This is a genomic window from Steroidobacter cummioxidans, from assembly GCF_003104955.1.
In genome coordinates this window covers 1-56,457 of sequence record NZ_LSRW01000058.1, presented here as the reverse complement: position 1 = coordinate 56,457, position 56,457 = coordinate 1, and the positions used below count along the sequence as shown (strand labels likewise).

At 62.2% G+C, this 56,457-nt stretch carries 59 protein-coding genes and 2 pseudogenes; 7 read left to right on the top strand and 54 right to left on the bottom strand.

From position 1 onward, the window contains the following. Positions 1-8 precede the first annotated feature (8 nt). The 10 genes from D0550_RS24615 to flhA form a co-directional block, all read right to left on the bottom strand. Positions 9-833: a PIG-L deacetylase family protein gene (locus D0550_RS24615; RefSeq protein WP_116811851.1), complete on the bottom strand. Its 825-nt coding sequence runs from the start codon at positions 831-833 to the stop codon at positions 9-11. Next, positions 830-2,122, bottom strand: coding sequence for a lipopolysaccharide biosynthesis protein (locus D0550_RS24610; RefSeq protein ID WP_116811850.1), 1,293 nt, complete (start codon positions 2,120-2,122; stop codon positions 830-832). The genes D0550_RS24615 and D0550_RS24610 overlap by 4 nt, the downstream gene beginning before the upstream one ends. Positions 2,123-2,241: 119 nt before the next feature. Further along, positions 2,242-3,246, bottom strand: a complete 1,005-nt coding sequence (motD, locus tag D0550_RS24605; protein WP_116811849.1) for a flagellar motor protein MotD — start codon at positions 3,244-3,246, stop codon at positions 2,242-2,244. Between the two features lie 18 nt (positions 3,247-3,264). Continuing rightward, on the bottom strand, positions 3,265-4,005 hold the full coding sequence (locus tag D0550_RS24600) for a flagellar motor protein (RefSeq protein WP_116811848.1): 741 nt from the start codon (positions 4,003-4,005) through the stop codon (positions 3,265-3,267). Between the two features lie 77 nt (positions 4,006-4,082). After that, positions 4,083-4,832, bottom strand: a complete 750-nt coding sequence (locus D0550_RS24595) for a protein phosphatase CheZ (protein ID WP_116811847.1) — start codon at positions 4,830-4,832, stop codon at positions 4,083-4,085. A gap of 41 nt (positions 4,833-4,873) precedes the next feature. After that, positions 4,874-5,248 (bottom strand): chemotaxis response regulator CheY, encoded by a 375-nt coding sequence (locus tag D0550_RS24590; protein WP_116811846.1) that lies wholly within the window; start codon positions 5,246-5,248, stop codon positions 4,874-4,876. A 29-nt stretch (positions 5,249-5,277) separates the two neighbouring features. Then, a complete protein-coding gene (locus D0550_RS24585; RefSeq protein WP_116811845.1) occupies positions 5,278-6,024 on the bottom strand; it encodes an RNA polymerase sigma factor FliA in 747 nt (248 codons plus the stop codon). Then, complete coding sequence (locus tag D0550_RS24580; RefSeq protein ID WP_116811844.1) at positions 6,021-6,893, bottom strand: MinD/ParA family ATP-binding protein; 873 nt, start codon at positions 6,891-6,893, stop codon at positions 6,021-6,023. Before D0550_RS24580 ends, D0550_RS24585 begins: the two co-directional genes overlap by 4 nt. A 43-nt stretch (positions 6,894-6,936) precedes the next feature. Continuing rightward, complete coding sequence (flhF, locus tag D0550_RS24575) at positions 6,937-8,526, bottom strand: flagellar biosynthesis GTPase FlhF (RefSeq protein ID WP_116811843.1); 1,590 nt, start codon at positions 8,524-8,526, stop codon at positions 6,937-6,939. Between the two features lie 16 nt (positions 8,527-8,542). Then, a complete protein-coding gene (gene flhA, locus D0550_RS24570) occupies positions 8,543-10,651 on the bottom strand; it encodes a flagellar biosynthesis protein FlhA (protein ID WP_116811842.1) in 2,109 nt (702 codons plus the stop codon). 357 nt (positions 10,652-11,008) lie between these two features. Between flhA and D0550_RS24565 the strand changes: the two genes are divergently transcribed. Then, positions 11,009-11,947: an aldo/keto reductase gene (locus D0550_RS24565; RefSeq protein ID WP_116811841.1), complete on the top strand. Its 939-nt coding sequence runs from the start codon at positions 11,009-11,011 to the stop codon at positions 11,945-11,947. A 98-nt stretch (positions 11,948-12,045) separates the two neighbouring features. After that, positions 12,046-12,540, top strand: a complete 495-nt coding sequence (locus D0550_RS24560; protein ID WP_349770742.1) for an ORF6N domain-containing protein — start codon at positions 12,046-12,048, stop codon at positions 12,538-12,540. A 490-nt stretch (positions 12,541-13,030) separates the two neighbouring features. Here D0550_RS24560 and flhB read toward each other — a convergent pair whose 3' ends face one another. From flhB to crcB, 10 genes and pseudogenes are all read right to left on the bottom strand, one after another. After that, positions 13,031-14,146 carry a flagellar biosynthesis protein FlhB gene (gene flhB / locus D0550_RS24555; protein WP_116811839.1) on the bottom strand — a complete coding sequence of 372 codons (1,116 nt, stop codon included), beginning with the start codon at positions 14,144-14,146 and terminating at the stop codon, positions 13,031-13,033. A 9-nt stretch (positions 14,147-14,155) separates the two neighbouring features. Further along, positions 14,156-14,935: a flagellar biosynthetic protein FliR gene (fliR, locus tag D0550_RS24550; RefSeq protein ID WP_116811838.1), complete on the bottom strand. Its 780-nt coding sequence runs from the start codon at positions 14,933-14,935 to the stop codon at positions 14,156-14,158. Positions 14,936-14,945: 10 nt separating this feature from the next. After that, on the bottom strand, positions 14,946-15,215 hold the full coding sequence (gene fliQ, locus D0550_RS24545; protein WP_116811837.1) for a flagellar biosynthesis protein FliQ: 270 nt from the start codon (positions 15,213-15,215) through the stop codon (positions 14,946-14,948). Next, positions 15,212-15,982 carry a flagellar type III secretion system pore protein FliP gene (gene fliP, locus D0550_RS24540; RefSeq protein ID WP_275129282.1) on the bottom strand — a complete coding sequence of 257 codons (771 nt, stop codon included), beginning with the start codon at positions 15,980-15,982 and terminating at the stop codon, positions 15,212-15,214. Before fliP ends, fliQ begins: the two co-directional genes overlap by 4 nt. Then, positions 15,979-16,506: a flagellar biosynthetic protein FliO gene (gene fliO / locus D0550_RS24535; protein WP_206606514.1), complete on the bottom strand. Its 528-nt coding sequence runs from the start codon at positions 16,504-16,506 to the stop codon at positions 15,979-15,981. Before fliO ends, fliP begins: the two co-directional genes overlap by 4 nt. Positions 16,507-16,518: 12 nt before the next feature. Beyond that, positions 16,519-16,881 (bottom strand): annotated as a pseudogene (gene fliN, locus D0550_RS24530) (flagellar motor switch protein FliN); the annotation flags it as partial. Positions 16,882-16,912: 31 nt separating this feature from the next. Beyond that, positions 16,913-17,917, bottom strand: coding sequence for a flagellar motor switch protein FliM (fliM, locus tag D0550_RS24525; RefSeq protein ID WP_116811836.1), 1,005 nt, complete (start codon positions 17,915-17,917; stop codon positions 16,913-16,915). Positions 17,918-17,950: 33 nt separating this feature from the next. Next, positions 17,951-18,451: a flagellar basal body-associated FliL family protein gene (locus D0550_RS24520; protein WP_116811835.1), complete on the bottom strand. Its 501-nt coding sequence runs from the start codon at positions 18,449-18,451 to the stop codon at positions 17,951-17,953. 227 nt (positions 18,452-18,678) lie between these two features. Next, positions 18,679-19,200, bottom strand: a complete 522-nt coding sequence (locus D0550_RS24515) for a GNAT family N-acetyltransferase (protein ID WP_116811834.1) — start codon at positions 19,198-19,200, stop codon at positions 18,679-18,681. A gap of 13 nt (positions 19,201-19,213) precedes the next feature. Continuing rightward, positions 19,214-19,588 carry a fluoride efflux transporter CrcB gene (gene crcB / locus D0550_RS24510; protein WP_116811833.1) on the bottom strand — a complete coding sequence of 125 codons (375 nt, stop codon included), beginning with the start codon at positions 19,586-19,588 and terminating at the stop codon, positions 19,214-19,216. 202 nt (positions 19,589-19,790) lie between these two features. On the opposite strand from crcB, the gene D0550_RS24505 reads away from it, so the two are divergent. Then, on the top strand, positions 19,791-20,837 hold the full coding sequence (locus tag D0550_RS24505; RefSeq protein ID WP_153067329.1) for a hypothetical protein: 1,047 nt from the start codon (positions 19,791-19,793) through the stop codon (positions 20,835-20,837). A 3-nt stretch (positions 20,838-20,840) separates the two neighbouring features. Here D0550_RS24505 and D0550_RS24500 read toward each other — a convergent pair whose 3' ends face one another. From D0550_RS24500 to D0550_RS24490, 3 genes are all read right to left on the bottom strand, one after another. Then, complete coding sequence (locus tag D0550_RS24500; protein ID WP_116811831.1) at positions 20,841-22,232, bottom strand: family 43 glycosylhydrolase; 1,392 nt, start codon at positions 22,230-22,232, stop codon at positions 20,841-20,843. 71 nt (positions 22,233-22,303) lie between these two features. Further along, the gene (locus tag D0550_RS24495; RefSeq protein WP_116811830.1) at positions 22,304-22,891 is read right to left on the bottom strand and encodes a 2-hydroxychromene-2-carboxylate isomerase; all 588 of its coding nucleotides are present in this window, start codon (positions 22,889-22,891) and stop codon (positions 22,304-22,306) included. A gap of 50 nt (positions 22,892-22,941) precedes the next feature. Further along, positions 22,942-24,366 (bottom strand): FAD-binding oxidoreductase, encoded by a 1,425-nt coding sequence (locus D0550_RS24490; RefSeq protein ID WP_116811829.1) that lies wholly within the window; start codon positions 24,364-24,366, stop codon positions 22,942-22,944. A gap of 157 nt (positions 24,367-24,523) precedes the next feature. Here D0550_RS24490 and D0550_RS24485 point away from each other — a divergent pair, with 157 nt between their 5' ends. Next, on the top strand, positions 24,524-25,237 hold the full coding sequence (locus D0550_RS24485; RefSeq protein ID WP_161966028.1) for a helix-turn-helix domain-containing protein: 714 nt from the start codon (positions 24,524-24,526) through the stop codon (positions 25,235-25,237). A 1-nt stretch (position 25,238) separates the two neighbouring features. On the opposite strand, the gene D0550_RS24480 is transcribed toward D0550_RS24485, so the two are convergent. From D0550_RS24480 to flgB, 26 genes are all read right to left on the bottom strand, one after another. Further along, positions 25,239-26,105: a flagellar hook-length control protein FliK gene (locus D0550_RS24480; RefSeq protein WP_161966027.1), complete on the bottom strand. Its 867-nt coding sequence runs from the start codon at positions 26,103-26,105 to the stop codon at positions 25,239-25,241. A 40-nt stretch (positions 26,106-26,145) separates the two neighbouring features. Then, complete coding sequence (gene fliJ, locus D0550_RS24475) at positions 26,146-26,583, bottom strand: flagellar export protein FliJ (protein WP_116811826.1); 438 nt, start codon at positions 26,581-26,583, stop codon at positions 26,146-26,148. A 5-nt stretch (positions 26,584-26,588) separates the two neighbouring features. Further along, positions 26,589-27,947 (bottom strand): flagellar protein export ATPase FliI, encoded by a 1,359-nt coding sequence (gene fliI / locus D0550_RS24470; protein WP_116811825.1) that lies wholly within the window; start codon positions 27,945-27,947, stop codon positions 26,589-26,591. Next, positions 27,944-28,642: a flagellar assembly protein FliH gene (locus D0550_RS24465; protein WP_116811824.1), complete on the bottom strand. Its 699-nt coding sequence runs from the start codon at positions 28,640-28,642 to the stop codon at positions 27,944-27,946. Before D0550_RS24465 ends, fliI begins: the two co-directional genes overlap by 4 nt. Further along, entirely contained in the window at positions 28,639-29,655 is a 1,017-nt protein-coding gene (gene fliG / locus D0550_RS24460) for a flagellar motor switch protein FliG (RefSeq protein WP_116811823.1), read from the bottom strand. Before fliG ends, D0550_RS24465 begins: the two co-directional genes overlap by 4 nt. Further along, the gene (fliF, locus tag D0550_RS24455; protein ID WP_116811822.1) at positions 29,648-31,372 is read right to left on the bottom strand and encodes a flagellar basal-body MS-ring/collar protein FliF; all 1,725 of its coding nucleotides are present in this window, start codon (positions 31,370-31,372) and stop codon (positions 29,648-29,650) included. Before fliF ends, fliG begins: the two co-directional genes overlap by 8 nt. Positions 31,373-31,447: 75 nt before the next feature. Continuing rightward, positions 31,448-31,801, bottom strand: coding sequence for a flagellar hook-basal body complex protein FliE (fliE, locus tag D0550_RS24450; protein ID WP_116811821.1), 354 nt, complete (start codon positions 31,799-31,801; stop codon positions 31,448-31,450). 20 nt (positions 31,802-31,821) lie between these two features. Next, positions 31,822-32,955 (bottom strand): sigma-54 interaction domain-containing protein, encoded by a 1,134-nt coding sequence (locus D0550_RS24445; protein ID WP_275129281.1) that lies wholly within the window; start codon positions 32,953-32,955, stop codon positions 31,822-31,824. A gap of 188 nt (positions 32,956-33,143) precedes the next feature. After that, positions 33,144-34,652: a sigma-54-dependent transcriptional regulator gene (locus tag D0550_RS24440; protein WP_241520907.1), complete on the bottom strand. Its 1,509-nt coding sequence runs from the start codon at positions 34,650-34,652 to the stop codon at positions 33,144-33,146. A gap of 327 nt (positions 34,653-34,979) precedes the next feature. Continuing rightward, positions 34,980-35,546 (bottom strand): PilZ domain-containing protein, encoded by a 567-nt coding sequence (locus D0550_RS24435; protein ID WP_161966026.1) that lies wholly within the window; start codon positions 35,544-35,546, stop codon positions 34,980-34,982. Between the two features lie 5 nt (positions 35,547-35,551). Continuing rightward, positions 35,552-35,896: a hypothetical protein gene (locus tag D0550_RS35015; protein ID WP_161966025.1), complete on the bottom strand. Its 345-nt coding sequence runs from the start codon at positions 35,894-35,896 to the stop codon at positions 35,552-35,554. Beyond that, positions 35,893-36,297, bottom strand: a complete 405-nt coding sequence (fliS, locus tag D0550_RS24430; RefSeq protein ID WP_116811818.1) for a flagellar export chaperone FliS — start codon at positions 36,295-36,297, stop codon at positions 35,893-35,895. Before fliS ends, D0550_RS35015 begins: the two co-directional genes overlap by 4 nt. 85 nt (positions 36,298-36,382) lie before the next feature. After that, positions 36,383-37,759: a flagellar filament capping protein FliD gene (gene fliD / locus D0550_RS24425; RefSeq protein ID WP_116811817.1), complete on the bottom strand. Its 1,377-nt coding sequence runs from the start codon at positions 37,757-37,759 to the stop codon at positions 36,383-36,385. Positions 37,760-37,776: 17 nt separating this feature from the next. Further along, complete coding sequence (locus tag D0550_RS24420) at positions 37,777-38,145, bottom strand: flagellar protein FlaG (RefSeq protein ID WP_116811816.1); 369 nt, start codon at positions 38,143-38,145, stop codon at positions 37,777-37,779. A gap of 13 nt (positions 38,146-38,158) precedes the next feature. Then, a complete protein-coding gene (locus D0550_RS36495) occupies positions 38,159-39,601 on the bottom strand; it encodes a flagellin N-terminal helical domain-containing protein (RefSeq protein WP_116811815.1) in 1,443 nt (480 codons plus the stop codon). A gap of 312 nt (positions 39,602-39,913) precedes the next feature. Beyond that, a complete protein-coding gene (flgL, locus tag D0550_RS24410; RefSeq protein ID WP_116811814.1) occupies positions 39,914-41,122 on the bottom strand; it encodes a flagellar hook-associated protein FlgL in 1,209 nt (402 codons plus the stop codon). 115 nt (positions 41,123-41,237) lie between these two features. Then, a complete protein-coding gene (gene flgK, locus D0550_RS24405; protein ID WP_116811813.1) occupies positions 41,238-43,136 on the bottom strand; it encodes a flagellar hook-associated protein FlgK in 1,899 nt (632 codons plus the stop codon). Positions 43,137-43,171: 35 nt separating this feature from the next. Further along, a complete protein-coding gene (locus D0550_RS24400; RefSeq protein ID WP_116811812.1) occupies positions 43,172-44,083 on the bottom strand; it encodes a glucosaminidase domain-containing protein in 912 nt (303 codons plus the stop codon). A gap of 11 nt (positions 44,084-44,094) precedes the next feature. After that, positions 44,095-45,180: a flagellar basal body P-ring protein FlgI gene (locus D0550_RS24395; protein ID WP_174842513.1), complete on the bottom strand. Its 1,086-nt coding sequence runs from the start codon at positions 45,178-45,180 to the stop codon at positions 44,095-44,097. A 72-nt stretch (positions 45,181-45,252) separates the two neighbouring features. Beyond that, entirely contained in the window at positions 45,253-45,933 is a 681-nt protein-coding gene (flgH, locus tag D0550_RS24390) for a flagellar basal body L-ring protein FlgH (protein ID WP_116811810.1), read from the bottom strand. A gap of 12 nt (positions 45,934-45,945) precedes the next feature. Further along, positions 45,946-46,731 (bottom strand): flagellar basal-body rod protein FlgG, encoded by a 786-nt coding sequence (gene flgG, locus D0550_RS24385; RefSeq protein WP_116811809.1) that lies wholly within the window; start codon positions 46,729-46,731, stop codon positions 45,946-45,948. Positions 46,732-46,763: 32 nt separating this feature from the next. Continuing rightward, positions 46,764-47,507 (bottom strand): flagellar basal-body rod protein FlgF, encoded by a 744-nt coding sequence (gene flgF / locus D0550_RS24380; protein WP_116811808.1) that lies wholly within the window; start codon positions 47,505-47,507, stop codon positions 46,764-46,766. Between the two features lie 27 nt (positions 47,508-47,534). Further along, the gene (flgE, locus tag D0550_RS24375; protein WP_116811807.1) at positions 47,535-48,758 is read right to left on the bottom strand and encodes a flagellar hook protein FlgE; all 1,224 of its coding nucleotides are present in this window, start codon (positions 48,756-48,758) and stop codon (positions 47,535-47,537) included. Positions 48,759-48,798: 40 nt separating this feature from the next. Continuing rightward, the gene (locus tag D0550_RS24370; RefSeq protein WP_116811806.1) at positions 48,799-49,473 is read right to left on the bottom strand and encodes a flagellar hook assembly protein FlgD; all 675 of its coding nucleotides are present in this window, start codon (positions 49,471-49,473) and stop codon (positions 48,799-48,801) included. A 24-nt stretch (positions 49,474-49,497) separates the two neighbouring features. Beyond that, entirely contained in the window at positions 49,498-49,911 is a 414-nt protein-coding gene (gene flgC, locus D0550_RS24365; protein WP_116811805.1) for a flagellar basal body rod protein FlgC, read from the bottom strand. A gap of 13 nt (positions 49,912-49,924) precedes the next feature. Further along, positions 49,925-50,332: a flagellar basal body rod protein FlgB gene (gene flgB, locus D0550_RS24360; protein ID WP_116811804.1), complete on the bottom strand. Its 408-nt coding sequence runs from the start codon at positions 50,330-50,332 to the stop codon at positions 49,925-49,927. Positions 50,333-51,281: 949 nt separating this feature from the next. On the opposite strand from flgB, the gene flgA reads away from it, so the two are divergent. From flgA to D0550_RS24345, 3 genes are all read left to right on the top strand, one after another. Then, complete coding sequence (gene flgA, locus D0550_RS24355) at positions 51,282-52,019, top strand: flagellar basal body P-ring formation chaperone FlgA (RefSeq protein ID WP_161966024.1); 738 nt, start codon at positions 51,282-51,284, stop codon at positions 52,017-52,019. Between the two features lie 332 nt (positions 52,020-52,351). Continuing rightward, positions 52,352-52,666: a flagellar biosynthesis anti-sigma factor FlgM gene (gene flgM, locus D0550_RS24350; RefSeq protein WP_161966023.1), complete on the top strand. Its 315-nt coding sequence runs from the start codon at positions 52,352-52,354 to the stop codon at positions 52,664-52,666. Between the two features lie 13 nt (positions 52,667-52,679). Beyond that, positions 52,680-53,165: a flagella synthesis protein FlgN gene (locus tag D0550_RS24345; RefSeq protein WP_116811801.1), complete on the top strand. Its 486-nt coding sequence runs from the start codon at positions 52,680-52,682 to the stop codon at positions 53,163-53,165. 41 nt (positions 53,166-53,206) lie between these two features. Here the strand turns inward: D0550_RS24345 and D0550_RS24340 are convergent, their stop codons facing one another. The 5 genes and pseudogenes from D0550_RS24340 to D0550_RS24325 all read right to left on the bottom strand — a co-directional run. Further along, positions 53,207-53,509: a hypothetical protein gene (locus tag D0550_RS24340; protein ID WP_153067328.1), complete on the bottom strand. Its 303-nt coding sequence runs from the start codon at positions 53,507-53,509 to the stop codon at positions 53,207-53,209. 17 nt (positions 53,510-53,526) lie between these two features. Next, on the bottom strand, positions 53,527-53,721 hold the full coding sequence (locus D0550_RS34705) for a hypothetical protein (RefSeq protein ID WP_153067327.1): 195 nt from the start codon (positions 53,719-53,721) through the stop codon (positions 53,527-53,529). 149 nt (positions 53,722-53,870) lie between these two features. Next, positions 53,871-53,999 carry a hemin uptake protein HemP gene (gene hemP / locus D0550_RS36085; protein ID WP_275129280.1) on the bottom strand — a complete coding sequence of 43 codons (129 nt, stop codon included), beginning with the start codon at positions 53,997-53,999 and terminating at the stop codon, positions 53,871-53,873. Positions 54,000-54,164: 165 nt separating this feature from the next. After that, positions 54,165-55,307: a DUF6607 family protein gene (locus D0550_RS24330; protein WP_153067326.1), complete on the bottom strand. Its 1,143-nt coding sequence runs from the start codon at positions 55,305-55,307 to the stop codon at positions 54,165-54,167. A gap of 96 nt (positions 55,308-55,403) precedes the next feature. Continuing rightward, positions 55,404-56,457, bottom strand: a pseudogene (locus tag D0550_RS24325) (L-serine ammonia-lyase); the annotation flags it as partial.

Genomic DNA, 56,457 nt, shown 5'->3' with positions numbered 1-56,457 from the left:
TCACGTGCTCAATGGCCACGGAAAGTCGTGAATTGCTCGCGATACTGCGGCAACGACGTCGCATAAAACGCTTCAGCGTAGCCTCGCGAGCCCGGTGGATTGATCAGCCCCGCCGAGCGGTGTGCATTCAAGCCAAGACTGGCGTGCAGGTAGTCGCACTGTTTGAGCTGGCTGGCATATTCCTGCAGCGCCTGCTTCTTGGTCTCCACCGTGCTGTCGATCCGCACCAGACAGTTCGGAAACAACGGCGTCCACACCTCGTAGCCCATGCATTGGAACTGCAATGACGTGCCGTCCACCGCATCCAGCAGGACCCGGCTTGCGGCCCGATGATCCGGATGTTCTTCCAGATAGAACGGCAGGTAGACGAGGTCCGGCCGCTGTTTCAGCAACACGTCGCGGAGCTTCTCCGCCGCCCACTCGCATTTATCGAGTGCGCCATCCTCGGCATCCAGACAAATCATTCGATTGACGCCGAGCCGCTGTAGTGCCGCCCGTGCTTCAGTAGTTCGCAATTCGATGAGCTCCTGCTGTTTGCGCTCGCGCTCCTCGCCGTACAAGGTGTTTACCTCGCTGCTGCCGTTGCGCCCATCCGTGAGAAACACCACCGTGATCTGCGCTCCTCGCTGTGCGTGCAGGACTAACGTTCCACCACAGCCAATCGTTTCATCGTCCATGTGAGGCGCCAGGACCACGATTTTTTCCGCGCCGGGCTGCCACACCATCGCCGAATGGTTGTAGACCCCCGAGACTTGCAGCAGCCCCGACGATTGCAGATAAGGGCGCGCCGCGCGGCTGAGTCGTTTCAACAGGACTTTGGTCAGCTGTTTCATGTCGGGCCCAGTTTCAAATCCGGCCGGAGCGTTCTCCGGCGCAGCGTGCCGAACAAGTTGCCGAAATAGAGCAAATCCACCAGCAGATAAGAGCCCACCAGCGCCGCAATCGTGGCGTGGATGCCAAACAAAGGTGTAAAGCCGACCGTCAGCAGGATGCAGACCAGGGTGCCCAAAGTGATCCGGACCGCGCGGGCCACATTCAAGTTCGCCGCCAGCATCAGTCGGCCGAGGACGATTTCTATGCCTTGCGCGAGCACGATGGCAGCCATGACCGCGATGATCGGCTCGGCACCGGCGAAGCGCTCGCCGAGCACCGGCACCAGCAGGGGCGGCACCAGCAGATACATCGCCAGGGCGAGCACGGCTGCCAGCCCGATGCCGATAACGAGCCCCTGCCGTGTCAGTCTTTGAAATTCCAGCGGATCCGCGAACGCCTGGCACAAGCGTGGATACGCGGCTACACCGATGAAAACGAGCGGCAGACAGGCCACCTCGACCAGCTTCAGTCCCGTCGTATAGATGCCGGCGGCAGCCGAGCCCACTTGCAGCGACAGCGCGATCACGCCGATGCGATTCAACAATTGGCCCAGCAGGCCGACGGCAGCGAACGACCACAACCTGCGCGTGCCTTCGAGCACATTGCCGGTGCTCAGATTGGGCAGCAGATGCGCCTTGAACGAGCTGGCCGAGCGCAAGGCCAGTACCAGCATCATCACACCGCCGCACGCAAACGCGATCGAGGCCGCGTGCAATGACCAGTCGAATATCCAGATCAACAGGCCGGTCACGACGAACGCGAAGCCCCGGCCCAGCAGATTGATGAACGCCGGCGGCAACATCTGCTGTTCGGCCATCGCGGGCACGAACAGCGTTGCCGAAAACGCCGCGCCCAGCTGATAGATGGTCATCGAGCCAATGATCAGCAGCATGTGGGGCACGGGACGCGTGACGGCCAGATACGCCAGCAACACCAGCATCACGACGACGGCGATGCTGAGTTGCGCGCCCAGCAGATTCGAAATCAACGTCGGGCGACGCTCGGCAGGCTGGCGCGAGTACTCGCGTATGCCGTATTCATCGATGCCGAGGGTCGCCGAGTAATAGACCAGGCCGGCCAACGCGAAGGCGTAGCCATACTCGCCCATGCCCTCCGGGCCGAAGCGTCGGGACACGACCAGGAACAGCAGAAAATTGAGCAGGTCCGCCCCGATCCGGCAGGCCAGCAGCGCGAACGCATTGCGCCCGGTGTTATGCCCCAGCGACTTGGGGGAAGAAGGTGGTGTCATGGACCCGCTGTGCCTAAGGCGCTGGGGCGCCTTATCCGTTTGTTCCGCGGCTAAGCAACGCGGATTTCGCAGTTAACGCACCGCATTGGCGGTGGTTCCAGCGGCGGGTTACGGAAAGTTCATCTGCCGCCCGACGCGGGCGGCAGCGGCGCCGTTGTGATCGCAGGCGTTGGCTCTGTGGTTTGAGCGGTGGTGACTGCGGGCTGCGGTTGTGCTGGTGGCTGCGGCTGCGAAGTCGGCATGATTTCCGGCTGGCCACGCTCGCCGGCGTAGTCGCCCTCGGGATTGCCATTGCCGCTCAAGATCACCAGCAGCACGCGCCGATTCAGGTTGCGGTTCTGCTCGGTGTCGTTCGGATAGGCGGGCCGATACTCACCCAGGCCCACGATCGCCAGGCGATGCGGATCGATGCCGGTATCGGTGAACAGGTGCACGACGCTGGCGGCGCGCGCCGCCGACAGCTCCCAGTTCGACGTGAACGCGGCCGACTTGATCGGCCGGTTGTCGGTGTGCCCTTCGACGCGAATCGCGTTGGGAAACGGCTGCAACGTCAGCGCCAGCTGCTTGAGAATGTTCTGCGCGTCCGGCGACAGCCTCGCGACGCCGCTCGGGAACAGAATGTCGGTGCGGATCTCGACTTCCACCCACACGCCATGACGCCGCACCACGATCATCTGATCGCGGATCAGCTCGCTCATCGCGGCCTCGACTTCGGCGGCGACGCTCTCCAGCTCCGCGATGGCCGCGGAACTATGTTCAGCCTCGTATGCATTGTCCGAGGCGTGCCGACTGCCCTGACTGACCACATCGGACACTTGCAGCGGGGACGGTTCGAGCATGCTGCGCGGCTGCCCTTCGAGCATGGCCTGCTGCACGATCGTCATGTTGATATCTGCACCGGAGCCGACGCTCTTCTCACCGACTTGAATCGGCTGCAACGTGCGCGGCGAGCCACGGAACGCGGCCACGAGCGAGTCGGAAAGAATTCGATACTTGCCCTCGTTGACCGAGGACATCGCGTACATCACGACGAAGAACGCCAGCAGCAAGGTCACGAGGTCGCCATAGGGAATGGCCCACGCCTCGTGGTTGGTGTGTTCCTCGTGCTGATGTCGGCGGCCCATGGTGTTTCTTGGGCTCGCTTAGTGCAGATAACCCTGCAGCTTGGCTTCGATGCTGCGCGGGTTCTCGCCCTGCGCGATCGAGATCATCCCTTCGATCACCATCTCGCGCGTCTGGCTCATGCTCTGGATCGAGACCTTGAGCTTGCTAGCCACCGGCAGGAAGAACAGATTGGCGAAGCCGATGCCATAGATCGTGGCAACGAACGCCGCGGCGATGCCCTGGCCGAGCTTGGCCGGATCGGCGAGGTTCTGCATCACCGCCATCAGGCCGAGCACTGCACCGATGATGCCGAGCGTCGGCGCGTACACCCCCATGCCTTCGAATACTTTTGCGGCTCGAGTGTCCGCCTGCTCGCGCGTGTGCAAGTCCACTTCGAGAACGTTGCGAATGATCTCCGGCTCGCTGCCGTCGACCACCAGCTGCAAGCCCTTGCGCACGAAGTCATCGCGCTCGCGATCGATCAGCGACTCCAGGCCCAGCAGGCCTTGCTTGCGAGCCGTGTTACTCCAGTCGACCATCTTCTTGATCATGGAGTCGCGCTCGACCACCGGCGGGGCGAATACCCACGGCAGGATCGACAGCGCACGCTTCATCACGTGCAAGGGAGTCTGCACGCAAATCGCAGCGACAGTGCCGACGATCACGATCATGAAGGCCGCGCCCGACAGCAGCGAATGGATCCCGGCGCCCTTCAGGACGGCGCCTACCAGGATCGCACAGGCCGCGAGCACCAGGCCGATGAGCGAAAGAATATCCATGGGGCGAGGTCGTCTTCCTTCTAACTATGCGTCGCTACGGTGCCGACTGATCGCCCTTGAACAGTCAGCGCCACTCGCTACATTCCGAGTCCGGCGAGCAGCGAGTCCACGTCATCCTGGCTGCTGGCCGAGGGACCGTTGTCCACACCCGGCACCGCCGGACCGAAACCGCGAGACATGCCGTCACTCGCAGGCTTATCGATCGGCAAAGCGCCCGGGCCCGTGCGCGACAGGCGCACCAGATCCACCAGCGCCGTCTCGAGCTCGGCCACCAGCTTCATCACGCCGCGGATGATCTGACCCGACAAGTCCTGATAGCCCTGCGCCATCAACACTTCGGTGAGATTGCCCCGCACCTTGTCCATGTCGGTGCGCGACTCCACGAGAAACGCGTCGAGCTTGTGGATCATCACGCGGAATTCGTCGATCTCGATCTTGCGGGCGCGAAATTTGGCCCACATGTCGGTGATGTCGCCGGCGCTGCGAGCGGTGCGCTCGGCGAGCGGGCCGCACTGCTCCACCAGGTCCATGGTGCGATGAGCGGCTTCATCGGTCATCTTCAACACGTGATCGAGGCGCGCACGTGCATCGGGTACTTCCTTCTCCGCCAGGTCGACCAGCCGTGAGTCGACGCTGAAACGATCCAGCGCGGACTGCAGATCGCCGGTCAGCTTGCGCAGCTCGGAGAACAGCGTGCGCTCACGCTTGTGCACGAGCAGGTCCAGTTCGGAAAGAAACAAATGCTCGTCACCGGCGGCGAGCGCACCGGCCAACGTCGCAATGCTCGAACCGTAATCGTTGCGTAGCGCGTCTATGCCTGAAGTCATGATTGGTCAGCTCAATGTTCGCAAGTTGCGTGCACGTAGAATCAGGCTGCACGCTGCTCCAGGATCTTGTCGATCTTTTCCTTGAGCGTCACCGCGGTGAAAGGTTTGATGACATAGCCGCTCACGCCGGCCTGCGCCGCTTCGACGATCTGCTCACGCTTGGCTTCCGCGGTCAGCATCAGCACCGGCAGCTTCGCCAGCTTCGGATCCGAGCGCACCGCCTTGAGCAGATCCAGGCCCGGCATGCCCGGCATGTTCCAGTCGGTGACCAGGAAATCGATGCCGCCGGCCTGCAGGATGGGCAGCGCGGTCTGGCCGTCGTCGGCCTCGGTCACGTTCGCATAACCGAGATCGTTCAACAGGTTCTTGATGATTCGACGCATGGTCGAGAAGTCGTCGACCACCAGGAACTTCATATCTTTGCTCACGTACGCCTCTCCTACTCTCAAATCCGGCTCTCGACGCGGTCACGCCAATCCGACAGTCGAGCCTTCAAACGCACCAGTGCTTGTCCGTGCAGCTGGCAAACCCGCGATTCAGTCACCTTCAACACCGCGCCGATCTCTTTGAGATTCAGCTCGTCGTCGTAGTACATCGACATCACCAGGCGCTCGCGCTCCGGCAGCTCCTTGATCGCACCAGCGAGCGCCACGCGAAACCCTTGCTCGGTCGCATCGAGGAACGGATCGGCGCCCTCGTCTTCCACACGACCCAGCAACGACTCATCCTCACCGCTCGAGTCATCCAGACTCGTGACCCGGCAGCTCGCCGCGTCCTGAGCGATGCGGTGGTACTCCTCGAGCGACACACCCATCTTGTCGGCGATCTCGCTGTCACGCGCTTCGCGACCGAACTCCGCTTCCAAATCCCGCACCGCTGCAGCCGCCGCGCGAGCCTTGCGATGAACCGAGCGCGGCGCCCAGTCGAGCTTGCGAAGCGCATCGAGCATCGCGCCACGAATGCGAATGCCCGCATACGTTTCGAAACTCGCGCCGCGATCCGCCGTATAGTTGGATGCAGCTTCCAGCAGGCCCAGCATGCCGGCCTGGATTAAGTCTGATACTTCGACCGAAGCCGGCAGACGCCCCGCCAGGTGATAGGCGATGCGTTTGACCAGCTCGGCATGACGGACGACCAAAGCGTCGGTGTTGTTCGAGGGCGCGGCACCCTTGTAAGCGCGCAAACCGCTCATTTCACCACCTCCAGGCGGACCTGGGGACGGCGCACCAATCGCTCCACGAAGAACTCGAGGTTGCCTCGCGGACCCTCCGGCACAGGCCACTTATCGGCCTTGAGCGCCAATTTCTTGAATGCACGCGATGCCGGACAGGCTGGGAACGCACTCACGACGGGACGCTGTTCACGAATCGAACGGCGCAAATAGGGGTCTTCAGGGATCTCCCCAACGTATTCCAGGGTGACATCCAGGAAGCGACTGGTGACTTTCTGCAGCTTCTCGAACAAACCCGCCCCTTCGCCCGGCGCACGGGCCATATTCGCAACGACCTGGAACTTGTTCACACCGTGGTTGCGGCTCAGCACCTTGGCCAGCGCATATGCGTCGGTCATCGAGGCCGGTTCGTCACACACCACCAGCAGCACGTGCTGCGCAGCTTGTGTGAACTGGACCACACTATGAGCAATGCCCGCAGATGTATCGACGATCAACGTATCGAGCCGAGTGCTGAGGGCACTGAACGCCTGCACCAGGCTCAGATGCCCCGCGGCTGAGAGATTAGCCAGCTCGGCCACGCCGGAGGCACCAGGCACCACCTGAATGCCATGCGGCGATTCCAGGATAATTTCTTCCAGCGTGCGCTCGCCGTTCAAAACGTGAGCCATTGTGTAGCGCGGCGACAAACCCAGAAACACATCGACGTTCGCCAGACCCAGATCGCCATCGAGCAACATCACACGCCGACCGGTGCTGGCCAGTGCGGTCGCAAGGTTCACCGACACGCTCGTCTTGCCGACGCCACCTTTGCCGCCAGTGACCGCAATCACCTGCACCGGCCCGGGATTCGCGGCACGCTGCAGACCGATTGATTGAATGGATTCCATAGTTATTAGATCAGCAATGAAAAAATGAAAAGTTCGTCTTGGCTCAAGCGATGGCGTGCGCCACGGTGCCGAAACGGCGACGTAACAAGTCCTCATCCGCTGAGGCGCCCGACTTCCGGGATAAATCAACGGCACGCGCAATCAACTGATGCGCACGCGCGGGAGTCAGGTCTTCCGGAACGCGCTGTCCTTCGCTGACGTACGTCACCGGCAGGCGCGCGCGAATCAAAGTGGAAATCGCACCACCAAGGCTGGTCGCTTCATCGAGCTTGGTCAGCATGCACGTGGTGGGCTGCGCCGGCGCGAAACGCTGCACGGCCTCTTCGATCGCACCAGCCTGCGCGGCGGCAGACAGCACGAGCGTGGTTTCGATGCGCTTGCTCGCGGCCGCAAGCAATGTGAGTTCCTGTTCCAACCGCGGATCGCGCGGGCTCAGGCCGGCGGTGTCGATCAGCACCAGACGCTTGTCGCCCAGGTGATCGAGCGCATCCGCAAGCTCGGCGGCACCATCGATCGCATAGGCCGGCACACCGAGCAGTCGACCAAGCGTTTGAATCTGTTCCTGCGCACCGATGCGGACGGAGTCCGTCGAGATCAGAGCGATGTCACGCGGGCCATGACGCAGCACCCAGCGAGCAGCGAGCTTCGCAATCAACGTGGTCTTGCCCACGCCAGTCGCACCAACGAGCGCAACCACACCGCCACCATCCATCCAACGTTCGCCGGTTGTTTGAATCTTGCGCGCAAGCAAGGCAAGCGCGAGACGATTCGCCTCAGCCAGTTCCAGACGCGTCGGCATCTGGGTGACGATTTCGGTCGCCAGATCCTGTGCGAGGCCGAGCTGAGTCAACTGCTTCAGCAACTCAGTCTGAATGGGCGAGCGACGCGACAGATCGTTCCATGCGAGCGTCGCCAGCTGCGTTTCCAACATGCGGCGTAGCGTGCGCAGCTCTTCGTTCACATCGCTGTTCGCGCCGATCAGATCGATCTGTGACAAGTCCACATCGCGCGCAGGCTCGGCTTCGACGGCGTAACGAGTGCGGTCGTTCGAGGGAGCGCGATTGTTTGATGACGTGTTCCGGGACACGCGACCTGCACGACCATCAACCGGATACCGGCTGGCGAGGTGGCCCTCCGCATCGTCGTCCGCCGCCATGTACTGGTTCGCCACCTGGCTGCGCTCATTCACCTGCTTCTGAGCGGCTTGGCTGCGCTCGCCTGCGAACTGCCGGGTCAGTTCGGCGCGCTCGCTCATATATTCATTCATCGGCACGCTACGCTCGATCGCAGCGGCGCTCTGAGCCGGCGCACGGCTCTTCGAAACACTGCCGAACAACGCCGGGTCGTGCTGAGCGCGCACGGACGCTGGGCTGGCAACTTCACGATCGCTCTGAGCCTGCGCTGCGCGGCGGTCCGCGCCATAAGTATCGACCAGCCCGCTCTGCGCCGACGACATGCCTGCAGCGAGCTGCTCTGTCGCTGCGTCCTCGCCGTCATAGTCGATGGCGGCGACCACTTCGACGCCGCCCGGCACGCGACGGCTCGACAAAATCACCGCGTCGGGACCCTGAGCATCACGCACCTGGCGCAACGCCGTCCGCATGTCAGCCGCACGATAGTGTTTGATCTTCATAGTTTGCTAACTACTCTCAGCGACCCACCGCAGTGACCAGGCGCACCTTGCGGTTGTCCGGAATCTCGTTCCACGCGAGCACGTGCATGTTCGGCACAATCGAGCGCATGAAGCGCGCCAGCGTCTGGCGCAACTGCGGCGGCACCAGCAACACCGCCGGCTCGCCCGTCAGTTCCTGACGTTGCGCGGCTTCCGCCAGACGACGCTGCATCCGTTCCGCCAGGCCTGGCTCCAACCCCGGCGTCGCGGCGTTGTTACCCGCCAGCGAATTCGTCAACAGCTGCTCCAGATCCGGCTCGAGCGTGATGACCGGCAGCTCGGTCGACATGCCGGCGATGTCCTGCACGATCTGACGACCGAGCGCGACGCGAACATGTGACTGCAGCTGTACCGGGTCCTGCGTGCGCGCAGCGTGCTCCGCCAAAGTTTCGACGATGGTGCGCATGTTTCTAATCGGCACACGCTCCGACAGCAGACCTTGCAAGGTGCGGACCACAGTGCCGAGCGGCAGCAGCCGCGGCGTAAGATCTTCGACGAGTTTCGGCGCAGTCTTGGCCAGCGTGTTCAACAGGTGCTGCACTTCCTCGTGACCGAGCAGCTCATGCGCATGCGTCTGGATGACGTTGCTGAGATGCGTCGCAATCACAGTGCTCGCATCCACCACCGTGTAACCGAGCGTCTGCGCGTGATCGCGCATCGAAGGCTCGATCCACACCGCTTCCATGCCGAACGCCGGATCGCGTGTCTCGATGCCGGTCAGACGGCCAAACACCTTGCCCGGGTTGATGGCGAGCTCGCGCTCCGGATAGATCACCCCATCACCCACCGGCACGCCGGCGAGATTGATGCGATAAGAGTTCGGCGCGAGATCGAGGTTGTCGCGGATGTGAACTGTTTGTACGAGGAAGCCGAGATCCTGCGTGAGCTTGCGGCGGACGCCACGAATACGCGCCAGCAGATCGCCGCCCTGCGCCTTGTCCACCAGCGGCACCAATCGATAGCCGACTTCCAAGCCAATGATGTCGACTGGCTGCACGTCGTCCCACGTGAGCTCCTTCGACTCCGACGCGGACGGCGGCGGCGCGGCCGCGGCAGCCGCCGCAGCGGCCATTTCCTCTTCGGACGGCTGTTCCTTCGCGCGCTGGGTCAGCAGATAGGCGCCGCCACCGCAGATCGCTGCCATCATCAGGAACGGCAGGTTCGGCATGCCTGGGATGAGACCCATCACACCCAGCAAGCTCGCAGCGATCGCCAACGCACGTGGCTGACCAAACAACTGCTTCGACAACTCGCCGCCCATGTCCTGCGCGCTGGACACGCGAGTCACGATGATCGCAACGGCGGTCGAGAGCAGCAGCGCCGGAATCTGCGCGACCAGGCCGTCACCGATCGCGAGCAATGTATATACACGAGCGGCGTCGCCGAACGACATGTCGTGAGCCATCATGCCAATGGCCAGACCGCCCACCATATTGATGATCAGAATCAGGATGCCGGCCGTCGCGTCACCGCGCACGAACTTGCTGGCACCGTCCATCGAGCCGTAGAAGTCCGCTTCCTGACGCACTTCGGCGCGGCGGGTGCGAGCATCTTCCTGCGTGATCAAACCGGCGTTGAGGTCGGCGTCGATCGCCATCTGCTTGCCGGGCATCGCGTCCAACGTGAAGCGCGCCGTCACTTCGGAGATGCGGCCCGAGCCCTTGGTCACAACGATGAAGTTGATGATGGTGAGAATCGAGAACACGATCACACCGACGGCGTAGTTGCCGCCGATCACGAACTCACCGAACGAGGCAATCACCTTACCGGCTGCATGCCCACCGGTGTGACCGTGCAGGAGCACGACGCGCGTCGAAGCGACGTTGAGTGCCAGACGCAGCAATGTCGCGAGCAGCAGGACCGTCGGGAAAATGGCGAACTCGAGCGGCCGCTGCACGTAGAACACGACCATCACGACGATCATCGACAACGCGATGTTGAACGTGAACAACACATCCAGCGCGATCGGCGGCAACGGCAGGATCACCATTGCCAACGTCGCCAGCACGCCCACCGGCACTCCGATACCGGAGCGCAGCAGCGCCATCAGGTCGAGCTTGGAAGCGGTTGCAGTGGCTGTAGCCATTCGTCGTCGTCAAAAATCCGTTGTCTGGGCCTGGCGTCGGTATTCCGGCGCACGCCCTATAGGGTGCAACTCCCGGACCACGGGCCTGCCCGCCCGGCGGGCGTTGGTCACAGTTTGGAAAGGAGGCGCTAAGGGGACGGCCTAGTGGGCCGATAGCGGGCGCCGCGGCCGAGGGGGATGTGTGAAGCCAATCACACGGCCGGGATTGCCGGCCTGGCGGCTCGCACCAGCGACCTGGTGCATTAAGTCTTGGTCAGGGAATCAAACCGGCGCCGAAAAAGGCCATCTTCGCGCCACACCCCGAGTGTTCGCGATTGCAAACTCACAACTACAACGATCTTTGACAAGGACCACCTCATGATTTCACGACGCGATTACCTCCAACTTTCCGCGCTCGCTGGCGTCTCGCTGGCGGTCAATCCCACCGCGTTGCTGGCCGCCGGTCAGCGCTCGCTGATTACCCGAGCGATTCCGGGCACGTCCGAACAGCTACCGGTGGTCGGCTTGGGCAGTTCCGCCTCGTTTGCCCGCATTGCCGGCGCAGGCGATACCGCAGCAATCAAGGCACTGCTCGATGCCCTGTCGAACACCCCGAATGCCGTGTTCGACACTGCGCCCAGCTACGGTTCGGCCGAAGAGGTCGCTGCCAGCGTCGCGCGACAGAACGGGCACAACAAGAAGTTGTTCTGGGCCACTAAAGTCAATGTCGCCGGGTCGGGCGGCTCTGCCGATCCAGCGGCAGCCCGGGCGCAACTGGACCGCTCAATCGAACGGCTGGGAAAATCGCCGGTGGATCTGATCCAGGTCCACAACATGGCCGACATCCCCACCCAACTTGGCCTGCTCAAGGAGTATCGGGATGCGGGTCGCGTCCGCTACATAGGCGTCACGACGACCAATGCCGGTCAATATGAGCTGCTCGAACGCGTCATGCGCGAGGAGAAGCTCAATTTCATCGGCGTGGACTATGCAATCGACAACCGCACCATGGAGGAACGGATCTTCCCGTTGGCGAAGGAACGCGGCATCGGTGTTCTGGTATACCAGCCCTTCGGTCGAACCCGCCTGTGGCAGAAGGTCGAGGGCCACGAGCTGCCCGGCTGGGCGGCCGAATACGACATCGCCACCTGGGGTCAGTTTTTCCTGAAGTTCGCGGTTTCGCACCCGGCCGTCACCGCTGCCACGCCGGCGACCAGCAGCGTACGCAACCTGGCCGATAACCTGGGTGCGGCCACTGGCCGACTGCCCGACGACGCAGGCCGCCGCCGCATGATCGCGCACATCGAATCGTTGTAGCGCTTTGCGCCCGGGCGTCGAAACAAAGGGAGCCCACCCGTCACGGGGGCTCCCGCCCCGAATCAACCTTCTTTCGGTACCCCGCCCCAGCTGAGCGCATTGCACAGTCGATCATCGTCCTGCGCGGCCAGCGCATACTGCTAGATAGCGATTTGGCGGCGCTATACGAGGTCGAAACCCGCCGGCTCAACGAGCAGGTTCGTCGTAACAAGAGCCGATTCCCGCCGGACTTCATCTTCGAATTGACCGAGGATGAGTTCGCCAACTTGAAGTCGCAATTTGCGACATCAAGTTGGGGCGGCCGCCGCAAGCGGCCATTTGCGTTCACTGAACACGGAGCCATCATGGCCGCGACGGTGCTCAATAGCCCTCGGGCCGTCGCGATGACCATACACATCGTGCGTGCCTTCCTGCAGTTGCGTCATCTGCTCGCATCCAATCGAAGGCTTGCGGAGAAGTTCACGCAATTGGCACGGAAGGTCTCATCCCATGATCAGGCGATAGTGGGCATTCTCAAAGCCATACGTGAGCTCATGCGCCTGCCCGAGCCCAAGAAACGGCCCATTGGATTCACCGCCAATCTCGACGAGTAGACGGGCGCCGACTCCGCCATAGGTGATTGGTGCACCACGGCACGTCATAACTCGAAAATATTTCAAATAACTGACCCGTTGTGCGAGGGAAAACTGTGACCGTTGTCGCTTTATCAATTAGGAACAGCAGTTCTACAGCGGATGTCGATCTGTTGTTCCAAGGAAGCGCGAGTCGTACAGGGACGCACGCGATGGTCATGAGCCGACATGGATTTGGCTCATGACCCATCGCCGCTCAGGAACGGGCGGGCTCGCGAATCTTCCTGAAGTCGATCACTCACCACTCCCCGGCTGTGTGACGACTTCTCACACAAGGACAGTGACAATTAACAAGAACAGGAAGAACACCGGGTGTGCACGTCACGCACGGGCCAGGGAGGCACAGGTGGCATGTAACCGTACTACTCAACTTGAGTCGCGCCGCGGGTCGCAGGGAGCCAGCCCGCGGCGATTGCATGCCCGAGCCGCCCCCCGCGGGGCCTGAACTGACTTACTCTTCGACCGTCACATCCGGCCGCGGCGGCGGCTGAAAGCCGGAGCGCTTGGCCACGCGCAGCTGGAACACATACGTCAAAACCTGAGCGACGGCCTGGTATACAGCCGACGGAATTTCGCCGCCGATATCGACGTTTCGATACAACACACGCGCCAGCGGCGGTGCTTCGAAGATCGGCACATTGTGCTCCGTCGCGATCTCACGGATACGAGCAGCCACGAGGTCGACGCCCTTCGCAACCACGATCGGCGCGCGCATGCGCTTTTCGTCGTAGCGCAAGGCGACGGCGAAGTGCGTCGGGTTGGTGACGATCACGTCGGCCTTCGGCACGTCCTGCATCATGCGCCCGCGAGCGAACTGCTGCTGCAACTGACGAATGCGGCCCTTCACTTCTGGCGAGCCCTCCGCTTCCTTGTGCTCTTCGCGGATTTCCTGGCGGCTCATCTTCAATTGCTTGGCATGCGTATACAGCTGATACGGCACGTCGATGCCCGCGATGATCAGCAAGCCCGAGGTGATGGCGATCAACGCCTTGCCAGCCAAGCTGATCGTGTGAGCGATCGCTTGGTTGAGCGGCTCGTGCCCAAGATTGAGCAGCGTCGTCACGTCGCTCCACAGCACGATCACGGCGATCGTGCCGACGACGCCGAACTTCGCCAGCGCCTTGACCAGCTCGATCACCGCGCGACTGGAAAAGATGCGCTTCACGCCTGACAACGGATTCAACCGATTGAACTGCGGCGCAAGTGCCTGAGTGCTGAACGACCAGCCACCGAGCGCCAGCGGCGCAAGAATCGCCGCAAGGCAGATGATGCCGAGTACCGGCGCGCATATCTTCAAGCCATCGATGGCCGCGCTGGCCAGCGTTGGAACCATCTGCGACGAGTCCAACGCCTGTTCCCGGCTCAGCGTCAGACTGCGCTCCATGAACTCGTACATCTTGCCGGCGATTTGCCCGCCCATCATGTACAACGCCGCTGCGGCCGACATGGTCACCGCCGCCGCGCTCAACTCCCTGGATCTGGGGATTTGGCCTTTGCGCCTCGCTTCCTCGAGGCGCTTGGGAGTTGCACTTTCGGTTTTTTCTTGTGCGTCATCACCCTCTGCCATGAGTCACTCCTATGGCGCGATACGCAGCAGCGTACGGATGACTCCGAACGCCGCTTCGAGGGATTGATTGAAAGCGGTCAGCACCGAAGGCAGACCGATGTACATGATGACCAGGCCCGAGATCAGCGAGATCGGGAAGCCGACCGCGAACAGATTCAAGGTCGGCGCCGCACGGCTCATGACGCCGAACGCGAGATTCACGATCAGCAGCGCGGCCATGCCCGGCAGTGCTACGACCAATGCGCCTGCGAACAGCTGCGTGCCCCATTCGGCCACGCGCCAGATCATGTCGCTGTCCAGACCGGTCATGCCGACCGGCAACGTCGTGAAGCCCTGCACGAGAATGTCGATGAGCACCAGATGACCGTTGATCGCCAGGAACGTCAGCGTCACCAGAATCATATAAAGCTGACCGAGCACTGGCGTGCTCACACCGCGCAACGGATCGACGTTGAAGGCAAAGCCCAGGCCCATGGTGTTCGCCAGCAATTGGCCGCCCATGGCGAGCGCGTCGAAGATCAGTTGCAGGACGAACGCGCTGGCAAAGCCGATCAGCAATTGATGGATGGTCACGATGACCGCGGCGAACGAGAACACTTCCACGTTCGGCGCCGGGATCAGCGGCGCGACGATGAACGTGATCGCGCCGGCGAGAAACAAGCGCACCCGCGGCGGCACGAAGCCGGCGCCGAAGATGGGCGCCATCATGAAACAGGCGCCGATGCGCAGGAATGGCCACAGGTACTGCGCCAGCCAGACTTCGAGCTGCCCTGTGGTCAGATTGATCATCGCCAGCAGTTCAGCCGATCAGACCCGGAATGCTCTCGAACAGCTCGCGCGTATAGCCGACGATGAGCTTCAACATCCACGGGCCGGCGATGACCAGCGTCGCCGCCATGCCGAGCAGCTTCGGAATGAACGACAGCGTCATTTCATTGATCTGGGTCGCGGCCTGGAATACACCGACCAGCAAGCCGATCGTCAATGCGGCGAGCAGCAGCGGCGCCGCCAGCAGCATAGTGATCTCCAGCGCGTGGCGGCCGATGGTCATGATGGTCTCGGGCGTCATGTATAGAAGCTCGCTGCCAGCGTGCCCATGATCAGGCCCCAGCCATCGACCAGCACGAACAGCATCAGTTTGAAGGGCAAGGAAATCAGCACCGGCGACAGCATCATCATGCCCATGGACATGAGCACGCTGGCCACCACCAGATCGATGATGACGAACGGAATGAAGATCAGGAAGCCGATCTGGAACGCCGACTTCAGCTCGCTGGTCGCGAACGCCGGCACCAGAATGCGCAGCGGCACGTCCTCGGGCTTATCGAAGCCCTGGCCGCCGGAGATGCGCACGAACGTGGCGATATCGCTTTCGCGCGTCTGGTCGAGCATGAATTTCTTGAGCGGCTCCACGCCCGTGTTCATGGCCGTGGTCGCGTCCATCTTGCCTTCCATGTAAGGCTGCACGGCCTGAGTATTCACCTGATCGACGACCGGCCCCATGACGAACAAGGTGAGAAACAACGACAGGCCGATCAGCACCTGATTCGGCGGTGCCTGGCCGGCGCCCAACGCCTGACGCAGGATGGCCAGCACGATCACGATGCGCGTGAACGCCGTCATCATCAGCACGATGCCCGGCAACAGCGTGATTGCCGTCATCAGGATCAGGATCTGCAACGTCAACGAATACTGCTGACCGCCGCCCGGCGCCGTCGAAACGGTGACCGCCGGAATGCCCTGAGCGAAAGAAATAAACGGCGCGAGCAGCAACAACGCCACCAGCGCATACCGCGCGAGCCCCCGGCCGCGCAGCTTGTCGAGAGCGCGCGTCACAGGCCGAGGCTCCGCTTCAGGATGGACTTGAAATCGGTGGGATGCTGCGGAGTCGAGCCGTCCGCAGGAGCGACTGGCGTACCGGGAGTCTGCGGAGTCACAGGCTCATCGAGGACATGCAGCGTGCTCACGCGGCCCGGGGCCACGCCGATCAACAGCTGCTGCTTACCCACCTGCACGAGCACGACGCGCTCTTTGGTGCCGACGCCGATCTCGGTGACGACGTGCAAAGCGCCGTTACCAAACTTGCCGAAGCCACGCAGGCGGCGCGTCACCCAGGCGGCCGCGAACACGACACCCAGCACGAGTAACAATGACAGCGTCACCTGAGTCAGGCTGCCCGCGCCGACGGCAGCAGGCGCTTGGGACGCTTCGGGGGCCGCGAATTTCTCGGCGGCGAACACCATCGGAGCGGCTAAACACAGTGCGCAGATCGCGGCCGTAACGGCCAGACCTCGAATGGCCACGCCACGAATGACGGACAGCATCAAGGTGCGCGGCAGGAGAACTTTGGCCTGACTCACTTCGACGTCAACTCACTTCAGCTTGCGGATGCGCTCGGACGGCGAGATCACGTCGGTCAGACGGATACCGAACTTCTCGTTGACGACCACGACTTCGCCGTGCGCGACCAGCGTGCCGTTGACGAACACGTCGAGCGGCTCGCCCGCGGCGCGATCCAGCTCCACCACCGAGCCCTGATTGAGCTGCAGCAGGTTGCGGATCGGAATGCGCGTGCGGCCCACCTCCATGGACAGCGTGACCGGCACGTCGAGAATGACGTCCAGATTCACATCGCCAGGTGCGCCGCTCGGCATGCTGGGCTCGGGCGCAGCGGCGGCGGCGCGCTGACGCTGCTCCTGCTCCAGCAGCTCGGCAAACTGGGCGGCCTGGGCCGCCTCCATCGCTTCTCTACTCATGCTCATGGGTTCAAACCTTCGCGTTCAAAACGTCCAGCAGCCGCGGACGCACCCGGGAAATCCGCTCTTCGATCTGCACGGCCTGCTGGCCATTGGAAACACCGAACTTGCCTCTGAAGATGGGCACGTCCTCGGCCATGATCGTGGCGCGGCCGTTGAAGTCGCACGGCAGAATGTCGCCCGCCTTCATATCCATCAGCTGGCGCATCGTGAGCCGGGCGCGACCGAGCAGCGTGCTCAGCTCCACGTCGGCATCTTCCATCTCTTCCTTCAGCGCGCTGACCCAGCGCTCATCGTGCTCGACACGGTCGCTCGCCACGCCGGCATCCAGCAGCTCTCGCAGCGGCTCGATCATCGCGTACGGCATCGTGATGTGAATATCGCCGCCGCCGCCGTCCAGCTCGACGTGGAAGCTCGTGATCACGACGATTTCCGTCGGGCTGACGATGTTGGCGAAGTGCGGGTTGATCTCGGAGTTGATGTATTCGACATCCAGCCGCTGGACGTGCGACCAGGCTTCCTTCAGGTCGGCGAAAATATGTTTGAGCAGCATATGAATGATCCGCTGCTCGGTCGCGGTGAACTCGCGGCCCTCGATCTTCGCGTAACGGCCGTTGCCGCCGAAGAAGTTGTCGACCGTGGTGAACACCAGCTTCGGATCGAGCACGATCAGGCCGGTGCCTCGCAGCGGCATGATCTTGATCAGATTCAAATTGGTCGGCACGTGCAACGAGTGCACGTACTCGCTGAACTTGAGCATCTTGACCGGCGCGACCGCGACTTCCGGCGTCCGGCGCAGCAGGTTGAACAGGCTGATGCGGAACAGGCGCGCGAACCGCTCGTTGATCATCTCGAGCGTGGGCATGCGCCCGCGCACGATGCGAACCTGATTTGAGAAATCGTAGCTGCGCGCCTCGCCGGGCGCGGCGGGCGCCTCGGTCTTGACGGTGCCGCTGTCTACACCGTGTAGCAGGGCATCGATTTCATCTTGATTTAGAATGTCACTGCCGGACATGTCTCAATCTCTGTAGTTTGATGGCGCCGCGAGTTACTGCATCACGAAGCTGGTGAAGTACAGCTGCTCGACCTTCTCGGCCTTGCCGCCTTCGGCCGCGATCACGTCCGCCACAGTCTTCAGCGCCTCGGTGCGCAGCTGTTCCTTACCCTCGCGCGAGTTCAAGGTCTCGAACGTCTGGCCACCCAGCAACATCAACAAATCGTTGCGCAGCTTCGGATCGTGCTGCTTGAGCATATCGGCGGTCGCCGCATCCCGGGTCATCACTTCGATGCTGACCTGGAGAAAGCGCGTCATGCCCTTGTTCTGGAAGTTGACCACGAACGGCGGATCGAACTTGCTGTAGATCGCCGGCAGCTTCGGGGCCGGGGCCGCGGTTGCCTCATGCTCGTCGCTGCTCTGCTTCTTGGCGGTCATGAAATAAACGCCACCGCCCGCCGCTCCCGCAGCGAGGACGGAGCACAACACAATCACCAGCATCTTGGATTTGCCGGGCGGCGCCGCGGGGGCGTCACCAGCAGGAGCATCAGACATCGCGCATTCCTCGAAGACTTCGTCGCACGCCCAATAAGAGCAAGCGACGTGCCACGCTTCCTAGCGAGCATGCAAGTCATTAATCCAGAAGGGAAATACGCGAAAAACACAGTGTGAACTGCGACACACCGCAATGCCGCGACAGAATCTTGGCGCGGGCAACTGTGACGGGCTCCACAAGTGCGCGCCGGTGCGCGTCGAGCCAGCGTCAAAGGGTGGACGCGGCCTCAGCCTTCTGTGGGACTGAGCGGCGTCTGCAAAGTCAGCTGATAGAACGCCAGATCCAGCCAGGTACCGAACTTGTAACCCGATTCCCGAATCGTGCCCGCGTGCACGAAGCCCAGCTTCTCGTGCAGGGCGATGCTGCCCGCATTGGTGGCATCGATGCCGCCCACCATCACATGCAAATCCTGCGCGCGGGCTGCTTCGATCAAGCGTTCCATTAGCACCAGTCCGAGACCCTTGCCTCGGTGATCCTGATGCACGTACACCGAGTGCTCGACGGTGTACTTGTATGCCGGACGTTCGCGGAACACACCGTACGAGGCGAACCCCATCAGCGTGCCGCTCTCGTCTTCCACACCGATGACCGGGTAATTCCTGGCGTCCTTGGCCTTGAACCAGGCCACCATGCTGTCCGGCGTGCGCTCCACATACTCGTACACCGCGGTCGAAGTGCGGATCTGCTCGTTGAGGATGTCCAGAATCGCCCCACCATGGGCCGCCAGCGTGCACGTCACGAACTTCATCGCCTGCTCCTCTTCAGCTCACGCCACGAGTCGTGATCCCGTAGCCCACCCATGCAACGAGCAAGCCAACGACGATGCTCACGACCACGTTGGCCACCGCCACGCCCGCCTCGCCCCGCTTCAACAGCAACAACGTCTCCAGGCCAAACGCCGAGAACGTCGTGAATCCGCCGAGCAGTCCGGTGAACAGCAACACCCGCGCTTCCGGCGTGAACACATCCTGCTTCACGGCCATGCCTGCCAGCAGCCCGGCAATCAAACAGCCGATGACATTGACGGCGAACGTGCCGGCGGGGAACCGCCAGTTAGGCGTCGCATGCAACACCCACCCCGACAGCTTGAACCGCGCCACCGAACCGATGGCGCCGCCGAGCGCAACGAGCAGCATCTGTTTCAATTTGTCACCTCAGGTCAGCGCGTCATCGCAGCCGTTGCTCATTGAATCCGTCGTGTAACCCTTCGAGCGCTACGCGCGTCGAAACGCAGGAAGAAGTGCAACTCACGCCGAGGACGCGATGGTTCAGCAATTCGGACGGGCCGCGGCTGGCGCAATTCTATTCGCTTGCGGACTGCTGAGCATTAACAGTTGCTTGGCCGGCGAAGCTGGCGGCGTCACTACCGCCGCGGGCGAAGAGGCCATCGGCCAGTCGACCAAAGCCGCACTCCAGGGCAATGCCAGGCTCGCAGCTGCGCATCTGCAAGCCGTGCCGAGGAGTAACTTTGGCGGCAAAGACGCCGCCTATCGACGGTGCATGTTTCAGCGCTTCGGCAGCAACGCTGCGCCGCCTTCACGGCCGGAGGCAGGCGATCCATTCGTCGGCGAGGTGCTCGGCCTGTATCAGACGTATTGGTGGCACTCTCTCACGTCACCTCCGGAGCGCGACTTTTACAGCCGCCAACTGCAGCGCGACCTCAGCACGGCGCTGGGCGAGACGACGGCGATCGATGATTGGGACGAGCTGGATGAACGCGTCGCCCGCGAGCTGCGCGCGCGAGGCTATTACTCGCAGCTGGGAAATACGCCGCCGCTGCGAGAGCTGATGGTCTGGCGCAAACAGCAGTCGTCGAAGCGCGAAGTCCAGCTGCCCGAGCGCGCATACCCCGTGCAACTCGAGGTGCTGGATGACTTCGTGACGCGCGGTTGGAGCTCGTATGCGCGCTGTGAGCGCAGCTCGAATGGCGGCTGGGCCACGGACGAACGTTTGTATGCCGTCGGTCCCGCATTCCCGCAAGGTTTGGACAGCGAAGCGTTCCGCGCCAGCTTGCTGGGCCATGAGACTCAGCACTTCGCGGATCTCCAGCAATTCCCCAGCCTGACGCCCTGGGAATTGGAATATCGCGCCAAATTGACCGAGCTGTGGATGGCCCGAGACTCGCTGCGCTTTCTGCTGGGCAAGTTCAATCGCGATCAAGGCGACGACGAGCAGGTGCCGCACCTGTTTGCGAACAAGCGAGTGATACGCGATCTGCAGGCTTACCTGGCCGCGCACGGTTCAACATCCGCACGAGGCGATCTGTCGGATGTGCCTGCAGATCAGCTGCGCGCCGCGGCTGTGGAAGTCTTGACTCGGGACACTCGCACACGAGAGTACGCGGCGAGCATGGCCGGGACGACCCCGGCCATGCCTGGCAAATGAGAACTATGGACTGGTCGCGGAGCTGACGTACTCGAACGCCCACTGCTGATTGAAACTAATGTTGTCGTACCAGAACTGCATGACGGCGCCGTCGCCCGTCTGCCCGCCAGTATCCACGGCCTTGCCGCTGGTTCGATTGATGAGCTTGTAGTACGAATCGACCGCAACGAGCGTCCACTGCTGGTTGAAGCTGGGGCTGTCCGCCCATTGACCTACTGCCGAGCCGTCCGCCGTGCGCCCCACGCTATCCAGATATTTTCCGCCCGTCACCGCCCGCAATCTCGAATAGCCGCCGGAAGTCGTGAGTATCCAGCGCTGATTCGCGCTGTTGCTCGAGGCCCACTGTGCGACGTTCGCGCCATCGGCCGTTGCACCGAAATTGTCCAGATACTTGCCGGTCGAGCGATTGCGGATTCGATACGTACCGTTCGCGAGCGCTCCACCTTGTGACGGCAAGTTCACTCCCGCTGCCACCGGCCAGCCATTGGTGAAACTCACTGTCGTGACTCTCAGCTTCGCCGCGCCGTTCTCGTTGCCATCGTAGAAGTGATAAGTGAGCTTGCCTTCGCCGATGCCGACGTGCCCCGGCCCAATGTATCGACCATCGCGATTGGGCAGAAACACCGAGCCGCCGCCGTTCAACACGCTCGCGCCAGTCTTGTCGAGATACGGGCCAGTGATGCTGGTCGAGCGACCGACGACGGTGTAGTAGGTGCTGTTCACGCCGTTACAACACAAGCCGCGCTGGAAGAACAGATAGTAATAACTGCCGTTCTTGTGCAGATACGGCGCTTCCACCTGCCCCGGCACCAGATCCCAGCGGCTGGAATTGAGCGGCTTGCCGTTCGATGGATTCAACTGCAGCAGATCGATGCCGGTCTGCCAGTTACCCCACGTCAACCAATGATTGCTGCCATCCACCAGCGGCGCCGGATCGATGGCATTGTTGCCGGCCACGACCAGTCCTTGATCCGTCCACGGGCCGGCCAGATTGGTCGCGGTCGCCAGTCCTATCGCCGCCGCTGCGCCCTGCCCGGCGCACGAGTAGTACAGACGATACTGACCGTTGACATTGATGACATCCGGCGCCCAGAAGAAGCCGTTGAATCCGCTTACATAGTTGTTGATCCAGCTGGGCCACGTGCCCACTGGAAATACCGGCGACTCGACCCGCCAGTCGGTGAAATTGGCATTGCTCGACGACATCGCCCAGACGCCGTCGCCGGTAGTAAATATCCAATAGCGCCCGTCGACATTGCGAATCATGCGCGAGGGGTCGTGACTCGGCGCCGTCTGCGCATGCGTCACCTGGTTGAACAGCAATAGCGAGCTGACCAAGAACAGGATCAACGCCAGAAGGCGGGGTAAAGGTCTCCGGCCGTGCAGTTCCGTCATTGGAATCTCCCGTTGGATGAATGACTGTTCCGTTGTCGGCCGACGGGATTTATATTGTCTGACAATTTAAATCAGCGCAAGACCCACGCTATTGCCGCTTCCAGGCGATCGTTACCCCAGAACAGTTCGTTCCCAACCACGAACGAGGGCGCGCCGAAAATGCCCCGCGCCATTGCTTCAGCTGTCTGCGATCTGAATTTGTCCTTGGCGGCCTGCGTTTGTGCCGCGGCAAGAATGGCTGTGGCATCCTGACCCAGGTCGGTCAGGCATCGTTCCACGACGGCCGGATTGGAAATCTCCGCGTCCTCGACGAAGTTCGCGCGATAGACGGACCGCACGAAATCCGGCACCCATGCCGCATCTGCATGAGCGCAAACCACTCGGGCAGCAAGCAATCCATTGCGCGGGAACGCACTGGGTCTGCGGAACGGCAGGCCGAGCTCTTCACAGAGTCGCTCCATGTCGCGCCACATGTAGCGTCCCTTGACCGGGTAAATATTGAACGGCGAATCGTTCCAGCCCTGCTGATTGAAAATCGGCCCCAACAAGAACGGCCGCCACACCACCTGCACGCCGCGACTGGCCGCGAGCGCTTCGATGCGCATCGCCGTGGGATACGAATACGTGCTGGCAAACTCGAACCAGAACTCGATCTGCATGCTCTGAAGCCTCTCTTGAACAGGCAGGCATGCTAACCGATGAGCTGGCTTCAAGCCTCCGCGAACTGGTCACGGTAGTGTCGATACCAATCGCTTTGAAATACCTCGTGCGGATCGAAACGCGTCTTGGCCGCCAGGAATCGCTCGAACATCGGATAGCACGTGCGCAGCTGAGCGAGCGTGGCATGACGGTGGTAGGTGAGGAAATAACTGCCCTCATGGTGGATGGCGATATCGATCAGCCGGCGGAATGCCTCCGCCGCAGTGGCCAGGCCGCGAGCGTCATGGTCTACGTGCAGATTGAAAATAACGCAGGCAAAGCGCTCGCGAGCCCAGGCGATGAATGTCTCCGTATCCGGCTCGATCAGGCGCACGGTGCCGTAGATGAAATCAACCCGATGCCTCAGAAAATCTCTGCGCACATCCTCCATGAAAGCAGTCAGTTGCGCCCGGGGCACATACAACTCCGTGATCATTTCCGATCCGGCGACCTGCGGCTGCAGCACCTCGTCGAGCCTGCCGTGATAGTCGTCGAGATACACGCTCAGCTGGTGCGTGTCGCTCCAGTAGATCTGACCGGAGGACTGCAGATAGAAATCTGCGAACTCGTTGAAGGCCTGCAGCTTGTTGCGATGAGCGAGATACAGCAGCCTGCGCCAGTCGGCCGGCGACAACCGGATCTGACCGGGCGGGATCGGAGTGTCGGGATCCACCGGGCGGTAACAGGAAAAGACGCCGCGAGACAGGAAGCCGCGGTCTTCCGGCGCGCTCGAGAATTGAAAGTCGCCGTAGAGATAGCCGGCATCGATTCGCTCCTGGAACTGCTCCATGATTTGCTCCACTCGCGCGAGCTCGACGACACGCTCCACCTTCTGCCGTGGCACCAAACGCAATTTCACCGACGACACCACACCGAACAGTCCATAGCCACCGACAATCAGACGGAAGAGATCGTAGTTGCGGGCGCGGCTGCACTCGACGATCGAGCCGTCGGCGAGCACCACCTCGACGGCTTCGATGTCCCTGACGAACGGCGCATAGGCGAGACCTCGGCCGTGAATGTTCGCAGCGACGGCGCCACCCAGCGTCAGGCGATCAGCTCCAGTTTGTTTCTGCCGAATGCCCCACGCACTTGCTCCATCACGCTGCGCGATCACGTAGTGTCGGATCAAGTCCGGCCACGTGATGCCCGCCTGCGCGTGGACGATGCCTCGATCCCGGTCGAAATCGAGCACCTGGTCCATCGAGCGCATATCGAGCAGCCACGCATCCGTCGCAAACTGCTGTCCGCCCATCGCGTGACAGGCCCCCGCGACGCTCAGGCTCTGGCCCCGTTGTCCGGTCTGCCGTACAGCCCTGACCACGTCTTCCACCGACCTCGGCGCAATGCGCCCGAGCATGCTGGTCGAATTGAGGTGGGAGTGTTTGTCGTTACAGATCTCGCGGTGCTCATCCCGTGAAGCCAGCGCACTCATACCGTTCCCTTGATACAACCGTGGAGTCCGGGAAGCGTGCGGAGAGGCACTCGGATTTCGCAACCAGACTTGCGAAAGTAGCGCAATTCAATACCCTGAGCCTCACCGGACTGGACTGGAGGCCGACCCGATGAGCGAGTGCGCGCAGATCATTGCCGTGTTGAAGCGCAGCCTGAAGGCCAGAGGCACGACTTATCGCGACCTGGCCACAGCCGTCGGCCTGAGCGAAGCCTCGATCAAACGTATCTTTGCCGAGGAGACCTTCTCCCTGGCGCGGTTGGAGCAGATCTGTACGGCGCTGGGCTTGAGCATCATGGAAGTCGCCAGAATGGCGGCGCAACAAACCAGTCCCGGCGTTCAGCAACTCACCATCGAGCAGGAGGAGATACTGGCCAGTGACTCCCGCCTGCTCGCCTGCTTTCATCTGCTGCTCAACGGCCGCGACAGCCCGGCGATCGCGACCGAGCTGGACCTGTCGGAACGGGAGCTGCGGCGGCTGTTGGTCAAGCTCGATGCGGCGAAGCTGATCGAGTTGCAGCCAAAAATGCGGGTTAGGCTGCGCACGTCGAATGTGATCTCCTGGCGCAGCAACGGGCCGGTGCGACGGCTTTATGAGCAGCAGGTAAAGACAGAATTCCTGCAGGCCGACTTCACCGGCCGCCACGAATCGATCAGCTTCGCTTCGGCCGAGCTGTCCGACGCTTCAGCAAAGATCCTGACGCGCAAGGCCGAGTTGCTCGCACGAGACTTCGCGGAACTGGCCGCGCTCGACTCCGGACTTCCCCAAAAGGACAAGCGCAGTATGGGACTGCTGCTGGCCTTGCGACCGTGGGTGTTCTCTATCTATGACGGACTGAGAAAGAAAGGGTGACCTAAGCGTACGCGTCGAGCAGTCCGAGGCGGACCTGCGCGGCTGACACGGAAGTCGTGCCCTCTTCGCCGCAGAAGCCAGACGACGAAGACGAAGATTGCGGCGTGGGATTCTGCTGCTGCCGCGGCGGCTCACGAGAAACGTTAGCATCCGCCAGCGACAAGCCTTGCGAGGCGAACATTTCACGCAGGCGAGGCAACGCGTTTTCGAGGGCATTGCGCGTATCGACGTGGGCGGCGCCGAACTGCACTGATGCTTGATCGCCATTCATCGTAATCCGCACCTCGAGCGGACCGAGATGTTCGGGCGACAAACGCAGCGACGCCGTGTGCTTGCCCTGCTCCACCATCATGGTCATGCGCGAGCCGATCTCATCGGCCCACTGCTCGTTGCCGACAGGAACATTCACCGGGCGGGCATGCGCCGACTCGGCCTGACGCAACGGCGATCCATCGTTCGACGGCAGTTGCGGTATCTCGAACTTTCCCTGGCTGGAGGTTTGCTCGGGTTCGATCAAATCGCTCAGCAGCTGCGCCTCGGGTGCGACAGCATTCTTCTCCTTCGCCACACCGACACCGAGCAGCGCCGCAGCCTGCGCATTGGCATCGGCTTGCACGTCGGTCGGCATCACTGGCAACGACAACGGCATCATGCCGAGCATGTCGGTGGACTCGGCATCGGTATCGAGCTCATCGGCGTCCTTCGTCACGGGCAACACGGTCTGCATGGCTGTCGAGGCAGGCGTCGGCGCGACCGCGCCGGCGAGCTGACCCAACATCGACACGAAATCCACCGAGACGCTGGACGGCGCGGCCGACGACGTCGCTGGAGCAGCGGCGCCGGACGTGGAAGTGCTGGCGACTGGCATGGGAGTACCTGCAAAGGGAACACTGGGCGTCATGATCGGATCAGGGTCGGGAAATCTTTCGTTGGGCGCGCTCGTCGCTTTCGCGCTGCTCGCGTTGTTCGGCCACGTGGCGCTCTTCGGCCTGCCAGCGCTCGACCACATGGCCCAGCGCCTTGGAACGTCTCAAAGCTTCCTGCCACTTCAGGCGTTCAGCCTCAGCTTCAGCGCGGGCGCGGTTCACAAGCGCCTGCTGCTGTTTGATCGCCTCGGCCAACCTGGCGAGAAAGGCCTGGTAATCGCGCAGCTCGGTCACGCCGATACCGCCAGTAGCCCGCTGCTGAAAGCCCTGTTCGTACTCGGCCTTGTAGCGCACCAGTTCGTCGAGTTTCTGCTCGCCGTCCAGCAAACGCTTCTCGAACGCCGCCACACTCATCGCGAGCCGCTTCTGCGCCTCATCGACGATGTGTTGAACAGGTTCGAGTCGTTTGGCTCGTTTCATCTAGATCAGCCGCCTCCGACCAGCGCCTGCAGGTTCGCGAGGCTGGTGCGATAGTCGACCGACTCGTGCACGTCCTGCTGCAGGAACTTCTGCATCGCCGGCCATGCGGCGATAGCCGCGTCGATGCGCGGATCGCTGCCCTTGTTATAAGCGCCGATCGCGATCAGGTCGCGATTCTGCTGGAACGTGGACAAAGCTTGTTTGAACTGCCGCGCCATCGCCGAATGCTCCTGCGGCACGATCTCGTGCATCACGCGGCTGATGGACGCTTCGACGTCGATCGCAGGATAGTGGCCCGCTTCGGCATAACGACGCGTCAGCACGATGTGACCGTCGAGAATCGCGCGCGCCGAATCGGCAATCGGATCCTGCTGATCGTCGCCTTCGCTGAGCACCGTATAGAACGCGGTGATCGAGCCCGAGCCGCTGTCGCCATTACCCGCACGCTCGACGAGCTGCGGCAGTTTGGCGAACACCGACGGCGGATAACCTTTGGTTGCCGGCGCTTCGCCGATCGCGAGGCCGATCTCACGCTGCGCCTGAGCGAAACGCGTGAGCGAGTCCATGATCAGCAAAACGTTCTTGCCTTGATCGCGGAAATACTCGGCGATGGCAGTGGCACGCCACGCGCCGTGCAAACGCATCAGCGGCGGGTTGTCGGCCGGCGACGCGACGACGATGGACCGAGCCAGGCCTTCCGGCCCGAGAATGCGTTCGACGAATTCTTTCACTTCGCGACCACGCTCGCCGATCAGACCGACGACGATGACATCCGCAGTGGTGTAGCGAGCCATCATGCCGAGCAGCACGCTCTTACCCACGCCGCTGCCTGCGAACAAGCCGATACGCTGACCGCGCCCCACCGTGAGCAACGAGTTGATGGCGCGCACGCCGACATCGAGCGGTTCTTCGATAGGCTTGCGCATCAGCGGATTGATCGGCGCGCCGATCATACGAATGCGATCTTCGCAGTTCAGCGGCCCAAGGCCGTCGAGCGCATTGCCGCCGCCATCGATGATGCGCCCCATGAGCTGCGGACCGACGATTGCCGTGCCCGCGCCGGTGCGAGGAACGACGCGAGCGTTCGGCTTCAAACCGTGAATGTCGCCGGTGGGCATGAGATACAAACGATCGCCGGAGAAGCCGACGACTTCGGCTTCGACGCTATGACCGTTCGATCCCAACACATCACAACGATCGCCGATAGCAGCCTGACAGCCGGCGGCTTCGAGCGTGAGGCCAATCATGCGGGTGAGCACACCTTCGACCGGCGGTGGCTCCAATCGATCGACCAGACGAGAGGCACGCTGCAGCTGCTTGGCCCAGTTCGCGCCGCGCTTCAATTGCAGGGCTGGAGTGCTCATGCAGGCTCCGAGCCGTTATCGAACATGTCCGCTGAGGTGCCGGCTTCAGCCGACGGCTCTTCACCGCGGCCAGCAGTCACACGTTCATCGCCCAGAAGCGCACTGATGACGCTGCCGATGCGCGTATCCAAACGCGCGTCGATCTGCGCCGTCTCGGTCGTCACACGACAACCGCCTCGCCCCATCACAGGATCTTCGGCGATCGTCCAGACCCGTTCGCCGACCGGCGTCGACAGCTTCTCACGCACGACTGCGGCATCTTCAGGATGCAAATGAACTCGCACATCGCGCGCCGACGCAGGCAACAGAGCCACGGTCTCTCGAATAATCGCGATGACCTGACTCGGATCGATGCGCAGCTCACGACGCACCAGATGACGGCCGATCGTCAGGGCGAGCTGCAACAGCTGGTCCTCGACTTCCGGGTCGAGCTCATCCAGCGGGCGAGCCAATGAATTGATGATGGTGTCGAGCCGCTGCACACGCGCCTGCAGCTGTTCGATTTGCGGAATCATCTCGCGCTCGGCGGCAGCCAGGCCTTGGGCGCGACCTTCCGCGTGGCCCTTGGCATACGCCTCTTCGTAAGTGCGCTGTTCGAGATCTTCCAGCTCCTGCACGGTCTTGCCGGGGCGACGCCCCTGCACGGCCATGGCGGCGGTGATGCTCGGCAGTTCGTACCGCGACGGTGACGTCATACGAACTCTTCACCCTTGCCGCCGAGCTGAATGGTGCCGGCCTCGGCCATCTTACGAACCTGCAGCAGGATTTCTTTCTGCGCGGCTTCCACTTCGGACAGACGCACCGGGCCGCGCGAATCGAGATCGTCCTTGAGCATTTCCGCCGCACGCTGCGACATGTTCCTGAAGATCTTCGACTTGAGCTCGTCGTCGGCGCCCTTCATGGCGAGCAGCAGTTTCTCGCCCGGCACCGCGCGCAACACTTCCTGCATGCCGCGATCGTCGATGTCGACCAGATCGCCGAACACGAACATGAGGTCCTGAATCTTGCCGCCCAGCGAATCGTCCACTTTACGGATGTTCTCGATCAGCACGGTCTCCTGGCTCGAGTCCAGGAAATTCATGATCTGCGCCGCCGTCTTGATGCCGCCGATCACTGAAGTCTTGAGCGCGCCGGTCTTACCGGCAAACTGTTTCTCGATCACTTCATCGAGCTCGTGCAATGCCGTCGGCTGAATGCCGTCGAGCGTAGCGATACGCATGATCACGTCCGCACGCAACCAATCCGGGAACTGCGACAGGATCTCCGCCGACTGATCGGCATCGAGATACGCGAGCACGATAGAAATGATCTGCGGATGTTCCTGGCGGATCAGTTCGGCGACTGCGCGCGCATCCATCCACTTCAGCGCTTCGAGACCCTTGCTGGAGCGACCGAACAGGATGCGATCGATGACGCCGCCGGCCTTGTCCTCGCCGAGCGCGCCGATCAGCACCTTGCGCAGATAGTCGTCGACGCCGATGCCCAGTGCAGTCTTTTCCTCCAGCTCGCTGGTGAACTCCGCGAGCACACCCTGCACTTCCTGACGCGAGATGTTCTGGAGCTGCGTCATGGCGGCGCCGATGCGCTGCACATCCTTGGCGCCCATGTGCTTCATCACTTCGGTCGCTTCGGCCTCGCCGAGCGACAGCAACAGAATGGCCGCACGCTCGGTGCCATTGCGCTTGGTTTCCGCCTTTTCCCTACTCATCGTCGCCAACCCAAGTCTTTACCAACTGCGCCACACGCGCAGGATCTTGCGTCACCAAAGCGCGGGCTGCTGCGATCTGTCCGTCATAATCGAGCGGTGCCGCGGCGGCGCCGTCAGCTGCAGCTACTGCCGCCATGGCCACTGGCGTTACTTGCTGCACAATTTGTTTCGAGTCCTGGCTCTTGTCCTTGCTCTTCTTCTCGGGCTTCGGAGGCACACCCAACAGGCTACGAAGCATCGGGCGCAGCACGCTGAACACCAGCACCAGCAAGGCGATCAAGCCCACGACCAGCTTCGCCACGTCGCGGATCAGCGGCTGTTCCCACAGCGGGATCTTGTCCGCCACGAAGTCATCGGGCTTGGTCTCGCCGCGGAACGACTGATTGACGACGCTGACGCTGTCACCGCGCGCTTCGTTGAAGCCGATCGCGTCCTTGACCAGGCGCGTCATGTTCTCGATCTGCTCGGGCGTGATCGCCGTTTCTCTCACGGCGCCGTCTTCGGCAGTGGTGCGCAGGTTGTCCACCAGCACGGCCACGGTGAGTCGTTTCAAACGACCCGCCGGCAACTTGGTATAAGCGACCGTGCGATCGATCTCGTAGTTACGGGTCTGCTGCTTGGACGTGTTGTCCGGCGCCGCGACAGTAGCGGCGCCGTTCGCGTTCGCGTTCGCAGCCTGAGCTGGAGCCGCGCTCGTACCCGGCGGCAGCGCGGTACCCGGCTGCGGCGGCTGATTCGTCAACGCACCCGGCACGCCTTGCGGACCCGAGCCGTTGCGGCTGGTTTCTTCGGCCAATTGCTCGCTGCGAACGATCTGGCTTTCGGGGCGATACTGCTCGCGAGCCTCTTCCGTCGTCGACATCTCCACATCGGCGACCACCTGCGCGCGCACTCGGTCGCTGCCGACCAGCGGAGCCAACAGCTGCTGAACCCGCTGCGTATAACGATCTTCGAGCTCACGCGCGATTCCCATCTGCCTGTCGCGCTCGGCCAGCTCGGTATTCGAATCGGGCGATGACAACAGACGACCTTGCTGATCGACCACCGTGACCTGCTGCGCTTCCAGCTCAGGAATGCTGGACGCCACCAGATTGACGATCGCGGTGACCTGCTCCGATTCCAGACGACGGCCCGGCTTCATCTGCAGGAACACCGACGCGCTCGGCTTGCGGCGATCGCGGACGAAAGCGGACTGACGCGGCAACGCAAGGTGCACGCGCGCACCTTCGACCGCCTGCAAATTGGTGATGGTGCGAGCCAGCTCGGTTTCCAGAGCGTGCTGATAACGCGCACCTTCCATGAACTGACTGACCCCGAAGCCCGGATCCTTCGACATGACGGAGAAGCCGCCCTCGTTTTCGGGCAGGCCCTGGGCGGCGAGTTTCAAACGTGCATCGTGCACGCGATCGGCCGGCACGGTGATGGTGCCGCTGCCTTCGAGCTTGTAGGGAATGCCGTTTGTATCGAGCGCCTGCGCGATCTGCGCGGCATCCTGCTGACCGAGGTTGCCGTAGAGCAGACTGTAAGTCGGCTCCTTCGACCACAGCACGATGCCGACGCCTGCAGCCACAGCGGCCGCGATGCCGATCAGCAGTGCGAGCGGCTTGAACGCCGGCGGAATGAGCGTCGGACGCGGCGGCTGCGCCGGTGTCGACTGTTCCGGCACACCCGCCATCTGCTGCGCAGGTGACGGCAATGCTGCTGCTTCAGCGCTCATCCTTCACTCCGAACGTACCCAACGCGTTCCATAAAAAATTTCACAGACTTCAGATTCATGCAGCGATGCTCAGGCCTAGATAGGCATGTTCATGATTTCCTGATACGCGCTCACGAAGCGGTTGCGCACTTCGGTGACCGCGCGGAAGGAAACACTGGCCTTCTGCATTTCCAACATCACTTGCGGCAGCTCGACGCCGGGCACGCCCTGCTCGAACTTGGTCGCCAGGTCCGAGGCACGCGCCTGCGTCTGGCTTACCGAATCCAGCCCTTGTTTCAATACATTCGCGAACGAGTTGGTCGGCGCCTGAACCGCGCTTTCCACGCCCGCCACTTTGGCGACATCGTTCTGCGGAGCGCCGACACCCTTGATCTGCGACTGCATGGCGCGGATCTGTGAGAGCACGGCATCGATCTGTAATGAAGACATGTGTGCTTACCCCAGCTGTATCAGGCGGCAGGAACCACGAAACCCGCTTCACGCAGCCGCTGCAATTTGTAACGCAGCGTGCGCGGGCTGATGCCGAGGCGCTTGGCGGCGGCCTGACGGTTGCCGTTGTCCGAACGCAAAGCGTCCAGAATCAAATCGCGCTCGGCACTGGAAAGCGAATCGGACAAGCCGCCCTCCGCCGTGCCGTTCCTGCGTGACGGTTCCTGAGCGGCCGAACGCTGAGGCGCAGCCACGAAATCACGAACGGTCTGACTTGCGGCGGCCAGCGCGGCCGGCAATGCATCCAGACCTTCGATCTCCAGATGAATGTGCTCGGGGTGAATCACCGAGCCGTTCGCCAGAATCAGTGCACGCTGCATGACGTTATCGAGCTCGCGCACGTTGCCGGGCCACGGATACAGCAACAACATGTGAGCGGCATCGGCGCTCAACGCCGGAATGCGCTCGCCGGCGCGGCAGCGGGCCGTCAGCAAACGCATGGCGAGCGGCAGCACATCGTCGCGACGCTCACGCAGCGGCGAGGTCTGCAGAGGAAACACATTCAAGCGATAGTAGAGGTCTTCACGAAAACGCCCCGCGGCCACTTCGGCCCGCAGGTTGCGGTTCGTCGTCGCAAGCACGCGCACGTCCAAAGAGATCGAGGAACGACCGCCGAGGCGCTCCACTTCGCGCTCCTGCAAAACGCGCAGCAGCTTGGCCTGCAAGCCCAGCGGCATCTCGGTCACTTCATCCAGCAACAGCGTGCCGCCCTGCGCCTGCTCGAACTTGCCGGCGTGGCTGGCATGCGCGCCGGTGAACGAGCCCTTCTCGTAGCCGAACAGAATGGCTTCGAGCATGTTTTCCGGAATCGCCGCGCAGTTCACTGCCACGAAGGCGCGATTGGCGCGGGGCGAATGACGATGGATGAAACGAGCCAGCACTTCCTTGCCGGTGCCCGACTCGCCCGCGATCAGCACCGTGCAGTCGCTGGCAGCAACGCGGCGCGCGAGGTCGGCCAGGCGTCGCGATGTGTCCGCGATCGCCACCATGTCGTCGGAGGGCGAATTCGATGCGCTCGAGACTGCAACGGCGTCGTCATTGACCGCCTGCTCGGTTCTCGAGTCGTCGAACTCTGTTTGTGACACTGCGCTCATTCGTTCGGATCTCTGGTTGCCACCCCAAAGGGAGCAAGTTCTGTTCCAGAGCCGCGAGGTCACCGTTTTGCCGTCGAATCCTGTGGAGCCCATCACACCGGCAAGGGTTTGCCGCGGCAAGCGCGGCCATCTGATTCGGGGAAGTGCTCAAGGAGCACTTGGGCGGCGTGAGGCGCGAGCCGCGTCCGTCAAAGTTCCGACGCGGCGGCCTCGTTGAGCATGTGGAATTTGCGAAGCTTTTCCACGAGTGTGGTACGACGCAGCTTCAGCAGACGCGCCGCATGAGCGACCGTGCCGCCAGCGCGGCTCAGCGCCTGCTGGATCAGATCGCGCTCGATCGTAAACAAGTGATCGCGCAGGTCGATGCCGTCGGGCGGCAGCTGCACGACCGCCAATTCGCTCGGCTCGCTCGACAGCATGGACATGACCTCGCGGTCTTCATCCAGTGCCTCTTCCGCTTCCAGCTCCGACTCGAGCGTCTCGACCGGCAATGCCAGATCGGCGCTGAGATCCAGCTCGGCGAGCAGGTCCGCTGGGCGGTACTTCAGCGGCAGATCGGACACATCGACCTGACGATTCGGACACAGGATGGACAGACGCTCGATCAGGTTGCCGAGCTCGCGCACGTTGCCAGGCCACGGAGAGTGGCTCAACACCTTGAGCGCACGTGCGGTCAGTTCTACACGGCTGCGACCTTCGGCAACGTTCCGCTCCGAGAAGTCCCGTACCAGCATCGCGAGATCTTCGATGCGAGTGCGCAGCGCGGGCATTTCGATGGGGAACACGTTCAAGCGATAGAACAGGTCCTCACGGAACGTGCCCTTCGCGATCGACTCCTCGAGGTTGCGGTGAGTCGCGGCGATGATGCGCACATTGCAGCGGATCGGCGTGTGATTGCCGACGCGCTCGAACACGCGCTCCTGCAGAACCCTGAGCAGTTTCACCTGCATGGGCAAGCTCATGTCGCCGATCTCGTCGAGGAACAGCGTGCCGCCCTCGGCGATCTCGAAGCGGCCCTTCCGAGCCGCAATGGCGCCGGTGAAGGAGCCCTTCTCGTGTCCGAACAGCTCGCTCTCCAGCAACTCCGCGGGGATGGCACCGCAGTTGATGGCGACGAACGGACGTTGGCGACGCGGGCTCGCCTCGTGGACGGCACGAGCAGCCAGCTCCTTACCAGTGCCCGACTCGCCCAGGATCAGCACGCTGGAATCGTGAGCGGCGACCTGACGAATGAGGCGCGTGACATCGCGAATCGCGGCCGAGCTGCCCGTGGGCATGGCCACTTCGTTGATCTCGGCCTGTGTCGCTTGCGCAGGCATGCGCAAAGCGGTGCCGAGCACCGCGGGCTTGAACGGAAATGTGAGACGGCGCACACGCGGAGCTCCGACCGCAGCGATCAACTGCTCCGCCACCGACGCCGAACCGTAGGCGACCACCGGGATGTCGCTCAGCTGCTCCCGCAAAGCGGCACCCAGCTCGACCCAGTCGCAGTCCGCGACATCGCCGACCAGCAGCGCCGGCGGATTGTTCGGGGTCTGGATCATGGCGCGCATCAGCGCGCAGTGATCGATCAGCAGGGGTTCGAGACTCAGCTCACGCAAAACTTCCGCGACTTTTTCTGCCCGCCCAGTGTCGCTGTCGTAGACGACGGCTTGCTGGATGGTCAGGCTTCTCGCCTGGGTGTCGTTCAACATCATTCCTTATGCCTCGCGCCGAAACGCGTCTGTTCTTTGTCTGCCTGACAGGCATTCTGGACTTGGGAATAAATGGCTCTATCAGGCTATCCCTGAACGCCTCATGTGCGTGAACTGCTGCCAGAAATTTGGCGCCCAGCTCAGGGAGGTGCTGAGTAAACCATGGTGTCGACCGCAAGGAAATGCGCACTGGCGCGCACTTTTGTCGCGGCTAAGCAGTACCGAAACTGCGTCGGTCGATTGGCGCGCGCAAATGGGGTGCGACGCGCGTCACACTTCGTGGGTGTGACAACACTTGCCGACTCAACGCACGGCGCGGGTTTGCAAGGATTACTTTTTGGGCTGGCGCACGCCCGCGACCTGACGTCGATGCTTGCGGAACGCGAGCTTCTCGAGCAGATCCGAAATGTTCTCCCCCGGCGGCACGAAGCGCACCTTGACCTTACCGTCAGGGCTTACCGAAGCGATGCGGCCGAACAGTCGCAACGGATCGGCGACGCAATCGCGCAGGTAGACCTCGAGCACGCCTTGATTGCCCAAGGGCGGGAACGGCGAGGTGCCTTGGAACACACCGCCGAGCGCATTGAAGCGCACGGCACCCGGTTTGGGTCGCGGACGGCTGGCGATCAGCAGCGCGCCAACCATGTCCAGCAGCAGATTCATCTTCATTTCCAGCCGCAGGATGTCGGCGGCATGCGGCGAGCTCTCGTCGGGCTTGTCGATCTGGCCGTGCTCATCGAGCGCGGCGACCGCCTGCAACACGCGCAGATTGCGATCGGCGAAGCTGCCGACGATGGCGGGATCGAAAGGTTCGGGCAGCGGCCTCCATGCCACCGGCAACACGTCTTCGTAGGCGAGCTCTTCGTACAGAATGACCGTGTCTAATCCTTCGTACATAGCAGCTATCTGCTCTGTCTGAGCAGCTCCATCATGCTGTCCACCGCAGCCGAGTCGGGCGTATCGAGCACACCGTTCGCGACCGTTCCTTGTGTCTGTGCCTGGGTATCGAAATGAGTCAGTACGTTCGCCGGGGCGATCTTGGCCACGGCCGCATCGGATTCTGCCATCGCCTGCTGGAGCGCGCCCAGCCATTGACGATCCTGCGGCGATGCAGACGCCGATAGATTGTTGAGCAGCTCACGACGCTCCTGCACCGTCTTCGGCACGAGCTGCCATTGGCCAGTCATGGCCTGCTGGACGAGCTTATGAGTCGCCGCTAGTACGCCATCGGCAATAATCGAGCTCATCTGCCACGGCCCTCCGGAGCAATCGCCAGCCACGCATTGCGGATCTCATGCAGCAGCGTGCTGACTTCGTCGAGCATCTCCACCTTGTTTTCGGTGGTGGCGAGCAGCAGGCGGCGGCACATGTAATCGTACAGCTCAGCGAGATTGGCGGCGATCTGTCCGCCATTGCGCAAATCGAGACTGTTACGCAGCTCACCGATGATGGACATGGCACGATTGATGAGACGTGCCTTCTCGGACGTCTCGTTGCGCTGCATACAGCCACGCGCGGTGGCGATGCGCTCCAGCGCGCCGTCCAGCAACATCACGATCAAGCGATGCGGGTCCGAAGCCGCCACGCCACCATGAGCGGCGGCGCTCTGATAGGCAGCGAGATTCGACGATTTTGCGTAACCCAGCATGCTTGCAATGCTCCATCAATCCTTGAAGGAGATAACGGCGCCCGACGTGCTTACTTGAGGCGCCGAAACCGTGCTCTAGTCACTGTTATTTCGACGACCAACCCGGCAGCGAATCGAGCTGTTGCGACAGGTAGGCCGAGGTCGAGGACAGGCTCGACAGCAGCGTATCCAGACGCGTGAACTGCTTCATGTAGGTCTGCTTGACGATCGCCATGCGAACGTCGATATCGTCCTTCTTCTTGGTCAGCGCGCGCTGCTCGGCCTGCAGATTCTTGTTGCGCGTGTCGATGGCGGCGCCATCGGCCAGGCGATCGGTGATCTGCGCGTGCAGCTTCGCGGCCACGCCGGTCTCGGGATTGCCGAACAGACGCGCCACGCCGTCGAAGTCGTTGGCCAGCGCGGCGTCGAGCTTGCTGGCATCGATGGACAGCGTGCCGTCCTTTGCCGAAGAAGTGATGCCGATGGCGGCCAGCGTCTGCACGTTGGCGCCGGCCTCGTTCACCGGACTGGACAATGTGCGGCGAATTTCCGCGTCGATGCTGCTTAGAATGGAATCACCCAGCATCGGACCGCCGGTCTTGCTGGCGGCGTCGTAGCCGCCGAGGCGCGTCATCATGCTGCGCAGTGAGTTGTACGCGGTCACGAAGGCGTTGATCTTGTCCTTCGCCGCGGCTTTGTCGTAGACCACTTCGACGCTGACGGTCGTGCCCGGCGAGGCCGACGCCAGGTTCAAGGTCACACCGTCGATCACGCTCGCCAGGGTATTGGTTTCGCTGGTCACCGCAAAACCGGCCACAGTCGCCTGCGCATCCTGCGCCGGGCGTAACTGCGTGTAGTTCGCCTGGTTATCACTCGTGTACTCGAGCGCCGACAGCGTGCCCGTTTGGGTCACTTGAATCGCGTTGGAGGCGCCGGTCTTGGTCGAGGTCAGCACCAGATGCGCGCCGTCCGCGGCATTGATGATCGCGGCGCTGATGCCGGGATTGTCGCTCGCCGAGTTGATGGCGTAGCGAATATCGGCCAGCGTGTTGGCGGGATCGGCGACATTGATGCTGAAACTGGTTCCGCCCAGCGACAGGGTCAGAGTGCCGGAGCCGACCACCGTGGTGGCACCGGCGGGGAACGCGGTCGAGGAAATCTGTTGCGAACTTGCGAGCCGCTCGACTTGGATGTCGTAGCGCCCCGGCGCGGCATTGGCCGTGGCGGTGGCGGTCACGACGTCTTTGTTGGTGCTCGTGGTGGAGCGACCGCTGAACACGTTCGTGGTCTTCAGCGAGTTCAGGGCCGACTGAAAAGACGAGAGCGCGCCCAGCAATGCGCTGGTAGCGGAAACCTGCAGCGTGTTCTTGGAAACAGCACGCGCCAGCTGATCGTCCAGCGGCTTGCGTTCGGCCGCGACCAGCTGGGACACCAGACTGTTCACGTCGATCGTCGAGCCGCCCACCACACCTGAAGTTGCCATGTCTTGTTCCTTGTTCGTTACACGGTCTGATCGATCAGACCGGTGTGCGCCTTGCCGCCCAGGTTCTGTGCCAGGCGCATGATTTCTTCGGCAGGGATCTGCCGGATGGTCTCGCCCGTGGTCTTGTCCTTGACCGTGACCACCGTGCGACCGCTGTCCTCATCGACCCGAAATTCCAGATACCGATTCATGCTCTGCATGAATGTTTCCAACTGCTGAGCCGCGCGCTGCACGTCTTCAGCCGCAGGCTCGCTGGCGGGTTGAACCACCGGCCTTTGCACATGCGCCACTTCGGCAGCCGTGGTCGGCTGCGGAAATGACGGCGAGCGGGGAGATCTTACGACCTCCCCGCCCGCTTCGACCTGACTTGCGTCAAGCCTGCTCATCTGAAGCTACCCATTAGCCGCGCAGCAGCGACAGAACGTTCTGCGGGGCCGAGTTCGCCTGCGCGACCATCGCCGTGCCTGCCTGCTGCAGGATCTGGGCCTTAGTCATGGCGGCCGTTTCAGACGCGAAGTCCGCGTCCTGAATTCGGCTGCGCGAAGCAGTCAAGTTCTCGGCGGTGGTCTGCAGCGAGGCAACCACCGACTGGAAGCGGTTCTGCGTCGCACCGAGCGAAGCGCGGGCGCTGCTGATCTGGCCCAGGGCCGCGTCGATCGAGGCAAGCGCGTTACGCGCATTGTCAGAGGTCGTCACGTCGATGGCGCTGATGGCGGTACCGGTCTGCGCGATCGTGTTGGCCGCGTTGCCGAGACCGGTGGCCAGCGTGCCGCCGAAGGTGATCGTCGTAACGTCGTTCGGAGCAACGTAGTTGATGTCGAACGTCGCGGTATGGTTGGTCAAACCACCCAGGCCGTAGCTGGCCAAGTTGGCGCCCGTGGCACCACCAACGGCGAAGTTGCCGACGCTGATGTTACGACCGTCAGCAGCCGTCAGCTGCAGGCCTGCGCCCGTGTCCACCGCCGTCACGCCCGTAGCAGCCGACTGCGCGTTGATCGCAGTGAGCGCATTGGCGATGTTGGAAGCGGAGCTGGCCGAGCCGGCGATCGTGATCTGGATGCCGTTGATGGTCAGCGTCGAGTTACCAGTGGCCGTCACGGTGCCCGCGCCGGTCAGGTTACCAGCGGCAACCGTAGCGTCGGCATGGGCGGTCAGGCCCTGGATGCCTTGCGAGTTGATCGCGTTGACCAGCACTTTCGCGTCGGTCGCGAGAGTCGCACCGCCCGCGATGTTCACGGCGCCAGCGCCGGTGTCCACGGAGAACGTGCCGCCAGCGGCGTTGTAGGTCACCGTCTGGTTGTTCGCCTGGAAACCGTTGAACGCACCGAGCGCGCTCGAGCGGGCATTGGTGATCGAAGAGACAGTGATCTGGTCGGTGGACGTCGCATTGGCGCCGACCTGGAAGGTCTGAGCCTGGAACGAACCGTCGAGCAGCTTCACGCCGTTGAAGGAAGAAGCCTGGGCAACGCGGTCGATTTCCTCGGCGAGCTGCTGCACTTCGGCGTTCAACGCAGCGCGGTCGGAGGCGCTGTTGGACGCGTTGGCAGACTGCACCGCCAGCTCACGCATACGCTGCAGGTTGTTGCCGATCTGGGCGAGGTCGCCTTCGGCCGTCTGCGCCAGCGAGATACCGTCGTTTGCGTTACGAGCAGCGACGTTGAGACCGTTGATCTGCGAAGTCAGACGCTCGGAAATGGCGAGACCGGCGGCGTCGTCTTTCGCGCTGTTGATGCGCAGACCGGAAGACAGGCGCTGCAGAGAGTTCGCCAGCTGGTTGGCGGATGTCGACAGGTTACGCTGAGCGTTCAGCGACATCACGTTCGTGTTGATAACAAGTGCCATGAATAACTCCTGGTGATTACCTTGCCGCCGGACCCCTGTCCTTTGGCTTGCTCTCAGCACTTACGGCGTGATGTGCGCCGGACTGCTGTTCGAGTCCTGTATCGGTGCGCCCCCAAGGAACTTGAAGGCGAACTTGAGTGGGGTTTCCCCTAGCGATACAAACTGAGGACTCGGTCACGGACAGACTGTTAACAGTGGCGCGCACAGGGTAAAAAGCCTACGCAGCAGGCGTCTGGTTCATGATCGAAAGCGGCCGAGGCCCTTTCGATGACGCCCGGCAAAAGGCGCGACTTTTACCGGGCTTCGCCAGGCTCAACGCAGGTAGTTGAAGAGCGACAGGTTGGAGATCTTGCTATAGGACAGCTGCGCCGCCTGCAAACCGACCAGCTGTTGGTTCATCTTTGTGAGCGCCTGCGCATAGTCCAGATCGCGCAGATCTGATAGCGCGCTGGCGGTATCGATATCCATCGACTCGCGCGTCGCGTCGGCTGCGTCGATCGATCCCAAACGAACGCCCACTTGCGCTCGCACGCTGAGGAAATGATCGGTTGCCTGATCCAGCTGCTGCAGCCCGCCCTGGAGCGATGTCGTCAACTTGGCGTTCGCCGTTGCATCGCCCGCGGGCAGCCTGAGCACATCGACGATATTTCCAATCGTCTCGAAGATGCTCTCATTGCGGCTGCGATTTACGGTGAACGTGTCGCCGGTCGCCGGCGCGCCGGCGATGGTGACACTCACGCCATTGAATGTAATTGCGCTGCCGGCGGTATAGGTGCCGGCCTGCACCACGTTCGCCGGAGTGGCGCCGTCGGTGATTTCATAAGCGGTCGGCGACGTGAACCGGATGGTGTAATCGTCCGGTATCCAGCTGGGCCGATCGACCACCGTGCCCACGTCGATGGCGCCCGAACCGGTGTTGCCCATGTTCACGGCCGTCGAGAACGTGCCATTGCCTTCCCGAATGTTCACGAACACTTCAAAGCCGTTGTGACTATCGGCGATACGTTGCGTGCTGGAGATTTGCAGCTGACGCGAGCCCTGGTCGGCCACATAGTTGATCGGCGTGCCGCTGCCGCCGGAGAACGGCTGCGTCTTGGTCGAATAGCCCGAGAACAGGAATTCGCCGTTGCCGTCCTGGCGATTCGCGATGGCCTGCAGCTCGTCCAGGCGTTGTGCCAGCTCGGTCGCAATCGATTCGCGATCGGCGTTGCTCAAGGTCGCGGTATTGCCCGCCCGCACCACCAGCTCGCGCACGCGCGTCATGACATTGGTGGTATCGACGAACGCCTGCTCCTCCAGGCTCAAACGATTCTTCGCGATCGTGCTGTTCTTGGCGAACTGCTCGGACTCGGCCTGCGAGCGCTGCAGCTCCTGGATGTGCACGTAAGCAATCGGATCGTCGGCCGGCGTAATGACACGCAGACCCAGCGCCATCTGATTCTGCAGCTTCGCGAGCGCCGACTGCTGCGTCAGCATCGCGTTGAGCGAGCCCATCGAAAAACCGAGAGTGGACATGCGCATATTCAGACCTCTTCTCAAGCAGCCATCCCTGGAACGTTAGCCAGCCGTTACATCCGTGTACCGGCGTTCGCCCGGTTTGAAGACACGTTAAGTGTCTTCAAAAAGGCATCCGGGCTCACCCGCGGGTCGCATCGAGCACGGACTGGAAGCAGCTGTCCGCGACTCGAATCATTTGCGAGATGGCCATGTAGGCCTGCTGAAAACGCAACAGGTTGGCGGCTTCCTCATCGAGGTTGACGCCGGACACGGACTGCATCGATGCCTCCGCTTCCTCGGCCACCACCTTCTGCGCGGCAGCCGTCACCTGAGCCTGATTGGTCTTGACGCCGATATCGCCGACGAATTTGCCGATGCCCTGCGACAGGGACGTGGTGCCGTTGTCCATGACCGGCTCATTCATGAGGCCAGCCAGCAGCAGCATGTTGCGGTTGTCGCCAGTGCCGTTGCTGTTGTCGCCGACAGTGAAGGAATCGCCTGCCTGCGGCGTGCCGTTGATCTGCACGCGCCAACCATTGGCGTCGATGTTCGAGCCCGCCGTGTACGTGTAGACGGTCGGGTCGCCGCTCACGGTATAGGTCGTGGCGCTGGTGAAAGTGATCGTCGCCGCCGTGCGCAGCGCCGGATTGGTGGGATTCAACACCTCACCCGCGCTGATGGTGGCATTGCCCTGATTGCCCGCAGTCGCCTGAGCGCGAATCGGCGCAGCGGCCGCGATTTCCGAAGGATCGGTAATCAACACCCGCATCGGGCTCACCGCGCCGGAAGTTGGCATGATCTTCAAGCTGTCGCCGACGCCGGCCGTGCCGCTCACCACGATGGACATGCCGTCGACCACGAATGGATCACCCGCCGTGCCGGTACCAGTCATCGGCACAGCGGCGCCGTTGTCCGCACGACGCAGGCTCCAACCGCCCGCAGTGTTTGTGAGAATGTAATCCGTGTTCGTCAGCGCACCCGTGTCGGTACGCGTGACGGTCGCACTGGCATTGCCAGTGTTGTTGGCGTGCGAGCGGACCACGACATCGCCGACGGAGAAAAAGTCTCCGCCCATGTTGCCGTTGAGATCCATGCCGGCGTTGTGCTGCTGGTTCATCACATCGGCGAGCGCGACACTGATTTTGCCGATGGAGTTGCGCGCCGTATCGAGCATTTCCGAGCGGAAGCTCAGCAGGCCGCCCAATGTGCCGCCGGACACCGAGCCGGTAATGTCGATCGTGCCAGCGCTCGACTGCACGGCCAGACGCTTGCGCGTCGGGTCGTAAGGATCGCTGGTCGCAACCACTTTCGCCGGATCGCTGCCGACCACCAGCGGCTGACCGTTGCCAATGAACACGTTCAACTGATTGTCGTCGGTCTGCACGACGCTGACGTTCACGTGGGTCGCGAGCTGGTCGATCAAGCGATCGCGCTGATCGAGCAGGTCATTCGGCGCCTGGCGGCCGCCGCTCTGCGCGTAACCGGTGGCGATCTGTTTGTTCAGATCGGCAATGCCGCGCGCCAGCGAGGAGATGGTGTCGGCTTCGGTCGAGATCGATGCATTCACCTGGCTGTCCAGGCTCTTCAAACTCGCGTCATAGCTCTTCAAACGCTCGACCAGGGACTGCGCCTCGCTGAGCATGGTCTGACGCGCCGCCACCGAATTCGGTGAGTCGGCGACGGACTGCAGCGAGTTGACGAACTTCTGCATGCTCGCGCTCAAGCCGGTGGTCGAGTCGCCGAACAGATTGCTGATCCGTGCGGCTCCCGTTGCGAACGTGTTGGACTGGTTGAACGCGCTGGAAGCGCTGCGCGCCTGGCTGGACAGGAAATTGTCGTAGGCGCGATTGACCGCGGCGACATTCGCGCCGGCACCGACCCAGTTGCCGCCAAGGAATTGCGGCGTGCGGGTCTGGAAGTCCGGCAACTGCCGGCTGTAGCCCGGGGTATTGGCGTTGGTGATGTTGTGGCTGGTCACGTCCAGCGCTCGCTGGAACGCGAGCAGGCCGGAAATGCTGGTGTTTAAAAGGTCTGCCATGACTTCACCGGAACAGCGGTTGCGCGTCCATCAGATCAGAACCGACGCAGTCCGCCGCTACCGCCGTTTGTCGGCGACAGCGAGGCGAACTTTAGCGAGTCGTCTGAGGACGCTTGGTTGTTGGTCAGCGCACGAACCTCGTCGGCCACTGCGACGATCTTCTGCGCGTAGTTTGGATCGGTGGCATAGCCACCTTCCTGCAACGCCGAGGCGAAGGTGGCCACATCACCACCCGCGCCTCGGACGTTTTCATACCGAGGGTTGTTGCCGATCAGCCGGGCGTAGTCGTTGAAGCTGTCCGCCGGGGATACGTAGGCTCTAAAGCGCGCGACCTTCCGCACGGCGACACCCTGTTCGAATTCCAGCGTCGGCACATTGGCGGTCGCACCTTCCCAGCCCGAGCCCGCCTTGATACCAAACAGATTGAAGCTCGATCCGCCCGTGTGGCTGGGCACCGCGCGGCCCCAACCGGTTTCGAGTGCGGCTTGAGCGACGAGCGCACTCGGATCGACGCCGAGCGCTTGGCCGGCACGCTGCGCATGCGGCCACATCTTTTTCACGAAATCTTCCTTGGAGCTCGCCAGCGGCTGATGATCGTTGACGGCAGAAACGTTCTGCGCGGGCGCCGGCGGCGCGGCCGTGCCCGACTGCGCCAGCTGACGCACGAGCACGTCTGCCAGGCCGAGACCCCTGCCCTTCGACAACTCGATCGCGATCTGGTCGTCGAACATGTCCTGGTAGAAATCGCCCTGCGAGCTGGAGAGCATCGAGCCCTCGCTGAAGCTGCGATTCGCCTCGCGCATGCTCTTCAGCATCATCTGGGTGAACAGGCTCTCGAACTGCTTCGCAGCCTCTTTCAGCGCCGTCGTATCCTGCGTCTTGGCCGCGTCATTGCGCAGCGACGCGAGGCCGGCGAAGTCGAAGGAAGTATTGATGGGCGCGGTCATGATGGCGCCCTTTAGATGACGATCAGCTCGGCGCGCAGCGCGCCCGCTTCTTTCAGCGCTTCGAGGATGGCAACGAGGTCGCCCGGCGCGGCGCCGACCTGATTCACGGCGCGCACGATCTCATCGAGATTGACGCCGGCATTGAAAACGAACATGCGCGCAGCGCCTTGATCGACTTTGATGTCGGAACGCGGCGTCACGACAGTGTCCCCGTTGGACAGCGCGTTGGGCTGGCTCACATCGAAACGCTCGGTGATCGTCACCGACAGCGAACCGTGAGCAACCGCCGCCGGCGTTACACGCACAGCCGAGCCGATCACCACCGTGCCGGTACGGGAATTCACAATCACCCGCGCCGGCGCTTCGCCCGGCTGAATCTCGATCGCTTCGAGCGTCGAGAGATAAGCGATCCGCTGGCTGGAATCCGTCGGCGCCTGCACGCGCACAGACACGGCATCGACGGCGCGAGCAGTGTCGGGACCGAGCATCCTGTTGATGCCGTCGGTCAGACGGGCGGCTGTCGTGAAATCCGGGGTATTGAGATTCAAGGTGACATACGGCTCGCTGGCGAAGTTATTCGCCACGGCACGTTCTACCGTCGCTCCGTTCGGCACGCGGCCCGAGCTGGGCACATTGAGCGAAATTCGCGAACCGTCCCTGCCCTGCGCACCGAAGCCGCTGACCACCAGGCTGCCCTGGCCGATCGCGTACACCTCGCCGTCGATACCGCGCAGCGGGGTCATTATCAAGCTGCCGCCGCGCAGGCTGGTTGCATTGCCGATGGAATCGACCGTGATATCGATCGTCTGACCGGGCTTGGAAAACGCCGGCAGATCGGCGCGCACCGTCACCGCCGCGACGTTCTTCAACTGCGGATTCACATTCGCCGGAATCGTCACGCCGAACTTCGCCAGCATGTTACGAATGCTTTGAATGGTGAACGGCGCCTGGCTGGTCTGATCGCCTGTGCCGTCGAGACCGACGACCAGGCCGTAGCCCACCAGCTGGTTGCCGCGTACGCCGGCGACCGACGCCAGATCTTTGACGCGCTCGGCCCGCGCCTGCGGCGCGACCAGCATGACCGGCACGATCACCATCGCGACCGTCGTCAACGCGGCAAATACATTTGTGAGCTTCATCACCCTTTCGACTCGTATTCGGCGCCGTCTTCAGAACGGCAACCAAGGGACATTGAAGAATCGTGCCAACAGGCCCGGCGTGTTCGCGTCGTTGAGCGCGCCTTTGCCGCCATAGCCGATCTGCGCGTCCGCGACCTTCAAAGATGAGATGGAGTTATCAGGATCGATGTCGATGGGACGCACGATGCCCTGAATGCGCACGTACTCGCGGCCCTGATTGATTGTGATCCACTTCTGGCCCCTGATCAGAAGATTGCCGTTCGGCAGCCGCTGCGCCACCGTGACTGTGATGTCGCCCACAAGTCGGTTGCTCTGACTGCTGCCGCCGGCGCCGTCGAACGAGGTGCTGTTGTCGACCTGCGCGTTGAGGATGGGCGTGCCGTTGGCAGTGACCGGCCGGCCGGCGATGGTCACACCGGGCATGTCGACGTTGGTGGCCTTGCTGGTCGAAGTGCTGGAGCTCTTGGTCGCATTGGTACTTTCGAGGAGCCTGATCGTCAGCGTGTCGCCGACGCGGCGCGCCACCGGGTTCTCGAACAGCGCGACATCGTGGCCGACCTGATAGATGGCACCATTGCTCTGCGCCTGCGTCGGCGCCGGCTCGGGCCAGGTCGCGGAATAGTCCGGCTCTTTCGGCGGCGTCACGCAACCGCCGAGCACGAACGCGGCCGACAGCATCACGAGCAGGTTACGCACGGTGAGATTGATCATGACTCAGTTGCTTCAAAGCTGATTCGTGAGATACGACAGCATCTGATCGGTGGTCGAGATCGCCTTGGAGTTCATTTCATAGGCGCGCTGGGTTTCAATCATGTTCACCAGCTCTTCCACCACGTTGACGTTGGACGCTTCCAGCGAGCCTTGCTCGATGAAGCCCAGGCCGTTCAAGCCCGGCGTGCCGATCTGCGGCGTGCCGCTCGCAGCCGACTCGACCAGAATGTTCTCACCCTTGGGCTGCAGACCCGCGGGATTGATGAAGTCCACCAGCTGCAGCGTGCCGATTTGCACCGGCGCGGCCTGGCCATCCACCTTCGCGGTGACCACGCCGTCCTTGCCGACGGTAATGCTCTGCACGCCATCGGGAATGGTGATGCCCGGCTGCACGCGATAGCCGCTGGAAGTGACGAGCTCGCCTTGCGCGTTGACTTCGAAGTCGCCGTCACGCGTGTAGCCCATCGTGCCGTCCGGCAGCAGCACCGGGAAAAAGCCGCGCCCGCTCACGGCGAGATCCAGGCTGTTGCCGGTGGTCTGCATGTTTCCTTGCGTGTACTGCTTCTCCGTCGCCACGACACGAACACCCGTACCCAGCGACAAGCCGGTGGGCGCCAGCGTGTCCTGCGTGGTCGAGCCGCCGACCTGACGCACGTTCTGATACAGCAGGTCCTCGAACACCGCGCGACCCTTCTTGAAGCCGGTCGTGTTGACGTTGGCGAGGTTGTGAGAAGTGACGGACATGCGCGTCTGCTGCGCGTCGAGTCCGGTTTTGGCGGCCCACAAGGCTGGATTCATGATGAGTACCTGAAGTTATCGATAACCGTGGATCACATGCCGCCGCGTAGCAGCTGCGCCGAAGTAGCAGCGTTTTCTTCGGCGGTGCGCATCGCTTTGACTTGCAGATCGAAGCGACGCGCCAGCTCGATCATGTTGACCATGGCATCGGCGGTGTTGACGTTGCTGGTCTCGAGCGAGCCCGTCACCAGCTTCACGCTCGCATCCGCCGGCAATTCGGCGCCGGTGGAGCTACGAAACAAACCGTCCTCGCCACGAACCATTTCCGCATCCGGCGGATTCACCAGCTTGATACGACCGATCATCGCGGTCGTCTCCGCGCCCTGGCCCAGAGGAATGACGGAGATCGTGCCGTCCGAGCCGATAGTCGCCGACGTGTTCGGCGGCACGCTGATCGGACCACCGTCGCCCATCACTTGCAGACCGGCACCCGTCAGCAACATGCCGTTCGGATCGACCCGCAGATCGCCAGCGCGCGTGTAAGCCTCGCGACCGTCCTTGCCGAGCACGGCAATCCAGCCTGGACCGTTGATGCCCACATCCAGCTCGCGACCGGTCGAGGTCAACGCGCCTTGCGCCGGATTCCAACCCGTCGTCGAGTTGGTCGCGTAAGCACGCGAGGCATAGCCCGATCCGGCCACGGAGCGTGTTTGAAACGCACTCATGTCGGCGCGAAAACCGGTCGTGCTCGCGTTGGCGAGGTTGTGGTTGTTCGCGGTCTGAGCGCGCAAGGTCTCCTTGGCGCCCGACATCGAGATGTAAAGAAAACGATCCATTGGTTACTCGATCTCACCTGGTGTGAGTTAGCGAATGTTGATGATCGTCTGGGTGATCTGATCGGCCGTCGAAATCATCTGCGAGTTCGCCTGGAAATTGCGCTGCGCGGTGATCATGTTGACCAGCTGCGCCGTGATGTCGACGTTCGACGATTCCAGCGCGCCCGACTGAATCAGACCGAAGCCGGAGTTGCCGGCCTGGCCGTTCAACGGCTGGCCGGAAGCAAACGTTTGCGCCCAAGTGGTATCGCCGAGCTGCTGCAAGCCCTGCGGATTCTGGAAGTTCGCGATCGCGACCTGACCGAGCTGGGTCGACTGACCGTTGGTGAAGCGAGCCTGCACCACACCGGTGGAATCGATGTCGATGCCGATCAGGCGGCCGGTGGTGAAACCGTCCTGCGTGATCGAGGTCATGGTGAACGTATCGCCGTACTGCGTGGTGCGGCTCAGGTCCATCGTGATATTGATCGGAGCGGCGCCCGTCGCGAGACCCGCCGCTGCATCGTACGTCGGCAACACGAACTGACCGTTGGCCGGGTTCGTCAGATTGCCGTTCTGGTCATAAACGAGATGCTGTGTGCCAGCCGGGTTGCCATCGATGGTCATGTGCATGTCCCACTCGTTGGTCGCCGTCTTCGCGTAGTACATGCTGACCGTGTGCGCCGCGCCCAGCGAGTCGTACACAGTCATCGAGCGCGCCATGTTGTAGCTCGTCTCGTTGGCCGGATCGAACGGAGTCGTAGTCGGCACCGTGGCGGAGGACGGCAGATTGAACACGGTCTCCACCTGCGACGTTGGAGACGGCGCGCTCTCGCTGGTCACCAGACGCAGATCGGCCATCATGCTGGTGTTGAAATTGCCGGTGGCTCCTGGCGGATACACCTGCAGGCGCTGACCCTGGCTGTTCACGACGTAACCGTCGTTGTTCGGGCGGAACGCGCCGGCGCGACTGTAAACGGTGGCACCGCCGTCGCTCAGAATGAAGAAGCCCTGGCCGCTCAAAGCCAGATCCATGCTGTTGTTGGTGGTGTTGATGTTGCCCTGGGTGAACTGCTGGGACACCGAGGCCACCTTCACACCATTGCCGGTCGCGTTGCGGTTGACGCCGTACGGCGAGACCGCGAACAGATCGGCGAACTCGGCGCGCGACTGCTTGAAGCCCGTCGTCGAGGAGTTGGCGATGTTGTTGGCGGTGACGTTCAAGTCCTGCTGAGCCGCATTGAGACCGCTGAGTGCGATACCGAAAGACATGTCAGTGACTCCTGAAGAAACCTGTTAGATCGAAAATTCGTTACTGCACGCGACGCACGGCGGCCATCGAGACCTGGCCGAGCGTGGGAGTGTTCAAAGTGAGATTGGTACCGGAAGCATCGAGGCTGACGCTGGACACGCGGCCCGCCATCAGCACTTCGAGCGACCCGGTCTGGCCGCGCACAGTGGCCACGGCCTCAATGTCGTAGGTACCCGATTCAGCCGGCGTGCCATCGGTGCGCATGCCGTCCCAGGTGAAGTCCTGCGTGCCGTCCTCAGTCTCGAGCTGAATCTCACGAACCACGACGCCGGCCGAGTCGGTGATGCGCAACTGCAAGGAAGTCGTGCCCACAGGCACATCGATCTGACCGCGGACGGTGCCGCCCTCGGTGTGATCGAAGTGGTCGGCCGACGCGAGAATGTCCCGGCCAATCATGGTCGTGCCGTTCAAGGTCTGCGTGGAGCGCAGCGATGCGGCCAATGTTTCCAACGAGGTCTGCATGCCCTGCACGCCGGACACGGTGCCGAACTGCGCCAGCTGCGAAATGAACTCGGTGCCTTCCAGCGGCTTCAACGGATCCTGATTGCGCAGCTGCGCAGTCATCAACGTCAGGAACGAGTCGATGCCAAGAGTTTGATCTTTCTTCGCCTTCGCCTCGGCGGCAGCCTGCGCCTGTGCGGCCCAGTTCTGGATCGGATCACTAGCAATGGTCATGTCAACTCCGAATACTTCTAGCTATTACGAGCCGAGCCGCAGCGTCGCCAGCATCATTTCCTTGGCGGTGTTCATCACTTCGACGTTGTTCTGATACGAGCGCGACGCAGAAATCATGTCGGTCATCTCTTCGACGGTGTTCACGTTGGGCGCGTACACATAACCATTGGCGTCGGCGAGCGGATTGCCCGGCTCGTAACGGGCACTCGGCGCTTCGGGGTTCTCGAAGATGCCTTTGACGGCAACGCCGGTGGTCGACGCGTCTTTGCCGAGGCCGCTGCGGATGGCTTCGAACAACGGATGCTTGGCCTTGTAGACCTGATTCGGATCGCCGCTGACGCTGTCGGCGTTGGCAAGGTTGCTGGCGGTGGTGTTGAGGCGCACCGATTGCGCGCTCATGCCGGAGCCGGCAATGTTGAAAATGTTGAAAGAGGACATGAGTCGTTACCTCTTATTGGCCGGTGATGGCGGTCATGAGGCCGCGGAACTTCGAGTTCAGGAACTGCAGCGTCGCCTGATAGCGAACGGTGTTTTCGGCGAACTGAGCCTGTTCCAATTGCGCATCGACGGTGTTGCCATCGAGCGAGGGCGCGAGCGGCGTGCGGTACTTCAGTTCCGGCGCCGGCGAGCCGTTAGCCATCTTGGGCCCGATGTGAGCAGCGTTCGTGGTCTGCAGTCGCACGCCCTGCTGGGCGTTGCCACTGGCCTGCGCCAATGCACTCTTGAAATCAATGTCACGAGCGCGAAAGCCCGGCGTGTCGGCGTTCGCAAGGTTTGCCGCGAGCAGCTCAGTACGCTGCGAGCGCAGCGTCAGCGCTTGCGCGTGCACTCCAAGATGTTTGTCGATTGCGCTCGTCATCACTGCATCCGCCAGAAAACTGTCTGCGAAAGTAGTTAGCAAGGCGCGTGCCACCTCGATGCGAAGCGCTTGTTTCCTAGTGCCGTCGCGGGCCGCGAGCGATAGCAAACAAAAAAGTCGCGACGTGGGTCACATGCGGGGGCGGCAAGGATTTGCCGGGCGGCAGATGCCGGCGATGGTTTACGTCACTCGAGGTGACGGTGACTCGCGTCGCTGGTTCGCGTCGACGTTGCAGTAAGAGGGCTCGGTGGTCTGCGTCGACGGGAGCGACCTACCTCCGCCCGGCACCGGGCACGGCCGGAACGCTAGCGCTCCTACACCGCACGTCCATGATGAGCCCTGCTGTTGCGGTCCCGTCCCTGTACCGCAAAGCTGCCGGGCGGAGGTAGGTCGCTCCCGTCGCCGCCGAAAGGTCACAGCGGCGTTGCGCGTGACTCTGCTCCCGCCACCGACCCGCAGCTGAAAAGTTGAGATCGCGCCTTGTCGCAACGGCAGTTGCGGCCGCGCTAAAGCGCGGCCGCTCTGGCGACGTTGCAGCCGTGATTTCGGGGCGGTGGCTGTCGGGGGTCTCGGGAAGTTCGCAAGCACGGTGACTCGGCCGCCGCTGCCATTCGAGCAAACCGTTGCACGTTGGCAGTACCCCTGCCGACGCGCGTTGCAGCTCGCAGCGCGATAGCGCGTTAAGGGCGAGCGACACTGAGCGTGACGCAGCCACTGACCAAATCGTGCGGCAGCCATCGACGCACAGCCCACCAGCAGTAAAGACGCTCGCGAGTTTCCCGAGACCCCCGACAGCCACCGCCAAGCCACCGACGCCTCTTATCAGTCGGTGCGTGTTTCGGCGTCTGGCTGATGTGTTGGCTGCGTCACAGTTCGTACGATGCAGCGTGCGCGTTCTGGGGCGCGCACGGTTTGTGGCATTTCACTTGCTTTATTTCAGGCAGCGTCAATGAGACGACTCTCGGCGGTTTCGGTAGTGACCAGCTTTCGCTCTTATATAAGTGCCCTGATGGGCGCCATTGCAGCCCTGGCCTTCGCAGCAAGTGCGAATGCCGGCGTGCAATCGCTGGATTCGATTCAGGCGGCGGCCGAACAGTTCGTACGCTCTTCCCTGCCGGAAAAATCACCCAAGCATTTCATCACGGCCGGCAACCTTGACCCGCGACTGCGGCTGGATCAATGCGCGTCGCCGCTCGAAGCGTTCTCGCAAGGCACGGGCTTGAATACCGGTCGCATGACGATCGGCGTGCGCTGCCCGTCTGCGGCTCCTTGGACTATTTATGTACCAGTCACCGTCGAGGCCGAGGTGTCAGTGCTGGTGTTGCGCCGGCCGCTCGCGCGTCGTTCGCGTGTCGAGCTTGCTGATGTCGAGCCGCAGGTCCGCCGGATGCCAGGTCGGGCGTCAATCTTCGTCAATGACGTCGCCACCCTGCAGGGTCATCGCCTGAAGCGCTCGCTGCCAGTTGGAACGGCGTTGACCGTCGACATGCTTCAGCCGGACGTGCTGGTTCGTCGCGGTCAACAGGTCACGTTGATTGCCGCTAACGGTAGCGTGCAGATCCGTGCTCAGGGCCAGGCGCTCACCGAAGGCGCCGTCGATGAGCGCGTGCGGGTTCAGAATGTGAGCTCGCTCAAGGTTGTAGAAGGTGTAGTGGAAAGTGATGGAGTTGTCAGGGTCGGGTTGTGAGATTCCGGCGCGAAGCGCGGCGGTTTTCTGACATTGAGGCTTTCCCTGTGTCGCTAAACGACGCCACATTTGTCAGAAGCTGCGCGAGTGTGCCGCAAGTCCCAGAAACTCCGCCCGGAAACGAGTTTTGCGTCGGTTGTGTCGCCCTGCGGGAGTGAATGAAGAGCAGTTGATTTGACGTATTGTCACGCGGGGTTTTCTCGGCTTGCGAGGATCCCCTACGCAACCTCTGAGGCCGTAACCGATGAGGTTGCTAAAGTTCTCAGAATGGCGGCCGTTACACCCCTCGAGCGGTGCGACGTTGTTGTCGGTGCCGCAACCGGAGAAAGGACGTGACTACCAAAATCACTGGCTATCAGAACACCCCTGTGCAGGTGGGCGCCGATAAGTCGGTGTCACGCACGAAGGATGGAGCCGCGGGCTCGGCCGAAGTGGCCAGCAAGCCGGCCAATCCCGTGCAGATCACTGACCAGGCCCGCAAATTGGCGGCGCTGGAGCAGACAGTGAACAGTGTGCCGGTGGTGAACGAGGCGAAAGTCGCGCGCATCCGCCAGGCAATCGAAGACGGTAGTTACCAGGTGGTGCCGGAGCGCATCGCCGACAAGCTGCTCCGCATGGACCGCGAACTGGGAGCAGCCCAGAACTAAGGAGTAAGGCCTCGTGGATCCGGTTGTCTGTCGCGATACGCTCGACAAATTGATCGCCGAAGAATCGAGCACGCTCGACCAGCTGCAGCAGCTGCTCGAGCGCGAGCATGAATTTCTGGTCGCCAACGACGTGGACGCGCTGGAGCGCGCCGGTCAGGAGCGACAAAACTGCATTGGCACGTTGTTGCGCATCGAAGATGACCGCAAGGCGTTGTGTCGGGCACTGAATGTGTCGGCGGATCCGCAAGGTCTGGATCGAATCCTGGCGTGGTGTGATCCGGGCAAACAACTGCGTCAGCGCTGGAAAGAGCTGGGCGAGCGAGCCGATCGTTGCCGCGCGGCCAACGATCGCAATGGTGCGCTGGTGACTGCGCGCATGAGCCGCGTGCAAGGCATGCTGGACATCGTCACTGGCCGCTCCGGTCAGCCGAAAGTCTACGGCCGTCAGGGCGCATTCGAGAATCAGCCCCGCGCGGGCCGCGTCATCGTTTCCGTCTAAAGTTGCTGTCACCTGGCCGCACCAGCGGCCGGGTGATTTTCCTATCCGTTGATGTGACTGAGGTCGACGGCTCTTTCCGGAGCCGGTGGCGCATCGCTATTGGCGACGACATCGCCGAGTCGCAGCAGAATGCTCGCGGTGAGCGCGCTGCCCTCCTCTCTCACCATGCGCGAGACCGCCAGGTTCAACAGCGCATTGGCAATGTATTCCCGTTGTGCCGTTGGCACATTACGCAGCGAGCCTTGGATCCGATGCATCACGGACTGCAGCTGCGCCACTTCCACGCCTCGATCGTCATCGGTCATCACACGAGTCAAACAACGGTGGGATACGACTGCGTTCATCACTTGGCTCCGTCGACTCAGGACACGAAATGCAGCGCTTCGGCCCAGGCTCGCAAACCGACGATCACGGCGAGCACGGCGCTGACCAGACTGGGAAATGCGGGGAGCGGCACGCGCAACCAGCGTTGCCGCGGCGATGCTGAATAAACCAGTGCGGCTGCCAGCATCCAGGTGGCTAGTGCAAAGATCAGCAACCAAACGTTTGTTGGCACGACTACCTCGACTACGCCGATGTTTCCAATCCGGCGGCGCGATGCGCGATGTGAAGTAGCTGGCTTGCGCCGCGGAGGGGGGATGCGGCGCTCGCTGGCGATATCGCGATGTCTTGCGACGTCGCGATCAAAACAGTTTCAGCAACGACTCACTTCGTGAGAATGAGCTTGTTGCTGTGAGTCACACGCAGCCGGTAATAACCGCCGCTGTGCTCGATCAGAATCTCTCGCGCCTGGCCGAAGAGCTCTTCGGAACGCAGTAAAGGAATCGCCGGCAAACGAGCAAGCTCGGTCGCCGGCGATCGAACCTCCGCTGGGCGGAGAGGGGTTTTGGATTGTGGTTGCAGCATGGATGCAAATGATAATGACTCTCACTAACAGTGCAAGAGTCAATTTGACTTTTTTTATTTTGTTCTGATTAGTACCTATGCCGTCGCGACGATCTAGGGCAAGGCACCCATATCTTTCAATGCCTTACGTATGACTGCCTGATTCTGCGGGCTGGCCGCACTGCCCTTTTCCACGATCTCGTCGGCCTGGGCGAACAGCGGATGGAACAGGCCGAGCTTGTCGACCGGGCCCTTCAGGGTGACTTCGCCCTGCTTCAGGAAAATCTGCGACCACTCATCACGCACCTGGTCCCAGAATTGTTTGGTTCGATCGTAATAAACATCGGCTTGCGCAAAGTCGGCATCGCGAATCCGCTCGTAACGAGCGACGCCATATTCGCGCGCGAGATAGGGTTGTGCTGGATCGATCTGGCGCGCAGACGTGAGCACCGTCTTCAAATTGTTTTCTTCTTGAATCCATCCTGTCGGCGCAACGGTGTGACGATTGGTGCCGACCAGCGCTTGGTAGTCACCGCGCACACTCCACTCGCGCCGCGGCAGCGGCCGCCAGGTTTCGGCGCTCAGCCATGTAGAAAAGCTCGCGGAATGTTCCCAACGTCCGACGCTGGCATAGCGCGGCGATTCGTCGACTTGATAAACAGTTTGCATCCACGCGCCCTTGGCTTCGGCGGCGTTGAGCTTGCGGCGCTGCCAACGATCGCGGCCCCGATACTCGACGATGTGCGTCGGCTGGTATTGCCAGTCCTGGCGCCAATGTTTGGTGACCATGGGCTCGCTGATCGAGCCGTCCTTCTGCACGATGCGCATTTCCAGAATGTGCACCAGGCTGATGTTCTTGCCGTCGTCGCTGTCGACGTAAACTTTTTCCGTGCCCCACGATTGATAGGGCGCGTTGGGTTTTTCCGGCGTCTTGAACGGCACGACTTCGAGGAAGTCGAACGTGACGCGATACGTCCCTGCCATCGCAAGAATGGCGCGGCGGTCGCGCTCTTGCACCGAAATGCCATCGGCGCGTAGATCTTTCCAAGCTTTGGACGGTTCGAGATCGAGCGTGACTGGCGCGCCCTTGGTGGTGCCGCCGCGCGGCGCGGGCGCGCCCGATTCCAGGGGCCACGAGAATGTGTATCGCGCTGGCGCGGAGCCTTGTTGTGGTTTGGAGTAATCGTCGGCGCCCGAGGCCGCACTAACAAACAAAGTCGCAGCCAGCGCAGCGACCCAACCTTCCACTCTGATCATGACCAACTCCTGGGCCTGTTCTCAGACCCTCATTCAGCTTGGATCCGACGTGGTCCTGGCGGTCCGGTCAGTGTAAGCGAGCTGGTGCGGGAGTGGTCAGCACTCGGGCAGGTTGACGGCGAGTCCGCCGAGCGAGGTCTCCTTGTAGGAATCCTGCATATCTGCGCCGGTCCGCCGCATGGTCTCAATCACCTTATCCAGCGTGACGTGATGCGACCCGTCGCCCATGAGCGCGAGGCGTGAGGCGTCCACCGCCTTCACCGCGCCGGTGGCGTTGCGCTCGATACAAGGAATCTGCACGAGGCCACCGATGGGATCGCACGTCAGACCGAGGTTGTGCTCCATGCCGATCTCGGCAGCGTTCTCGATCTGCTGGTTCGTGCCGCCTTGGGTGGCGCTGAGACCAGCGGCAGCGATCGAACAGGCCACGCCGATCTCGCCCTGACAGCCCACTTCCGCGGCCGAGATGCTGGCGTTGAGTTTGTAGAGCGATCCAATCGCCGCGGCCGTGAGCAGGAAGATATGGCGACCTTCGCGCGTACCGTTACAGTAACGATCGTAGTAACGCAGTACAGCCGGCACGACGCCGGCCGCCCCGTTGGTCGGCGCCGTGACCACTTTGCCGCCCGCAGCGTTCTCTTCGTTGACCGCGAGCGCCCACGCGTTGATCCAATCCATTGCGATGAGGGCATCGACGGATTGCGTCTGCTCACGCTTTTCCAGCGCGGCTCGCAGCTTTGCGGCCCGACGTTTCACGTTCAAGCCGCCGGGCAACACGCCTTCCTGCCGCAACCCGCGATCGATGCATGAATTCATGGCCTCGGCGATGCGATCGAGCCCGGCGAGCACCTCCTCCCGAGTCCGAATCGCGCATTCGTTGCGCATCATCACTTCGGCGATCGTGAGGCCATTGCTCTCGGCGACTTCAAGCAGTTCGGCACCGTCGGAAAACGGCAGCGGCACAGCCGTGGCAGTCGTTGCGGTCGCAGGCGATTTTTAGCCTCCTCGTCGCTGACGACAAAAAAGCCGCCGCCGACGGAATAGAACGTCGCCTCCAGCAGCAATTCACCGTTCGCGTCGCGCGCGAACAGGGTTAGCGCATTGGGGTGATAAGGCAGGCTTTCTTTGTATTTCCAGTGAATGTCGCGCT

Bases quoted from the DNA above. Each gene is read 5' to 3' on its own strand.
- fliQ (WP_116811837.1), bottom strand. From the start codon at position 15,215: ATGACGCCCGAGACCATCATGACCATCGGCCGCCACGCGCTGGAGATC.
- fliF (WP_116811822.1), bottom strand. From the start codon at position 31,372: ATGAGCGCTGAAGCAGCAGCATTGCCGTCACCTGCGCAGCAGATGGCG.
- flhA (WP_116811842.1), bottom strand. From the start codon at position 10,651: ATGGCTACAGCCACTGCAACCGCTTCCAAGCTCGACCTGATGGCGCTG.
- D0550_RS24490 (WP_116811829.1), bottom strand. From the start codon at position 24,366: ATGAGTGCGCTGGCTTCACGGGATGAGCACCGCGAGATCTGTAACGAC.
- flgB (WP_116811804.1), bottom strand. From the start codon at position 50,332: ATGACGAGCGCAATCGACAAACATCTTGGAGTGCACGCGCAAGCGCTG.
- fliI (WP_116811825.1), bottom strand. From the start codon at position 27,947: ATGAGCACTCCAGCCCTGCAATTGAAGCGCGGCGCGAACTGGGCCAAG.
- D0550_RS24445 (WP_275129281.1), bottom strand. From the start codon at position 32,955: ATGAGCGCAGTGTCACAAACAGAGTTCGACGACTCGAGAACCGAGCAG.
- fliD (WP_116811817.1), bottom strand. From the start codon at position 37,759: ATGGCAACTTCAGGTGTGGTGGGCGGCTCGACGATCGACGTGAACAGT.
- flgG (WP_116811809.1), bottom strand. From the start codon at position 46,731: ATGAATCCAGCCTTGTGGGCCGCCAAAACCGGACTCGACGCGCAGCAG.
- fliS (WP_116811818.1), bottom strand. From the start codon at position 36,297: ATGCTGGGTTACGCAAAATCGTCGAATCTCGCTGCCTATCAGAGCGCC.
- D0550_RS24440 (WP_241520907.1), bottom strand. From the start codon at position 34,652: ATGATGTTGAACGACACCCAGGCGAGAAGCCTGACCATCCAGCAAGCC.
- D0550_RS24565 (WP_116811841.1), top strand. From the start codon at position 11,009: ATGATTTCACGACGCGATTACCTCCAACTTTCCGCGCTCGCTGGCGTC.
- crcB (WP_116811833.1), bottom strand. From the start codon at position 19,588: ATGCTGCTCGTTGCGCTCGGCGGCGCCATCGGTTCGGTGGCGCGGTTC.
- D0550_RS24520 (WP_116811835.1), bottom strand. From the start codon at position 18,451: ATGTCTGATGCTCCTGCTGGTGACGCCCCCGCGGCGCCGCCCGGCAAA.
- fliR (WP_116811838.1), bottom strand. From the start codon at position 14,935: ATGATCAATCTGACCACAGGGCAGCTCGAAGTCTGGCTGGCGCAGTAC.
- fliG (WP_116811823.1), bottom strand. From the start codon at position 29,655: ATGAGTAGGGAAAAGGCGGAAACCAAGCGCAATGGCACCGAGCGTGCG.
- D0550_RS36495 (WP_116811815.1), bottom strand. From the start codon at position 39,601: ATGGCACTTGTTATCAACACGAACGTGATGTCGCTGAACGCTCAGCGT.
- flgK (WP_116811813.1), bottom strand. From the start codon at position 43,136: ATGGCAGACCTTTTAAACACCAGCATTTCCGGCCTGCTCGCGTTCCAG.
- D0550_RS35015 (WP_161966025.1), bottom strand. From the start codon at position 35,896: ATGAGCTCGATTATTGCCGATGGCGTACTAGCGGCGACTCATAAGCTC.
- flhB (WP_116811839.1), bottom strand. From the start codon at position 14,146: ATGGCAGAGGGTGATGACGCACAAGAAAAAACCGAAAGTGCAACTCCC.
- D0550_RS24495 (WP_116811830.1), bottom strand. From the start codon at position 22,891: ATGCAGATCGAGTTCTGGTTCGAGTTTGCCAGCACGTATTCGTATCCC.
- D0550_RS24370 (WP_116811806.1), bottom strand. From the start codon at position 49,473: ATGACCATTGCTAGTGATCCGATCCAGAACTGGGCCGCACAGGCGCAG.
- D0550_RS24600 (WP_116811848.1), bottom strand. From the start codon at position 4,005: ATGGATATTCTTTCGCTCATCGGCCTGGTGCTCGCGGCCTGTGCGATC.
- fliM (WP_116811836.1), bottom strand. From the start codon at position 17,917: ATGTCCGGCAGTGACATTCTAAATCAAGATGAAATCGATGCCCTGCTA.
- D0550_RS24480 (WP_161966027.1), bottom strand. From the start codon at position 26,105: ATGCCAGTCGCCAGCACTTCCACGTCCGGCGCCGCTGCTCCAGCGACG.
- D0550_RS24435 (WP_161966026.1), bottom strand. From the start codon at position 35,546: ATGTACGAAGGATTAGACACGGTCATTCTGTACGAAGAGCTCGCCTAC.
- fliJ (WP_116811826.1), bottom strand. From the start codon at position 26,583: ATGAAACGAGCCAAACGACTCGAACCTGTTCAACACATCGTCGATGAG.
- D0550_RS24330 (WP_153067326.1), bottom strand. From the start codon at position 55,307: ATGATCAGAGTGGAAGGTTGGGTCGCTGCGCTGGCTGCGACTTTGTTT.
- D0550_RS24610 (WP_116811850.1), bottom strand. From the start codon at position 2,122: ATGACACCACCTTCTTCCCCCAAGTCGCTGGGGCATAACACCGGGCGC.
- D0550_RS24590 (WP_116811846.1), bottom strand. From the start codon at position 5,248: ATGAAGTTCCTGGTGGTCGACGACTTCTCGACCATGCGTCGAATCATC.
- D0550_RS24395 (WP_174842513.1), bottom strand. From the start codon at position 45,180: ATGGTGATCGTGCCGGTCATGCTGGTCGCGCCGCAGGCGCGGGCCGAG.
- D0550_RS24500 (WP_116811831.1), bottom strand. From the start codon at position 22,232: ATGACGGAACTGCACGGCCGGAGACCTTTACCCCGCCTTCTGGCGTTG.
- D0550_RS24340 (WP_153067328.1), bottom strand. From the start codon at position 53,509: ATGAACGCAGTCGTATCCCACCGTTGTTTGACTCGTGTGATGACCGAT.
- flgA (WP_161966024.1), top strand. From the start codon at position 51,282: ATGAGACGACTCTCGGCGGTTTCGGTAGTGACCAGCTTTCGCTCTTAT.
- D0550_RS24580 (WP_116811844.1), bottom strand. From the start codon at position 6,893: ATGGAATCCATTCAATCAATCGGTCTGCAGCGTGCCGCGAATCCCGGG.
- D0550_RS24615 (WP_116811851.1), bottom strand. From the start codon at position 833: ATGAAACAGCTGACCAAAGTCCTGTTGAAACGACTCAGCCGCGCGGCG.
- flgF (WP_116811808.1), bottom strand. From the start codon at position 47,507: ATGGATCGTTTTCTTTACATCTCGATGTCGGGCGCCAAGGAGACCTTG.
- flgE (WP_116811807.1), bottom strand. From the start codon at position 48,758: ATGTCTTTCGGTATCGCACTCAGCGGTCTCAATGCGGCTCAGCAGGAC.
- D0550_RS24585 (WP_116811845.1), bottom strand. From the start codon at position 6,024: ATGAGCGGTTTGCGCGCTTACAAGGGTGCCGCGCCCTCGAACAACACC.
- D0550_RS24465 (WP_116811824.1), bottom strand. From the start codon at position 28,642: ATGACGTCACCGTCGCGGTACGAACTGCCGAGCATCACCGCCGCCATG.
- D0550_RS24595 (WP_116811847.1), bottom strand. From the start codon at position 4,832: ATGACTTCAGGCATAGACGCGCTACGCAACGATTACGGTTCGAGCATT.
- fliE (WP_116811821.1), bottom strand. From the start codon at position 31,801: ATGTCTTCATTACAGATCGATGCCGTGCTCTCACAGATCCGCGCCATG.
- flgL (WP_116811814.1), bottom strand. From the start codon at position 41,122: ATGCGCATGTCCACTCTCGGTTTTTCGATGGGCTCGCTCAACGCGATG.
- D0550_RS24515 (WP_116811834.1), bottom strand. From the start codon at position 19,200: ATGAAGTTCGTGACGTGCACGCTGGCGGCCCATGGTGGGGCGATTCTG.
- flhF (WP_116811843.1), bottom strand. From the start codon at position 8,526: ATGAAGATCAAACACTATCGTGCGGCTGACATGCGGACGGCGTTGCGC.
- flgC (WP_116811805.1), bottom strand. From the start codon at position 49,911: ATGTCCTCTTTCAACATTTTCAACATTGCCGGCTCCGGCATGAGCGCG.
- flgH (WP_116811810.1), bottom strand. From the start codon at position 45,933: ATGATCAATCTCACCGTGCGTAACCTGCTCGTGATGCTGTCGGCCGCG.
- motD (WP_116811849.1), bottom strand. From the start codon at position 3,246: ATGGGCCGCCGACATCAGCACGAGGAACACACCAACCACGAGGCGTGG.
- D0550_RS24400 (WP_116811812.1), bottom strand. From the start codon at position 44,083: ATGACCGCGCCCATCAATACTTCCTTCGACTTCGCCGGCCTCGCGTCG.
- D0550_RS24420 (WP_116811816.1), bottom strand. From the start codon at position 38,145: ATGAGCAGGCTTGACGCAAGTCAGGTCGAAGCGGGCGGGGAGGTCGTA.